The organism is Micromonospora sp. DT227, from assembly GCF_049841835.1.
Classification (GTDB): Bacteria; Actinomycetota; Actinomycetes; order Mycobacteriales; family Micromonosporaceae; genus Micromonospora.
Map to the genome: position 1 here is coordinate 1,234,943 of NZ_JBNCLA010000001.1, position 54,201 is coordinate 1,289,143.

At 73.0% G+C, this 54,201-nt stretch carries 60 protein-coding genes and 1 pseudogene (1 of these 61 running past the window's edge); 31 read left to right on the forward strand and 30 right to left on the reverse strand.

Translation table 11 applies throughout. From position 1 onward, the window contains the following. The 4 genes and pseudogenes from ACLQ2W_RS06445 to ACLQ2W_RS06460 form a co-directional block, all read right to left on the reverse strand. Positions 1–313: pseudogene (locus ACLQ2W_RS06445) on the reverse strand (tetratricopeptide repeat protein); the annotation flags it as partial. A gap of 638 nt (positions 314–951) precedes the next feature. After that, positions 952–1,173 carry a ferredoxin gene (locus ACLQ2W_RS06450; protein ID WP_405092258.1) on the reverse strand — a complete coding sequence of 74 codons (222 nt, stop codon included), beginning with the start codon at positions 1,171–1,173 and terminating at the stop codon, positions 952–954. Further along, a complete protein-coding gene (locus ACLQ2W_RS06455) occupies positions 1,170–2,375 on the reverse strand; it encodes a cytochrome P450 (protein WP_425785626.1) in 1,206 nt (401 codons plus the stop codon). The genes ACLQ2W_RS06450 and ACLQ2W_RS06455 overlap by 4 nt, the downstream gene beginning before the upstream one ends. A gap of 210 nt (positions 2,376–2,585) precedes the next feature. Further along, entirely contained in the window at positions 2,586–3,320 is a 735-nt protein-coding gene (locus ACLQ2W_RS06460; RefSeq protein WP_425785627.1) for a class I SAM-dependent methyltransferase, read from the reverse strand. A gap of 172 nt (positions 3,321–3,492) precedes the next feature. Here ACLQ2W_RS06460 and ACLQ2W_RS06465 point away from each other — a divergent pair, with 172 nt between their 5' ends. Further along, positions 3,493–4,269, forward strand: coding sequence for an HAD-IIB family hydrolase (locus ACLQ2W_RS06465; RefSeq protein ID WP_425785628.1), 777 nt, complete (start codon positions 3,493–3,495; stop codon positions 4,267–4,269). Between the two features lie 52 nt (positions 4,270–4,321). Here the strand turns inward: ACLQ2W_RS06465 and ACLQ2W_RS06470 are convergent, their stop codons facing one another. After that, entirely contained in the window at positions 4,322–5,167 is an 846-nt protein-coding gene (locus ACLQ2W_RS06470; RefSeq protein WP_425785629.1) for an SDR family oxidoreductase, read from the reverse strand. Between the two features lie 167 nt (positions 5,168–5,334). Between ACLQ2W_RS06470 and ACLQ2W_RS06475 the strand changes: the two genes are divergently transcribed. The 4 genes from ACLQ2W_RS06475 (at position 5,335) to ACLQ2W_RS06490 (ending at position 9,702) form a co-directional block, all read left to right on the forward strand. Continuing rightward, positions 5,335–7,122 (forward strand): adenylyl cyclase, encoded by a 1,788-nt coding sequence (locus tag ACLQ2W_RS06475; RefSeq protein ID WP_425785630.1) that lies wholly within the window; start codon positions 5,335–5,337, stop codon positions 7,120–7,122. Between the two features lie 104 nt (positions 7,123–7,226). Then, positions 7,227–7,736, forward strand: a complete 510-nt coding sequence (locus ACLQ2W_RS06480) for a MarR family winged helix-turn-helix transcriptional regulator (RefSeq protein ID WP_405092264.1) — start codon at positions 7,227–7,229, stop codon at positions 7,734–7,736. A 4-nt stretch (positions 7,737–7,740) separates the two neighbouring features. Further along, positions 7,741–8,553, forward strand: a complete 813-nt coding sequence (locus ACLQ2W_RS06485) for a helix-turn-helix domain-containing protein (protein ID WP_425785631.1) — start codon at positions 7,741–7,743, stop codon at positions 8,551–8,553. Positions 8,554–8,757: 204 nt separating this feature from the next. Next, a complete protein-coding gene (locus ACLQ2W_RS06490) occupies positions 8,758–9,702 on the forward strand; it encodes an NADP-dependent oxidoreductase (RefSeq protein ID WP_425785632.1) in 945 nt (314 codons plus the stop codon). Positions 9,703–9,788: 86 nt separating this feature from the next. On the opposite strand, the gene ACLQ2W_RS06495 is transcribed toward ACLQ2W_RS06490, so the two are convergent. From ACLQ2W_RS06495 to ACLQ2W_RS06505, 3 genes are all read right to left on the reverse strand, one after another. Then, positions 9,789–10,379 carry an ATP-dependent Clp protease proteolytic subunit gene (locus ACLQ2W_RS06495; protein WP_405092267.1) on the reverse strand — a complete coding sequence of 197 codons (591 nt, stop codon included), beginning with the start codon at positions 10,377–10,379 and terminating at the stop codon, positions 9,789–9,791. Positions 10,380–10,604: 225 nt separating this feature from the next. Next, complete coding sequence (locus ACLQ2W_RS06500) at positions 10,605–11,228, reverse strand: helix-turn-helix domain-containing protein (protein WP_425785633.1); 624 nt, start codon at positions 11,226–11,228, stop codon at positions 10,605–10,607. 107 nt (positions 11,229–11,335) lie between these two features. Further along, positions 11,336–12,367, reverse strand: coding sequence for a hypothetical protein (locus ACLQ2W_RS06505; RefSeq protein WP_425785634.1), 1,032 nt, complete (start codon positions 12,365–12,367; stop codon positions 11,336–11,338). Positions 12,368–12,543: 176 nt separating this feature from the next. Between ACLQ2W_RS06505 and ACLQ2W_RS06510 the strand changes: the two genes are divergently transcribed. Beyond that, a complete protein-coding gene (locus ACLQ2W_RS06510; RefSeq protein WP_107154879.1) occupies positions 12,544–13,557 on the forward strand; it encodes a potassium channel family protein in 1,014 nt (337 codons plus the stop codon). Between the two features lie 39 nt (positions 13,558–13,596). On the opposite strand, the gene ACLQ2W_RS06515 is transcribed toward ACLQ2W_RS06510, so the two are convergent. Further along, positions 13,597–14,070, reverse strand: a complete 474-nt coding sequence (locus tag ACLQ2W_RS06515) for a MarR family winged helix-turn-helix transcriptional regulator (RefSeq protein ID WP_425785635.1) — start codon at positions 14,068–14,070, stop codon at positions 13,597–13,599. A gap of 83 nt (positions 14,071–14,153) precedes the next feature. On the opposite strand from ACLQ2W_RS06515, the gene ACLQ2W_RS06520 reads away from it, so the two are divergent. Further along, the gene (locus ACLQ2W_RS06520; protein WP_425785636.1) at positions 14,154–14,795 is read left to right on the forward strand and encodes an FMN-dependent NADH-azoreductase; all 642 of its coding nucleotides are present in this window, start codon (positions 14,154–14,156) and stop codon (positions 14,793–14,795) included. 75 nt (positions 14,796–14,870) lie between these two features. Here the strand turns inward: ACLQ2W_RS06520 and ACLQ2W_RS06525 are convergent, their stop codons facing one another. The 3 genes from ACLQ2W_RS06525 to ACLQ2W_RS06535 form a co-directional block, all read right to left on the reverse strand. Then, the gene (locus ACLQ2W_RS06525) at positions 14,871–15,905 is read right to left on the reverse strand and encodes a 2-oxoacid:ferredoxin oxidoreductase subunit beta (RefSeq protein ID WP_281943165.1); all 1,035 of its coding nucleotides are present in this window, start codon (positions 15,903–15,905) and stop codon (positions 14,871–14,873) included. Further along, positions 15,898–17,745: a 2-oxoacid:acceptor oxidoreductase subunit alpha gene (locus ACLQ2W_RS06530; protein WP_425785637.1), complete on the reverse strand. Its 1,848-nt coding sequence runs from the start codon at positions 17,743–17,745 to the stop codon at positions 15,898–15,900. The genes ACLQ2W_RS06525 and ACLQ2W_RS06530 overlap by 8 nt, the downstream gene beginning before the upstream one ends. 197 nt (positions 17,746–17,942) lie before the next feature. Beyond that, positions 17,943–19,376 (reverse strand): hypothetical protein, encoded by a 1,434-nt coding sequence (locus tag ACLQ2W_RS06535; RefSeq protein WP_425785638.1) that lies wholly within the window; start codon positions 19,374–19,376, stop codon positions 17,943–17,945. A gap of 128 nt (positions 19,377–19,504) precedes the next feature. On the opposite strand from ACLQ2W_RS06535, the gene ndhC reads away from it, so the two are divergent. Further along, on the forward strand, positions 19,505–19,882 hold the full coding sequence (gene ndhC / locus ACLQ2W_RS06540; RefSeq protein ID WP_405092275.1) for an NADH-quinone oxidoreductase subunit A: 378 nt from the start codon (positions 19,505–19,507) through the stop codon (positions 19,880–19,882). A 4-nt stretch (positions 19,883–19,886) separates the two neighbouring features. Here the strand turns inward: ndhC and folP are convergent, their stop codons facing one another. After that, positions 19,887–20,756: a dihydropteroate synthase gene (gene folP / locus ACLQ2W_RS06545; protein ID WP_281943157.1), complete on the reverse strand. Its 870-nt coding sequence runs from the start codon at positions 20,754–20,756 to the stop codon at positions 19,887–19,889. A gap of 253 nt (positions 20,757–21,009) precedes the next feature. Here folP and ACLQ2W_RS06550 point away from each other — a divergent pair, with 253 nt between their 5' ends. From ACLQ2W_RS06550 to ACLQ2W_RS06565, 4 genes are read left to right on the forward strand one after another with little or no spacing between them, the layout of a single operon-like run. Beyond that, positions 21,010–21,630: a DivIVA domain-containing protein gene (locus tag ACLQ2W_RS06550; protein ID WP_425785639.1), complete on the forward strand. Its 621-nt coding sequence runs from the start codon at positions 21,010–21,012 to the stop codon at positions 21,628–21,630. Beyond that, complete coding sequence (locus ACLQ2W_RS06555; RefSeq protein ID WP_405092277.1) at positions 21,627–22,124, forward strand: SRPBCC family protein; 498 nt, start codon at positions 21,627–21,629, stop codon at positions 22,122–22,124. The genes ACLQ2W_RS06550 and ACLQ2W_RS06555 overlap by 4 nt, the downstream gene beginning before the upstream one ends. Before the next feature lie 46 nt (positions 22,125–22,170). Then, the gene (locus ACLQ2W_RS06560) at positions 22,171–22,755 is read left to right on the forward strand and encodes a DNA-3-methyladenine glycosylase I (protein WP_425785640.1); all 585 of its coding nucleotides are present in this window, start codon (positions 22,171–22,173) and stop codon (positions 22,753–22,755) included. 25 nt (positions 22,756–22,780) lie between these two features. Next, a complete protein-coding gene (locus ACLQ2W_RS06565) occupies positions 22,781–23,404 on the forward strand; it encodes a hypothetical protein (protein WP_425785641.1) in 624 nt (207 codons plus the stop codon). Positions 23,405–23,407: 3 nt separating this feature from the next. Here the strand turns inward: ACLQ2W_RS06565 and ACLQ2W_RS06570 are convergent, their stop codons facing one another. After that, entirely contained in the window at positions 23,408–24,199 is a 792-nt protein-coding gene (locus ACLQ2W_RS06570; protein WP_107154891.1) for an enoyl-CoA hydratase/isomerase family protein, read from the reverse strand. A gap of 4 nt (positions 24,200–24,203) precedes the next feature. Beyond that, positions 24,204–25,022, reverse strand: a complete 819-nt coding sequence (locus ACLQ2W_RS06575) for a PaaX family transcriptional regulator (RefSeq protein WP_107154892.1) — start codon at positions 25,020–25,022, stop codon at positions 24,204–24,206. 189 nt (positions 25,023–25,211) lie between these two features. Between ACLQ2W_RS06575 and ACLQ2W_RS06580 the strand changes: the two genes are divergently transcribed. Together ACLQ2W_RS06580 and ACLQ2W_RS06585 are read left to right on the forward strand one after the other, a co-directional pair. Beyond that, complete coding sequence (locus ACLQ2W_RS06580; protein ID WP_013283866.1) at positions 25,212–25,379, forward strand: DUF3117 domain-containing protein; 168 nt, start codon at positions 25,212–25,214, stop codon at positions 25,377–25,379. 145 nt (positions 25,380–25,524) lie between these two features. Further along, positions 25,525–26,985 carry a leucyl aminopeptidase family protein gene (locus ACLQ2W_RS06585; RefSeq protein ID WP_425785642.1) on the forward strand — a complete coding sequence of 487 codons (1,461 nt, stop codon included), beginning with the start codon at positions 25,525–25,527 and terminating at the stop codon, positions 26,983–26,985. Positions 26,986–26,995: 10 nt separating this feature from the next. Here the strand turns inward: ACLQ2W_RS06585 and ACLQ2W_RS06590 are convergent, their stop codons facing one another. Continuing rightward, on the reverse strand, positions 26,996–27,604 hold the full coding sequence (locus ACLQ2W_RS06590) for an O-methyltransferase (protein ID WP_281943139.1): 609 nt from the start codon (positions 27,602–27,604) through the stop codon (positions 26,996–26,998). A gap of 256 nt (positions 27,605–27,860) precedes the next feature. Between ACLQ2W_RS06590 and ACLQ2W_RS06595 the strand changes: the two genes are divergently transcribed. After that, on the forward strand, positions 27,861–29,168 hold the full coding sequence (locus ACLQ2W_RS06595; protein WP_425785643.1) for a S1C family serine protease: 1,308 nt from the start codon (positions 27,861–27,863) through the stop codon (positions 29,166–29,168). 72 nt (positions 29,169–29,240) lie between these two features. Further along, a complete protein-coding gene (locus tag ACLQ2W_RS06600; RefSeq protein WP_281943135.1) occupies positions 29,241–29,669 on the forward strand; it encodes a preprotein translocase subunit TatB in 429 nt (142 codons plus the stop codon). A gap of 46 nt (positions 29,670–29,715) precedes the next feature. On the opposite strand, the gene ACLQ2W_RS06605 is transcribed toward ACLQ2W_RS06600, so the two are convergent. From ACLQ2W_RS06605 to ACLQ2W_RS06615, 3 genes are read right to left on the reverse strand one after another with little or no spacing between them, the layout of a single operon-like run. After that, positions 29,716–30,861: a P-loop NTPase gene (locus ACLQ2W_RS06605; RefSeq protein WP_281943133.1), complete on the reverse strand. Its 1,146-nt coding sequence runs from the start codon at positions 30,859–30,861 to the stop codon at positions 29,716–29,718. Positions 30,862–30,871: 10 nt separating this feature from the next. After that, a complete protein-coding gene (locus ACLQ2W_RS06610; RefSeq protein ID WP_425785644.1) occupies positions 30,872–31,516 on the reverse strand; it encodes a DUF1003 domain-containing protein in 645 nt (214 codons plus the stop codon). Further along, positions 31,509–32,789 carry a magnesium transporter MgtE N-terminal domain-containing protein gene (locus ACLQ2W_RS06615; protein ID WP_425785645.1) on the reverse strand — a complete coding sequence of 427 codons (1,281 nt, stop codon included), beginning with the start codon at positions 32,787–32,789 and terminating at the stop codon, positions 31,509–31,511. Before ACLQ2W_RS06615 ends, ACLQ2W_RS06610 begins: the two co-directional genes overlap by 8 nt. Before the next feature lie 33 nt (positions 32,790–32,822). Between ACLQ2W_RS06615 and ACLQ2W_RS06620 the strand changes: the two genes are divergently transcribed. After that, positions 32,823–33,692 (forward strand): PhzF family phenazine biosynthesis protein, encoded by an 870-nt coding sequence (locus tag ACLQ2W_RS06620; protein ID WP_281943127.1) that lies wholly within the window; start codon positions 32,823–32,825, stop codon positions 33,690–33,692. Between the two features lie 267 nt (positions 33,693–33,959). Beyond that, positions 33,960–34,493, forward strand: coding sequence for a hypothetical protein (locus tag ACLQ2W_RS06625; protein WP_425785646.1), 534 nt, complete (start codon positions 33,960–33,962; stop codon positions 34,491–34,493). Positions 34,494–34,562: 69 nt separating this feature from the next. Here ACLQ2W_RS06625 and ACLQ2W_RS06630 read toward each other — a convergent pair whose 3' ends face one another. After that, positions 34,563–35,519: a DMT family transporter gene (locus tag ACLQ2W_RS06630; protein WP_425785647.1), complete on the reverse strand. Its 957-nt coding sequence runs from the start codon at positions 35,517–35,519 to the stop codon at positions 34,563–34,565. Between the two features lie 132 nt (positions 35,520–35,651). Here ACLQ2W_RS06630 and ACLQ2W_RS06635 point away from each other — a divergent pair, with 132 nt between their 5' ends. Then, positions 35,652–37,805 (forward strand): APC family permease, encoded by a 2,154-nt coding sequence (locus ACLQ2W_RS06635; RefSeq protein WP_425785648.1) that lies wholly within the window; start codon positions 35,652–35,654, stop codon positions 37,803–37,805. Positions 37,806–37,809: 4 nt separating this feature from the next. Here ACLQ2W_RS06635 and ACLQ2W_RS06640 read toward each other — a convergent pair whose 3' ends face one another. Both ACLQ2W_RS06640 and ACLQ2W_RS06645 read right to left on the reverse strand, forming a co-directional pair. Next, on the reverse strand, positions 37,810–38,097 hold the full coding sequence (locus ACLQ2W_RS06640; protein WP_281943119.1) for a hypothetical protein: 288 nt from the start codon (positions 38,095–38,097) through the stop codon (positions 37,810–37,812). 75 nt (positions 38,098–38,172) lie between these two features. Beyond that, the gene (locus tag ACLQ2W_RS06645) at positions 38,173–38,997 is read right to left on the reverse strand and encodes an SDR family NAD(P)-dependent oxidoreductase (protein ID WP_425785649.1); all 825 of its coding nucleotides are present in this window, start codon (positions 38,995–38,997) and stop codon (positions 38,173–38,175) included. A 124-nt stretch (positions 38,998–39,121) separates the two neighbouring features. Between ACLQ2W_RS06645 and ACLQ2W_RS06650 the strand changes: the two genes are divergently transcribed. Beyond that, on the forward strand, positions 39,122–40,078 hold the full coding sequence (locus tag ACLQ2W_RS06650) for an HpcH/HpaI aldolase/citrate lyase family protein (RefSeq protein WP_425785650.1): 957 nt from the start codon (positions 39,122–39,124) through the stop codon (positions 40,076–40,078). Between the two features lie 42 nt (positions 40,079–40,120). Here the strand turns inward: ACLQ2W_RS06650 and ACLQ2W_RS06655 are convergent, their stop codons facing one another. After that, the gene (locus ACLQ2W_RS06655; protein ID WP_425785651.1) at positions 40,121–40,606 is read right to left on the reverse strand and encodes a DUF4190 domain-containing protein; all 486 of its coding nucleotides are present in this window, start codon (positions 40,604–40,606) and stop codon (positions 40,121–40,123) included. Between the two features lie 116 nt (positions 40,607–40,722). On the opposite strand from ACLQ2W_RS06655, the gene ACLQ2W_RS06660 reads away from it, so the two are divergent. Continuing rightward, on the forward strand, positions 40,723–41,613 hold the full coding sequence (locus ACLQ2W_RS06660; protein WP_281943110.1) for an SDR family NAD(P)-dependent oxidoreductase: 891 nt from the start codon (positions 40,723–40,725) through the stop codon (positions 41,611–41,613). Between the two features lie 4 nt (positions 41,614–41,617). Here the strand turns inward: ACLQ2W_RS06660 and ACLQ2W_RS06665 are convergent, their stop codons facing one another. Further along, positions 41,618–42,022, reverse strand: coding sequence for a DUF4190 domain-containing protein (locus tag ACLQ2W_RS06665; RefSeq protein WP_405092291.1), 405 nt, complete (start codon positions 42,020–42,022; stop codon positions 41,618–41,620). 176 nt (positions 42,023–42,198) lie between these two features. Here ACLQ2W_RS06665 and ACLQ2W_RS06670 point away from each other — a divergent pair, with 176 nt between their 5' ends. Then, on the forward strand, positions 42,199–43,395 hold the full coding sequence (locus ACLQ2W_RS06670; RefSeq protein WP_425785652.1) for an acyl-CoA dehydrogenase family protein: 1,197 nt from the start codon (positions 42,199–42,201) through the stop codon (positions 43,393–43,395). Between the two features lie 46 nt (positions 43,396–43,441). Here the strand turns inward: ACLQ2W_RS06670 and ACLQ2W_RS06675 are convergent, their stop codons facing one another. Next, on the reverse strand, positions 43,442–44,080 hold the full coding sequence (locus tag ACLQ2W_RS06675) for a PH domain-containing protein (protein ID WP_425785653.1): 639 nt from the start codon (positions 44,078–44,080) through the stop codon (positions 43,442–43,444). 90 nt (positions 44,081–44,170) lie between these two features. Here ACLQ2W_RS06675 and ACLQ2W_RS06680 point away from each other — a divergent pair, with 90 nt between their 5' ends. Continuing rightward, the gene (locus ACLQ2W_RS06680) at positions 44,171–44,824 is read left to right on the forward strand and encodes a TetR/AcrR family transcriptional regulator (protein ID WP_425785654.1); all 654 of its coding nucleotides are present in this window, start codon (positions 44,171–44,173) and stop codon (positions 44,822–44,824) included. Here ACLQ2W_RS06680 and ACLQ2W_RS06685 read toward each other — a convergent pair. Together ACLQ2W_RS06685 and ACLQ2W_RS06690 are read right to left on the reverse strand one after the other, a co-directional pair. Continuing rightward, positions 44,781–45,188 carry a CoA-binding protein gene (locus ACLQ2W_RS06685; RefSeq protein WP_405092295.1) on the reverse strand — a complete coding sequence of 136 codons (408 nt, stop codon included), beginning with the start codon at positions 45,186–45,188 and terminating at the stop codon, positions 44,781–44,783. The two genes, ACLQ2W_RS06680 and ACLQ2W_RS06685, sit on opposite strands and share 44 nt — an antisense overlap. A gap of 26 nt (positions 45,189–45,214) precedes the next feature. Beyond that, on the reverse strand, positions 45,215–47,437 hold the full coding sequence (locus tag ACLQ2W_RS06690) for an intein-containing Rv2578c family radical SAM protein (protein ID WP_425785655.1): 2,223 nt from the start codon (positions 47,435–47,437) through the stop codon (positions 45,215–45,217). On the opposite strand from ACLQ2W_RS06690, the gene ACLQ2W_RS06695 reads away from it, so the two are divergent. Further along, positions 47,373–47,792, forward strand: coding sequence for a thiol-disulfide oxidoreductase DCC family protein (locus ACLQ2W_RS06695; RefSeq protein WP_405092297.1), 420 nt, complete (start codon positions 47,373–47,375; stop codon positions 47,790–47,792). The genes ACLQ2W_RS06690 and ACLQ2W_RS06695 overlap by 65 nt on opposite strands. Positions 47,793–47,829: 37 nt before the next feature. Here the strand turns inward: ACLQ2W_RS06695 and ACLQ2W_RS06700 are convergent, their stop codons facing one another. From ACLQ2W_RS06700 to ACLQ2W_RS06710, 3 genes are all read right to left on the reverse strand, one after another. Continuing rightward, a complete protein-coding gene (locus tag ACLQ2W_RS06700; RefSeq protein ID WP_425785656.1) occupies positions 47,830–48,738 on the reverse strand; it encodes an MFS transporter permease in 909 nt (302 codons plus the stop codon). Next, entirely contained in the window at positions 48,735–49,175 is a 441-nt protein-coding gene (locus tag ACLQ2W_RS06705; protein WP_425785657.1) for a hypothetical protein, read from the reverse strand. The genes ACLQ2W_RS06700 and ACLQ2W_RS06705 overlap by 4 nt, the downstream gene beginning before the upstream one ends. Positions 49,176–49,325: 150 nt before the next feature. After that, the gene (locus ACLQ2W_RS06710; RefSeq protein WP_425785658.1) at positions 49,326–49,688 is read right to left on the reverse strand and encodes a thioredoxin family protein; all 363 of its coding nucleotides are present in this window, start codon (positions 49,686–49,688) and stop codon (positions 49,326–49,328) included. Positions 49,689–50,233: 545 nt separating this feature from the next. On the opposite strand from ACLQ2W_RS06710, the gene ACLQ2W_RS06715 reads away from it, so the two are divergent. The 7 genes from ACLQ2W_RS06715 to ACLQ2W_RS06745 all read left to right on the forward strand — a co-directional run. Continuing rightward, on the forward strand, positions 50,234–50,749 hold the full coding sequence (locus ACLQ2W_RS06715; protein WP_281943094.1) for a MaoC family dehydratase: 516 nt from the start codon (positions 50,234–50,236) through the stop codon (positions 50,747–50,749). A gap of 92 nt (positions 50,750–50,841) precedes the next feature. Continuing rightward, entirely contained in the window at positions 50,842–51,333 is a 492-nt protein-coding gene (locus ACLQ2W_RS06720) for a hypothetical protein (RefSeq protein WP_405092299.1), read from the forward strand. A 35-nt stretch (positions 51,334–51,368) separates the two neighbouring features. Further along, on the forward strand, positions 51,369–51,995 hold the full coding sequence (locus ACLQ2W_RS06725; protein ID WP_425785659.1) for a TrmH family RNA methyltransferase: 627 nt from the start codon (positions 51,369–51,371) through the stop codon (positions 51,993–51,995). Between the two features lie 89 nt (positions 51,996–52,084). Further along, positions 52,085–52,783, forward strand: coding sequence for a DUF6758 family protein (locus ACLQ2W_RS06730; protein WP_425785660.1), 699 nt, complete (start codon positions 52,085–52,087; stop codon positions 52,781–52,783). Positions 52,784–52,901: 118 nt separating this feature from the next. Next, entirely contained in the window at positions 52,902–53,060 is a 159-nt protein-coding gene (locus ACLQ2W_RS06735) for a hypothetical protein (RefSeq protein WP_013283898.1), read from the forward strand. A 6-nt stretch (positions 53,061–53,066) separates the two neighbouring features. Next, a complete protein-coding gene (locus ACLQ2W_RS06740) occupies positions 53,067–53,939 on the forward strand; it encodes a PH domain-containing protein (RefSeq protein ID WP_405092302.1) in 873 nt (290 codons plus the stop codon). A gap of 103 nt (positions 53,940–54,042) precedes the next feature. Beyond that, positions 54,043–54,201, forward strand: partial view of a SigE family RNA polymerase sigma factor gene (locus ACLQ2W_RS06745; protein ID WP_425785661.1) — the 5' portion only. It continues 669 nt past the right edge of the window; the window shows 159 of its 828 coding nt (coding positions 1–159); the start codon lies at positions 54,043–54,045; its stop codon lies off the right edge, out of view.

Here is a 54,201-nt window from a genome sequence, read left to right on the forward strand (position 1 = left end):
CGCCGAGCCCGTCGTACACGGCGCCGATGTTGTTGAGGGTGGCGGCTTCGGTGCCGCGGTTGCCGGCGTCGCGGTACAGGGTCAGGGCCTGGTTGTAGTCGGCCAGCGCTGGCCAGGGCTGGCCGGTGGCTCGTCTGGCCGAGCCGCGGTGGTAGAACGCACCCGCATCCGGGCCCAGGCTCAGGGTGGCGGTTGTCAGTGCCTCGACGTCAGCGAATCGGGACGTCGCCAGCCACTCCCGGGCCACCCTGCCGCTGACCTGCCGGGCGATGGCCGCCTCGCGGCCGGCGACGGCCAGCCGGTGCACCTCCACCGCCTGGACGATCTTAGGCCAGCGGCTAGGAGGCGCTGACCCCGTCGGGCCTGCACTGTCCATCGAGTGGAGCAACCTCCCTGCCTAGAGTGCTGCGCTTCGGCGGACCACTTGCCCCGCTGTCTTCTCCACCCGATGTCGCGACGCCCATGGCGATCCGCGGACGTGACGGCACTACATCAGTTCATGCACGCTGCCACACCCTGTCACTAGCGACAATCGCGAATCGGACACTCGATCCGGCGTCGATGAATGCTTGGTTCATGCCGCCGAAGCGCCCGAACCATGACGATGTCTCAGTTCAGCGGGCTCGATCCTCGGAGGGCTGCATGCTTGACGGCGGTTGCGCGGAAGCCAGCGCTGCCTGGTGTCAACAAGAGTCAAAACATACGCGGAATGAACGGGGCGTTTAGCTGGGGTGCCCGAAGGTGAACGTCCCGTAGGACGCCGGGTCTTCGTGGTAGCGCTATTTCCTTCCTGGACTGTGTGTCGCGAATTCTGCCGGGGGTGCCGACACGAGGCCCTGGCCAGCAAAGAGGTGACCAGGGCCTTGATGAATCCGCATTGCTCCCCGAAACCCCCGGTGACCCACGAACCGCGGAAACGATTCCGGTGCGTCGAGGTCAGGCGTCGTCGCGTCAGGCGGGAGCGACCAGCTCACCGTCGTCGTCGCGTACGGTGATCGCTTCGACCGGGCACGACTCGGCGGCGTCGATCACCGTCTCGTCCGGTTCGACCGTCGCCGCGATCGGCGTGGCCGACCCGGACTCCAGCCGGAAGTGGGCCGGCGCCATGCCGACGCAGCCGCCCGATCCGATGCAGCGCCGTGCGTCGACGGCGATCCGCCAGCCGGCGCTCACCAGGCCACCGGCATCCGGGCCAGACCTCGGACGATCATGCCGCTCTTCCAGCTGAGTTCCGGCTCGGGGACGGCGATCCGCAGCTCGGGCAGCCGGGCGACGAGCGTGCCGATCCCGACCTGTAGCTCCATCCGGGCGAGCTGGGCCCCCAGGCAGTGGTGCACGCCGTGCCCGAAACCGATGTGCGGATTGGTCTCCCGACCGAGATCGAGCCGATCGGGGTCGGCGAAGACGGTCTCGTCGCGGTTCGCCGACGAGATCGAGCCGATCACTGGTTCCCCGGCCCGCACCAGCACTCCACCGACCTCGATGTCCTCGGTGGCGTACCTGGCGAATGAGGAGGCCACCCCGAGCGGGACGTACCGCATCAGCTCCTCGATCGCGGTCGGCACCCGGGCGGGGTCGGCCCGCAGCCAGGCCATCTGCTCCGGGTGGGTGAGCAGGACGTACGCGAAGTTCGGCAGTTGGGTGACGGTGGTCTCGTGGCCGGCGGCGAGCAGCCCGGCGGCGAGCTGCACGATCTCCTGTTCGGTGAACCGGTCCTGGTCCTCGTCGCGCGCCCGCACCATCGCGCAGATCAGGTCGTCGGTGGGCGCCCGGCGTCGCTGCTGGACCAGCTCGCCGATGTACGCGTACAGGTTGTCGAGGTATTCCTGGATCCGCTCGGGCGGCAGCGAGGTGGTCGAGACGATCGCCTCCGACCAGACGTGGAACAGGTGCCGGTCGGCGAAGGGCACCCCGAGCAGCTCACAGATCACCTGGATGGGCAGCGGGGTGGCGAAGTGCTCCACCAGGTCGGCCGGCGGCCCGCCCGTCACCATGGCATCGATGAGTTCGTCGGCGATCTGCCGGGTGCGGGGCCGGAGCTGCTCGACCCGGCGGGCGGTGAACGCCTTGGCGACCAGCCGCCGTAGCCGGGTGTGCTCCGGCGGATCCATCGACAGGATGCCGCCCTCGATCTGCCTCGGCGTGAGCCGCGGCTCGTCCCGGCCGACGCTGGCGGCCCGGCTGAACCTCGCGTCACCGAGGACGGTCCGCACGTCGGTGTGTCGGGTGGCGAGCCACCCCTCCTCGCCGAACGGCAGCCGCACCCGGATGAGCGGCTCGGTGCGCCGCAGCTCGGCGTAGCGCGGGTCGAGGTGGAGCCGGTCGGGTGGGCTGAACGGGTACGGCTGCGCGGTGACCTTGGCGACGTCCGGCATTGGTCGACCCCCGAAGCAGATCGGGTCACCCCCGGAGCAACCGGGGTGATCAGCTCATCGTGACGTGTCGATTGCCGATAGTAGCGGAAGCGCGTGGACCGGTGCCAGTGCGCCCGCGCGGTGCGTCGACTGTCCGACGCCGGGCTGCCAGCGAGGGGCGTGCCGGCACCGGACGTGCCGGCGACGAGCGCCGTCGTCATCGGGGGGCGCTCAGGCCAGTCGGTAGACCGACACGTGGGAGCGGGACTCCTCGGTGAACTCCGCGCCGGCCCAGTCGGCGTGCCGGCTCTCCAGCGTGAAGCCGGCCAACTGGCCCATCAGGTCCAGCTCGGACGGCCAGATGTAGCGGTGCGGGGTGCGGAAGACCCGCGCCTCGCGGCCGTCACCGAAGTGGAAGTGGTGCGACACCACCCGCTGGCGCAGCACGTCGTAGGTGTCCAGGCCGATGTAGCCGGCCTCGGTGTGCCACACGGTCGCCTGCTGACCCGGGGGCAGCTTGCGCAGCTCCGGCACCCACAGCTCGATCACGAACCGGCCGCCCGGCCCGAGGTGCCGCGCCGCGTTGCGGAAGCAGGCCACCTGCTGGTCCTGGTCGAGCAGGTTGGCGATGGTGTTGTAGACCAGGTAGACCAGGCTGAACTCGCCCGGCACGGTCGCGCCGGCCATGTCGCCGACCACCACCGGGACCGTGGCGGCGTCGACCTTCGTCCGCAACTGCTCCACCATGGGTACGGAGAGTTCGATCCCGCTGACCGGCACGCCGCGGGCGGCGAGTGGCACCGCCACCCGGCCGGTGCCGATGGCGAACTCCAGGGCCCGGCCGGTCCCGGCGAGCGCGGCGAGCCGGTCGACGGTGGGGCCGAGCACCTCCGGCGCGAACATCCCGGTGCCCGGCGTGTCGTAGCGTCGGGCGGCCTCGCCGTCCCAGATCTCGTCCTGGCGCATCGGCTCACCATCGACGTCGAGGACGCCGCGTGTCCAGCGCTTTCCGGTCGTCGTACGCGGCCTGCTTGTTACTCTCCGTCAATGGGTGGAGCCCCCGGGCGCTCAGGAACGCGTCAGGCCGCATCGGTACCCTGCTAGTCCCGACCAGCCCGCGACGACACATGAGGTATTCGTGAACGATCTTCGAGTGGTGGCGTTCGACCTCGACGACACCCTGGCGATTTCCAAGTCCCAGATCGATCGTCGGATGGCGGACCTGCTCGGTCACCTGCTCACCGAGGTGGACGTCCTGATCATCTCCGGTGGCCGGTTCGAGCAGTTCCAGTCGCAGGTGCTGGCCCACCTCGATCTCACCGAGGAGCAGCGTGACCGGCTGCACCTGATGCCGACCTGCGGCACCCGCTACTACCGGTGGTCGTCCGGCGACTGGCGGCTGGTCTACGCGGAGGATCTGAGCGAGGCGGACAAGGCCCGGGTGATCGCCGCGCTCACCGAGTCGGCGCAGGCGCTCGGGCTGTGGGAGACGAAGACGTGGGGTGACATCGTCGAGGACCGGGGCAGCCAGATCACGTTCTCCGCGCTCGGGCAGTCCGCTCCGCCGGCGGAGAAGTACGGCTGGGACCCGGACGGCAGCAAGAAGAAGCGGCTGCGCGACGCGGTCGCCGCGAAGCTGCCCGACCTGGAGGTCCGGGGCGGCGGCTCGACCTCGATCGACGTGACGCGCCAGGGCGTGGACAAGGCGTACGGCATGCGGAAGCTGCTGGAGCACCTCGATCTGAAGATCGACAACGTGCTGTTCGTGGGGGACCGGCTCGACGTGGGCGGCAACGACTACCCGGTCAAGGCCATGGGCATCCGCAGTGTCGCGGTGACCCGCTGGGAGGAGACCGCCGACTACGTCGAGACGCTCGTCGACGACCTCGTGAAGCAGCGCGCCGAGCGCGCCTGACGGGAACCGCGCCCGCCGATCCCTGGGGTGGCGACGGGCGCGGTCCGGTCGTTCAGCGGGCGGCGCGGATCGCCTCGGCCAGCGTGGTCGGGGCGTGGCCGAGCAGCTTGGCGAGATCGTCGCCGACCTCCAGTTCGCCCCGGGCGAGACCGAGGTCGCTGTCGGCGAGCACGGCCGCGTACCCCTCGGGCAGGCCGGCGGCGACCAGCACCTCGGTGTAGCGGTCCGCCGGCAGGTCGGTGTAGCCGACCGGCGCGCCGGTCTGCCGGGCCACCTCGGCGGCGAGGTCGGTGAGCGTGAACGGCGCGCCGCCCAGCTCGTACACCTGGTGGTCGTGACCGTCGGAGGTGAGCACCACGGCGGCGGCCTCGGCGTAGTCCGCGCGGGTGGCGGCGCTGACCCGCCCGTCGCCCGCCGCGCCCGCCACCCCGTGCTCCCGGTACGCGTCGAGCTGGTCGGTGTAGTTCTCCAGGTACCAGCTGTTGCGCAGGAAGACGTACGGCAGCCCGGAGTCGCGGATGAGCCGCTCGGTGTCCCGGTGCTCGCCGGCCAGCCGCATCTCGGCGGTGTCGGCGTGGGCGATGCTGGTGTAGACGACCAGCCCGACGCCGGCCTCCCGGGCGGCGGAGACCACGTTGGCGTGCTGGGGTCGACGCCGGCCGACCTCGCTGCCGGAGACGAACATCAGCTTCTCGGTCCCGGCGAGGGCGGCCCGGAGCGAGTCGGGGTCGTCGTAGTCGGCCGGGCGGGTGACGACGCCTTGGCCGGCGAGGTCGGCCAGTCGTTCGCGGTCGCGGCCGATCGCCACGATCTCCCCGGCCGGTACGCCGCGGTCGAGCAGCGCGGTGACGATGAGGCGGCCGAGCTGGCCGGTGGCTCCGGTGACGGCGATGGACATGCGCGCTCCCTTTGGTTGCGAGTTCAACTTCTTTGAGAACAACCACCGCCGCGCCGCGATGCTTCCCGGTTCCGGAACCGGCGGGCTCTGGTGGGATCGACGGGGATGCGGTAGGAACGGCGAGAGAGCGCTCTCCGCTCTCCTTCCACCACCGAACAGGCAGGCAGATGCGATCATCCGACCCCTCCCGCCGCCGCTTCCTCGCGCTCACCGCCTCGGCGGCCTCGCTCACCGCCCTCGGCCTCCCGGCCGGCACCGCCGTCGCGTCCCCGACCGCGCGGCCCGCCCGCGAGCCCGACCTCGGCCCGAACGTCTTCGTCTACGACCCGAGCACCCCGACCGAGGAGATCCAGTCCACCCTGGACCGGATCTTCACCGCCCAGGAGCACAACGAGATGGGCGCCGACCGGTACGCCGTGCTGTTCAAGCCCGGCCGCTACGAGGTGGACGCCCGGCTCGGCTACTACACCACCGTGGCCGGGCTCGGCGCCCACCCCGACGACGTGGAGATCCACGGCGCGGTCCGGGTGGTCGGCCAGCCCGACCCGAACTCACCCGCCGGCATCTCCGCGTTGACCAACTTCTGGCGCTCGGCGGAGAACCTCGCCGTCACCCCGACCGACTGGTCGAACCAGTGGGCCGTCTCCCAGGCGTCGCCGATGCGCCGGGTGCACGTCAAGGGCGTGCTCTGGCTGGAACCCGGCAACGGCGGCTACTCCAGCGGCGGCTTCATCGCCGACTCCAAGGTGGACGGCATCACCATCAACGGCTCCCAGCAGCAGTGGCTCACCCGGGACAGCGAACTCGGTGGCGAGTGGACCAACGGCGTGTGGAACCAGGTCTTCTCCGGCGTGATCGGCGCGCCCGCGCAGGGCTTCCCCGACCCGCCGTACACCACGCTGCCGACCAGCCCGGTGATCCGGGAGAAGCCGTACCTCTTCGTGGACGACGCGGGCCGCTGGCGGGTGGCGGTGCCCCGTCTGCGCCGCGACACCGCGGGCACCACCTGGGCCGCCGGCGGCGCACCGACGCCGTCGCTGCCGCTTACCGACTTCTTCATCGCCCGGCCCACCGACACCGCGACGCGGATCAACGCCGAACTCGCCCGGGGCCGCCACCTGCTGCTCACCCCCGGCGTCTACCGCCTGGACCGGGCGCTGCGGGTGCGCCGGCCGAACACCGTCGTGCTCGGACTCGGCATGCCCAGCCTCGCGCCGGTCACCGGCGACGCGGCGCTGCGGATCGAGGACGTCGACGGGGTACGGATCGCCGGGGTGCTCGTCGACGCCGGGCCGGTCGAGTCGGAGGTGCTTGTCGAGGTCGGTGGGCGGCACAGCCACCGGGCGCACGCCGGCAACCCGATCTCGTTGCAGGACGTCTTCTTCCGCGTCGGCGGCCCGTCCGCCGGCCGGGCGGTGACCAGTCTGGTGGTGCACAGCCGGCACACGCTGATCGACAACATCTGGGCCTGGCGGGGCGACCACGGCCAGCCGGGCACCATCGGCTGGGACGTCAACACGGCCGCCACCGGGGTGGTCGTCAACGGCGACGACGTCACCGCGTACGGGCTCTTCGTCGAGCACTACCAGCGCTGGCAGACCCGCTGGCACGGCGAGCGCGGCCGGACCGTGTTCTACCAGAGCGAGCTGCCCTACGACCCGCCGAGCCAGGCGGCCTGGCGCAGCCCGACCGGCGACGGCTGGGCCTCCTACCGGGTGGCCCCGCACGTCCGCACGCACGAGGCGTGGGGGCTGGGCGTCTACGCGTACTTCAACCAGGGTGTGGACATCCGCTGCGACCGGGCGATCGAGGCGCCGCGGCGGGCCGGCGTACGGTTCCACGACGCGATCACCGTGTTCCTGAACGGCAGCGGCGGGATCGAGCGCACGATCAACGAGGTCGGCACCCCGGTGGTCGGCTCGTACGGCACCAGCCCGGTGGTCAGCTACCCCTGACCGGCGGCGGTGGCCCGGACGGCCCCGGTCCGCGCGGCCGGGGCGGTCCGGGTGGACCGCCGATCGCCGGGAAACTTCGAGTTCAAAGCACGTAGAATCATCGGGTGAGTGAACCGGCGGCCGGCCTGAACGCGGAGCAGCTCGGCGCGTACTTCGCCCTGATGGAGGTCAGCAGCCTCCTGCAGTATGCGGTGGACGAGCACCTGCGCGCCGCCGGCGACCTGAGCTACGTGCAGTTCCAGATCCTGGCCCGGCTGGTGGACGCCCCGGAGGGCCGGCTGCGGATGACCGACCTGGCCGACGGCGTCGTGTACAGCCGCAGCGGGCTCACCTACCAGGCGGGCCTGCTGGAGAAGCGCGGCCTGGTCACCCGGGCGCCCTCGCCGGACGACGAGCGCAGCGTCCGGGTGACCGTCACCGACGCGGGCCGGGACCTGATTGCCCACGTGCTACCCGGGCACGTCGACCGCGTCCGGCAGTTGCTGTTCGAGCCGATGGCCGACCGGGACCTCGCCGCCGTCAGTGCCGTCCTCGGCCGGGTGCGCGACCACATGCGCGCCAACCCGCCGAGGTCGGCCAGGCCCCGGGCCGGCCGCGCCCGCACCGGCTGCTGACGGGATGGACCGTACGCTGCTCGCCGACTTCCTCCGGGCCCGTCGTCAGGCGTTGCAACCGGAGGACGTGGGGCTTCCCCGGGGCCGACGGCGCCGCACCGGCGGACTGCGGCGGGAGGAGGTCGCGGTGCTGGCCGGCATGTCGGCCGACTACTACAGCCGACTGGAGCAGCAGCGCGGCCCGATGGCGTCCGAGCAGATGCTCGCCGCCCTGGCCCGGGCCCTGAAGCTCAGCCCCGGCGAGCGGGACCACCTGTTCGCCCTCGGCGGCCACTCGGCGCCGCGGCGCGTCCTGCGGGACGAGCGGGTCAGCCCCGCCATGCGGCGGATCGTCGAGCGTCTCTCGGACACGCCCGCGCTGGTCTTCTCCCGGTTCGGGGAGGCCCTGCTGCAGACCCCGCCCGCGGTCGCCCTGTTCGGCGACTACACCAGGTTCGAGGGCATGTCCCGCTACCTGGTCTATCGATGGTTCACCGACGCGTCGCAACGGGCCATCTATCCGCCCGAGGACCATGCCATCCGGGGCCGGGTGTTCACCGTCGACCTCCGCGCGGCGTACACGGCGGACCCCACCGGCACGGCCGGCGAGATCGTCGAGGCGCTGCTGTCGGTCAGCCCCGAGTTCGCCGAGGTCTGGCGACGGCACGAGGTGGATGTCACCCACCACCACGACCTCAAGCGCTATCGACACCCCGAGTTGGGCGAGTTGGAGCTGCACTCGCGCCGGCTGGTGGATCCCGACGAGGGTCAGGAGCTGCTGGTCTTCCTGGCGCAGCCCGGCTCGCCGAGCGAGGCGAGACTCCGCCGGCTGACCTGAGCCGGCAGTTGTCCACGGACTGTCGATCCGTGGATGACGACGACATTCCTCCGTTCCCCGAACTCCGCGATGCTCGACTGGCCGGGCCGACGCGGACTGTCGGCCGGCTCACACCCCAGCGCACTTGCTTCGAATTTGAAGTGAGCTATGGTCATGAAGTGCTTCGCATTCGAAGCACTCGTCTCGGGAAGATGAGGGATCACCATGAAGGCAGTGCGTTTCCACGAGTACGGAGACCCGTCCGTCCTGCGTCTGGAGGACGCCGCGCAGCCGGTCCCCGGCGCCGGTCAGGTGCGGATCCGCGTCGCGGCGACCTCGTTCAACCCGGTCGACGGCAACATCCGGGCCGGTTTCATGCAGGGCCCCATCCCGGTGGCGCTGCCGCACACCCCCGGCTTCGACGTCGCCGGCACGGTCGACACGCTCGGCGAGGGCGTCGACGGCTTCCGTCCCGGCGACAACGTCATCGGCTTCCTGCCCATGACGGCGGCCGGCGCATCCGCCGAGTACGTCGTCGCACCGGCGGAGGCCCTGACGTCGGCGCCGGCGAGCATCCCGCTGACCGACGCCGCCGCACTGCCGGCGGTCGGGCTCACCGCCTGGCAGGCGCTCTTCGACCACGCGAAACTGACCACCGGGCAGCGTGTCCTGGTCAACGGCGCGGCCGGTGCGGTCGGCCGGTACGCCGTGCAACTCGCCCACCACGCCGGCGCCCACGTCGTCGCCGTCGCCGGTCCCGGCAGCAGCGCGGCGGTCACCTCGGCGGGCGCGGACGAGGTCGTCGACCACACCACGACCGAGGTGACCACCGCGGTCACCGAGCCGGTCGACGTCGTCCTCAACCTCGCACCCGTCGACCCGGCCCGGCTGGCCGACCTGCTCACGGTGATCCGTCCGGGCGGGGTGCTGGTCAACACCACCGTCTGGATGCCCGCCCCCGCCGACGACGAGCGCGACGTGCGGGGCGTCGACCTCTTCGTCCGCAGCGACGCCGACCAGCTCGCGCACCTGGTGAGCCTCGTCGACCGCGGCGAGTTGCACGTCGACGTGGCCCGGCGGGTGCCGCTGGCCGAGTTGCCGGCCCTGCACGCCGACGCCGCCGCGGGCGCGCTGCCCAGCGGCAAGACCGTCGTCGTCGTCGACGCCTGATCAGCCACCGGATCCCCGCCGAAGGCCGCGCCGTGGAACTCGCCCCGGCCTACCGCAGCGAGTTCCTGTAGCCGGCCGTCCGCGGCTCAGCCGACGAGTTGGTCGACCCGGGAGAGGACCTGGTCGACCAGCCCGTACTCGCGGGCCTCCTCGGCGGTGAACCAGCGGTCCCGGTCCCAGTCGCGCTGGATCTCCTCCAGCGTGTGCCCGCTGTGCCGGGCGATCAGCTCCTGCATGGTGTGCTTCACGTGCAGCATGTTCTCGGCCTGGATGGTGATGTCGGCGACCGTGCCGCCGAACCCGCCGGACGGCTGGTGCATCATGATCCGCGAGTGCGGCAGCGCGAACCGCTTGCCCGCCGTGCCGGCGCAGAGCAGGAACTGCCCCATCGAGCCGGCCATCCCGAGCGCCAGCGTCGCCACGTCGTTCTTCACCCACCGCATGGTGTCGTAGACGGCCATCCCGGCGCTGACCGAGCCGCCCGGCGAGTTGATGTAGAGGTAGATGTCCCGCTCCGCGTCCTCGGCCGCGAGCAGCAGGATCTGCGCGCAGATCTGGTTGGCCGAGTCGTCGGTGACCTCGGTGCCGAGGAAGATGATCCGTTCCTTGAGCAGCCGCTCGAAGACCCGGTCGCCGAAGACCGGCTGCCCCTCGTCCCGCATCCAGATGCCACTCATGACTGCCCACCTCCGTGACGCCGGTGGGCGGGGGACCGCCCGGCGAGCCGGCGGTCTCCAGCGTCCGCCGGGCGCACCCGCGCGGCCCAGGCTTTCTGCCCCGGGCAGACTCGCCCTCGGCAGAACCGGGTGGGCGCCGCCGGTCGGTGCGGGCCGTACCTCGGTCGTCCGTCGCGGTGCCCGGCGCCACGCCCGGTCGGCGTTCGTCCGGCCCGACCGTGGGCGCTACGCCGCGACCGGCCGCCGTCGGGCCGCGCGGGCCCGGCGCCGGGCCAGCGCCGGTGAGGTACGCGGGCGCGGGCGCGCGGTCGGCGTCGGGATCAGCCAGATCCGGGTGCCGGTGCCGAACAGCTCCGGTGCGTGGCCGAGCGGCGGGCCGACCGGCATGGGGGACACGCCCATCGGGCGCAGCCCGCCGCCGAGCAGCGGGGTCGACCGGACCGGGTGCGCGGTGTGCGGCGGCGTGACCGGCCGGGCCGGATGCGGCGCGTTCGGGCCGCCCGGGCGTCGGGTGGCGTGCAGGCGGGGCGGGCCGACCCGGAGCTGTGGGCCGCTGCGGGCCGATGGCACCCGGTCGAGCCGGGCCATTGGCACCCCGGGACCGACCGGCGTGGGCCGCTCCCGGCGCAGCTCGTCGCGTGCCTCCTCCAGCAGGTCGGCGAGGTGGATGCCGAGCGCCCGGCAGATCGCGGCCAGCACCTCCGAGGAGGCCTCCTTGCGCCCGCGCTCGACCTCGGAGAGGTAGGGCAGGGAGACGCCGGCCGCCTGTGCCACCTCGCGCAACGTGCGGCCCTGACGCAGGCGGATCCGACGCAGCACCCCGCCGATCACCCGTCGCAGCAACGACATGCCGGCCTCCTCGCGGTCGCCGTTCGCCGACGCTACCCATCATGCCCCGTCCCGGCGGCGTGGACCGCCCCGGTCGGCCCCCGTGGTACCGACCGGGCCGGGGTCGGTCAACGCCAGACGACCGCCCGGCTGTGGAAGCTCGGCGAGAGGAAGTCCGCCTGACCGACGATCAGACCGGCGTCGTTGACATTGATCGCGACGCTGCCCACCGCCCCGTCCGGCAGCGGCAGCAGTCGGGAGCCCGCCGTCGGTGAGGGCCAGAGCATCGCCCGGCCGGCGGTGCCGTCGGTGCCGACCACCAGACCCGAGTCGTTCACGGCCTGTGCGGTGGGGGACGCCGAACCGGTGGACAGTCGGCGCATCGTCCTACCGTCCCAGAAGAAGGCGGCGAACGCGCCGTCCGCGGTCCGGCTGGTGCCGACCACCTGACCAAGGTCGTTGATGCCGCTCGCGTCGCTGGTGGGACCGCCGAGGGTGCCGAGGGGCCGGACGACCCCGTTGCGCCACACGAAGGCCTGGTTGACGAACGGCGGGTCGGTCCAGTCCCGGTAGCCGTAGGTGCCGGCGACCGTGCCCGCCTCGTTGACCGCGACGGCGCTCGCACCCGGCGGCGCGTCGATGGTGATCTCGGTGTTGCCGGTGCGGACGAACGCCCGCCGCCCGGCGAAGCTGTCGGTGACGTGATACACGCCGACCACCCGGTCCCCGGCGGTGTCGTACGCGATGGAGAAGATGCCACCGGTGAGGCCGAGGTCCTGGATCTTCCCGTCGACCCAGGCCACGGCGTGGCTGCTGCCGTCCGCGGCCTGGGCGGTGCCGACGATGCGGCCCCGCTCGTCGATCGCCTGGGCCTGACTGTTCGGCCCGCCGAGCGTGCCCAGGTCCTCGATCCGCCCGTCCACCCAGCGGACCGCGTGCCAGTAGCCGCTGGCCAGCTCCGCCGACCCGACCACCACCCCGGCCGGGTTGACGTCGTACGCCGTGCTGCCCCGGCCGGTCAGCGACGGCAGCACGACGGCGGTGCGCTTCGCCGTCGGCATCGCGGCGGGCCTCGGCGTGCCCGCCACCGCGGGTGAGGGGCCGGCCAGAGCCACCCCGACGACCACGGCCAGCGTGGTCAGTGCCGCACCTGTACGCATCCGACTCCCCCTCGTCACATTCGTCGGGTCGAGTCTCACCCACCGGGGCGTCGACGGATGTGACGAGATCCTTACCGCTTGCGACGTGGGGGCCGGTCCACGGCCCGCCCGGCCGACTCCCGGCGTACCCGCTATCTTGAGGGCGTGCAGGCGACGGTGGCGGAGCGGGACCGACGGTGATCCATTTTCCCGCGCAACGGCGGGGGCCGCTGAGCGCGCTGAGCCTGCGCCTGCTCGCCGCCCTCGGCCTGGTCTTCGCCACCGTCTTCGTGGTCTGGCTCGACCGCGACGGCTACCGCGACGTCAACGAGGACGGCCTGACGCTGCTCGACTGCTTCTACTACACGGTGGTCTCGCTCTCCACCACCGGGTACGGCGACATCACGCCGGCCAGTCCGTCGGCCCGCCTGATCAACGTCCTGTTCATCACCCCCGCCCGGGTGCTCTTCCTGATCATCCTGGTCGGCACCACCCTGGAAGTCCTGACCGAGCAGTACCGGACCGGCCGTCGCCTGTCGCGGTGGAGGAGATCCGTGAAGGACCACGTCATCATCTGCGGCTACGGCACCAAGGGCCGCAGCGCGGTCTCCGCGCTGCTGGAGAACGGGGCGGACAAGTCCAAGATCGTGGTGGTCGAGCGGAGCGGGCCGGCGCTGCGCCAGGCCACCTCGAACGGACTGGTGACGATCGAGGGCTCGGCGACCCGCTCGTCGGTGCTGGAGGAGGCGCACATCCGCACCGCCAAGGCGGTCATCATCGCGACCGACAGCGACGACGCCTCGGTGCTGGTGGCGCTGACCGTCCGGCAGCTCACCGCCGGTCAGGTCCGGATCATCGCGGCGGTCCGGGAGGCGGAGAACGCGCCGCTGCTCAAGCAGAGCGGCGCGCACCACGTGATCGTCTCGTCGGCCACCGCCGGTCGGCTGCTCGGCCTCTCCACCTCGGCCCCGCCCCTGATCGACGTGGTGGAGGACCTGCTCACCCCCGGTCAGGGGATGGCGTTGGCGATGCGCTCGGCCGAGCGCAGTGAGGTGGGTCGCTCGCCGCGTGAGCTGGAGTCGCTCGTCATCGCACTGGTCCGGCGCGGCAAGGTGGTCGCGTTGAACGACCGGGCCGGCGCGGTGATCGAGACCGGCGACATGCTGGTCCACGTCCGCGACGACCGCCCGCAGGCGACCACCACGGCCTGAGCGCCGTCGACCGTCCCGGCGTGACCGGCGCCGGCCCGGTCAGCAGGCGTCCGGGCTCTCCGTGACCGCTTCGGTGCAGGTCGGGGCGCAGCCCTGGCTGGCCCGCCGGAGCAGGTCGTAGAGCAGTTCCCGCTCGTCGGGCGCCAGCGCGCCGAGCACCTCGTTCTCCGCGTCGGCGAGCGCGCACTCGGCCTCGCGGATCCGGGTGTCGCCCGCCCTGGTGAGGCTGACGACGTGCCGCCGGCGGTCGGTCGGGGAGCGACGGCGCTCGACCAGGCCCGCCGACTCCAGGTCGTTGAGCAGCCCGACCACGTTGGTGCCGTCGATCTGGAGCGTGCCGGCCAGCCCCTGCTGGCTGATGTCGCCCGAGTCACGCAGCACGGTGAGCGCGACCAGGTGCCGGACGCGCAGGCCGAGCGGGGTCAGCACCGATTCCGAGCGCAGCCGCATCCGCCGGGCCAGGTGCTGGAGCAGCGGCCCGGAGCGGCGCTCGTCGGCGGGCTCGGCTGGCATGTGACCCAGTCTACGGCGAACAAGGAACATCGACCTGCTATAAATGGTTCGTGCTACACGAACGATCGATGGAGGAGTAAACGATGGCCCACCTGTTGCACATCGACTCGAGCATCACCGGTGAGCGGTCGGTCAGCCGTCGCCTCACCGCCCGCGCGGCCGACGCCTGGCGTGCCGCCCACCCCGGCGGCACGGTCACCTACCGGGACCTCGGTCAGGACCCGGTGCCGCACCTGGACACCGCCGGCGGTCTCGCCCGGGCGGTGCCGCCCGACCAGCACACGCCCGAGCAGCGCGCGTCCTGGCGGGTGACCGAGGACCTGGTGAGCGAGGTCCTGCGTGCCGACACGATCCTGCTCGGCCTGCCGCTCTACAACTTCGGTCCGCCCAGCAGCGTGAAGGCCTGGGTCGACCACCTGATCGCGCCCGGTCTCGCGCTCGACCCGGCCACCGGCGCCGGGCTGCTGGGCGGTCGCGAGTTCATCGTGTTCGGCACCCGGGGCGGCGGCTACGGCGCGGGCACCCCGCGCGCCGGCTGGGACCACGCCGAGCCCTGGCTGCCGCACGGACTGTCGCGCACCGGCCTGGAGCCGCGGTTCATCTCGGCCGAGCTGACCCTGGCCCCGGTCAACCCGGCGATGGCCGAGCTGGTCCCGCTGCACGAGGCGAGCCTCGCCGCCGCCGAGCGGGCGATCGGCGAGCTGTGGGTGCCGGCGACCGTCTGACCGGTCCGGAAACCGCGAAAGGGCGGGCCGTCCCCCGGGACGGCCCGCCCTTTCGGACGCGCGGATCAGATGGAGCTACATGATCGTCCAGGTGTCACCGCTGCCGAGCAGCGCCGAGAGCTGCTGCTCCGGGGTCTGGTCGACGCTCGCCCGCGCGGACGCGACCTGCTCCTGCACCACGCTGTCGTAGGAGGGCCGGTCCACCGATCGGAACACCCCGAGCGGCGTGTTGCGCAGATCCAGCCCGGGCAGCCGGGACAGCGCGAACGCGTACGCCGGGTCGGCGACCGTGACGTCGTGCACCACGATCTGCTCCGCCGGGGTGGCCGCGGTCTCCCGCACCTCCAGCCCGAAGCCGCCCGGCGGGTGGACGACGCAGAACTGCCCGTCGGTGCCGAACGTGATCGGCTGCCCGTGCTCCAGCCGGATCAGGTAGTCGTCCCGGGTGGTCGGCTCCTTCAACGGCTCGAACGCGCCGTCGTTGAAGATGTTGCAGTTCTGGTAGATCTCCACGAACGCCGAGCCCTTGTGCTCGGCGGCGGCCCGCAGCACCGACTGGAGGTGCTTGCGGTCCGAGTCGAGCGTCCGGGCCACGAACGTGGCCTCGGCGCCGAGCGCCAGCGACAGCGGATTGAACGGGGCGTCCGCGGAACCGACAGGCGTCGACTTGGTGATCTTGCCGACCTCGGAGGTGGGCGAGTACTGGCCCTTGGTCAGCCCGTAGATCCGGTTGTTGAACAGCAGGATCTTCAGGTTGACGTTGCGGCGCAGCGCGTGGATCAGGTGGTTTCCGCCGATGGAGAGCGCGTCGCCGTCACCGGTGACCACCCAGACCGACAGGTCCGGCCGGGACACCGACAGGCCGGTGGCGATCGCCGGGGCGCGACCGTGGATCGAGTGCATGCCGTACGTGTTCATGTAGTACGGGAAGCGGGACGAACAGCCGATGCCCGAGACGAAGACGATGTTCTCCCGGGGGATGTTCAGCTCCGGCATGAAGCCCTGCACCGCGGCCAGGACGGCGTAGTCGCCGCAGCCGGGGCACCAACGCACCTCCTGGTCGGACTTGAAGTCCTTGGCGGTGAGCTTCAGGGCGACGGGCTCAGACATTCTTCAGGACCTCTTCCAGCATCGTCTCCAGCTCCGCGGCGGTGAACGGCAGGCCGCGGACCTGGTTGTAGCCGATCGCGTCGACCAGGTACTTCGCCCGGATCACGTGGGCGAGCTGGCCGAGGTTCATCTCGGGAACGACCACCCGGTCGTAGGAGCGCAGCACCTCGCCGAGGTTGGCCGGCATCGGGGCCAGGTGCCGCAGGTGCGCCTGGGCCACCGGCAGCCCGCGCTGGCGCAGCCCCCGGCATGCCGCGCCGATCGGGCCGTACGTCGAGCCCCAGCCCAGCACCAGCACCCGGGCGTCGCCGTCCGGGTCCTCGACCTCCACGTCCGGCACCGGGATGGTCTCGATCCGGGCCGCCCGGGTCCGCACCATGAAGTCGTGGTTCGACGGGTCGTACGAGATGTCGCCGGTCTTGTCGGCCTTCTCCAGGCCGCCGATCCGGTGCTCCAGCCCCGGCGTGCCGGGCACCGCCCACGGGCGGGCCAGCGTCTGCGGGTCGCGCAGGTAGGGCAGGAACGTGGTGCCGTCCTCGCCGTTGGGCCGGGTGGCGAACTCCACCCGCAGGTCGGGCAGGGAGTCCACGTCCGGCAGCAGCCACGGCTCGGAGCCGTTGGCCACGTAGTTGTCGGAGAGCAGGATCACCGGCGTGCGGTAGGTCAGCGCGATCCGTGCCGCCTCCAGCGCGGCGTGGAAGCAGTCCGACGGCGACTTCGGCGCGATCACCGCGACCGGCGCCTCACCGTGCCGGCCGTACAGCGCCATGTTCAGGTCGGCCTGCTCGGTCTTGGTGGGCATGCCGGTGGACGGCCCGGCCCGCTGCACGTCGACGATGACCAGCGGCAGCTCCAGCGCCACCGCCAGGGAGATCGTCTCGCTCTTCAGCGCCACGCCCGGCCCGCTGGTGGTGGTGATGCCGAGCGAGCCGCCGTACGACGCGCCCAGCGCCGCGCCGACCGCGGCGATCTCGTCCTCGGCCTGCATGGTGACCACGCCGAACTTCTTGTGCTTGCTCAGTTCGTGCAGGATGTCCGAGGCCGGGGTGATCGGGTACGCGCCGAGGAACACCGGCAGCCCGGAGCGCACCCCGGCGGCCACCAGGCCCAGCGACAGCGCCGCGTTGCCGGTGATGTTGCGGTACGTGCCGGGCGGCATCTTCGCCGGCTTGACCTCGTACCGGACGGAGAAGTCCTCGGTGGTCTCGCCGAAGTTCCAGCCGGCCCGGAACGCGGCCACGTTCGCCGCCACCAGCTCCGGCCGGCGGGCGAACTTGCGCTCCAGGAACCGCAGCGTCGACTCGTACGGTCGGGAGTACATCCAGCTCAGCAGCCCGAGCGCGAACATGTTCTTGGCCCGCTCGGCGTCCTTCTTGGACACCGTCAGCTCGGCCAGCGCACCGATCGTCATCGAGGTGAGCGCGACCGGGTGCACCGCGTAGCCGTCGAGCGTGTCGTCGTCCAGCGGGTTGGTCGCGTAGCCCACCTTGGCCAGGTTGCGGCGGGTGAACTCGTCGGTGTTGACGATGATGTCCGCCCCGCGCGGCAGGTCGGCCAGGTTGGCCTTGAGCGCGGCCGGGTTCATCGCCACCAGCACGTTCGGCGCGTCGCCGGGGGTCAGGATGTCGTAGTCGGCGAAGTGCACCTGGAAGCTCGACACGCCCGGCAGCGTGCCGGCGGGCGCGCGGATCTCGGCCGGGAAGTTGGGCAACGTGGAGATGTCGTTGCCCAACTGTGCCGTCTCCGAGGTGAACCGGTCGCCGGTGAGCTGCATGCCGTCGCCGGAGTCGCCGGCGAACCGGATGACCACCCGGTCCAGTTGACGGATCTGCTTGGTCACGCCCGCACCTCGCTTCGCTGAGCGCCGTCGCCCTCGTCGACGCGGCCCGCTCCGTTTCTCACCGTCAGAGCCTACGTCGTACGGTTAGGGCCGCCTTGGTGGTGGTCCGACGGGTGAGACCCGAACGGGCTGCTGTATGCCCTGATTAGGGACGGTTAGTACCGCCGACCGTAATCCAGATCACCGCGCCGCGCGGCTCACCGCTCCGTGGTCGGCTCCGGCACGGTGACGTCGCTGCGGCGTCGCAGCGAGCGCGTGGCCAGCGTCAACGCGAAAACGACGAGCAACGCCGACATGATGATCAAGGCAATGGCGATCCCTCGGGCCGGGCCGTCGCCGGAATCGGACCGCTCCGACGCAGTCAGCACTCCCTGAGAACCCGTGGGCGCGGGCGCCCCCGCCACCGGCGTGGACTGTGCCGCCGCCGCGCTGATCCGGAAGCTCATCTGCACCTGTCGGTCCCGCCCGCTGCGCGGGTCCAACCGGCCGATCACCGCGCCGGCGAGCGGGGCCATGCGCTGGGCCTCCGCCGACGCGGTCACCGGCAGGCGCAGCGTCGCGGTCCGGCCGGCCGGCAGCGTGCCCAGCTCGCACCGGGTCCGGTCCGGGGCCACCGGGGCGCAGGCGTTCCCGGTGTCGCTCACCGTCACCCCGCCCGGGAGGAGCACCTCCACCCGTCCGGCGGCGTCCACCTCGCCGGTGTTGCCCAGCCGTACGGTGAGCGTGCTCGGCGCGCCGCTGATGTCGAAGAGGACCTCGTCGGCGCGGAGCGAGATGCCGGGCACCGGCGGGCCGGGCGGGAACAGCACCGCGAAGCCCTCGTCGTCGTACGCCGCCCCGGCGACGCCGGGCGCGACGGCGGTGACCTGGACCGATCCGCTCAGCGGCATGGTCTGCCAGGCGTCCCCGGCGACCCGGACCCGGATGGTGGCGCTGAACCGGGCGTCGGGCGCGACGGTCCACCCGCCGCAGCGGTGGTTGCCGCCCCCGGCGTCGACGCAACCCGGCGTGCCGCCGTCGACCAGCCCGGCCGGCAACGAGTAGCCGAGGCTGATCTGCTCCTCGCGTCCACCGGTGTTGGTCACCGTCACCCGCAGCGTGGCCACCGTGCTGTCGGCGTTCCAGTAGTCCGGCGTCAGCGCCAGGTCGCCGGTGCTGACCTGCACCCCCAGCGGCCCGCCGGCGGCCTGGGTGGGCGGTGGCGGCGGGGGCTTGACGGGCGGTCCGACCGGCGGCGGGGGCGGTGCGGTGGTGGTGGCCGGCGCGGTGGTGGCGGGCGGGGCCGGCGCCGTGGTGGGCGGCGGGGCCGGCTCGGTGGTGACCGGCGGCGGGGGTGTGGTCGGCGGCGGGGGTGCCTCCGTCGGCGGTGCCGTGGTCGGGGCCGGGGCGGTGGTGGTCGCGTCCCCGGTCGGCGTCGGCTCGGTCGGGTCGCCGGGGTCGCCGCCCGGGTCGCCCGGCGCGCCCGGGTCGGCCACCCGGACCACCCCGGCCGCGGCGGCGGGGGTGACCGCGGCCCATCCCGGCGCCACCACGGCGACCGCCGCGGCCGCGGCGATCAGCGCGGGCGCGAACAGTGCGAGGGTACGGCGAGGCGTGACCCGGTGGGCAGGCCGGACGCGGGGGCGGGTCATCTGTCCTCCGGGGACGTGTCAACGAGGTCTCATTATTCGGGGACGGTTGCCCTCCGGCACTAGTCCCGCCAGGAAACGAATTCGTAACGTGTCCGAGACGTCTCGAGGGGACCGGTACGCTCCGGGTCGTGACCGGATACCTCGGCTCGTACGCCACGCTCGGTCTACTGCTGCTCGCCGCCGTGCTCTTCTTCCTGACGGCGTTCTCGGCGAACCGGATGTTACGTCCGGCCCGACCGGCGGAGCCATGGGGCAAGCGGGCCACGTACGAGTGCGGGCTCGACCCGGTCGGCGGCGACTGGGCCCAGATGCAGATCCGCTACTACGTCTACGCGTACCTCTATGTCCTGTTCGCGGTGGAGGCGGTCTTCCTCTTCCCGTGGGCGCTGGTCTTCGACCGGCCCGGCTTCGGGGCGACCACGGTGGTGGAGATGGGCGTCTTCGTGGCGATCGTGGCGCTCGGCATCCTCTACGCCTGGCGGCGCGGCGTGCTGCGCTGGACCTGACCCCCTAGGCCAGCCCGCGCCGGGTCGCCGCCGGCGGCCGGTCCCCCCGGATCGACGCCACCATGTCCAGCACCCGACGGGTCGGGCGGACCTGGTGGGCGCGGAACACCCGGGCGCCGAGCCAGGCCGAGACCGCGGTGGCGGCGAGCGTCCCCTCCAGCCGTTCCGGCACCGGCAGGTCCAGCGTCTCGCCGATGAAGTCCTTGTTCGACAGCGCCACCAGCAGCGGCCAACCGGTGTCGGTCAACTCGGCCAGCCGCCGGGTGATCTCCAGCGAGTGCCGGGTGTTCTTGCCGAAGTCGTGCGCCGGGTCGATCAGGATGCCGTCCCGGCGTACCCCCAGCCCGACCGCGCGTTCCGCCAGCCCGGTGACGGTGTCGAGCACGTCGGTCACCACGTCGTCGAAGGCCGCCCGGTGCGGCCGGGTACGCGGGGCCAGCCCGCCGGCGTGCGAGCAGACCAGCCCGGCGCCGGTCGCCGCGGCGACCCGGGCCAGTGCCGGGTCCGCCCCCGACCAGGTGTCGTTGAGCAGGTCCGCGCCGGCCGCGACCGCCTCCACCGCCACCTCCGCCCGCCAGGTGTCGATCGAGACGACCACGTCGGGAAAGGCGGCCCGGACCGCGGCGATGGTGTCCACCGTGCGGCGGATCTCCTCGGCCACGTCGACCTCGTCGCCGGGCCCGGCCTTCACCCCGCCGATGTCGATGATCTCCGCGCCCTCGGTCACCGCCCGCTCGACCGCCCGCAGCGCGCTGTCCCGGGCGAAGGTGGCGCCCCGGTCGAAGAACGAGTCCGGGGTGCGGTTCACGATCGCCATCACCACCAGCTCACCCGGGGCGAAGGCCCGTCCACCGAGCCGCAACATCCCGGTCATCCCCGCCTCCTCGTCCCCGCGCCGACCGTCGCACCTTCGCATGTCCCCGCGGTGCCACCCGCCACCGCCCCGAGATCTTGGTACGTAACGGCCCCTTCCGGGGCACTTGCGTACCAAGATCTTCGGGTTTCCTGGAATGTGGAAGGCGGGCGGCGGTCGGGAACGAACCTCCACCACGTCGGGAACGCGGGTTTTGCGGACCGGAGGCCGTGGAGGGCTCGCCCGATCCGGGCCCGCATGCCACGATCTCTCCATGGGTGAGGTTCTGCTCCTCTTGGTCGTCGCGCTGACCGTCGCGGCAGTGGTGTTCGGAGTGACGGTGCTCGTCTCCGGGCGGGATCCGGGGCTGGTGCCGGCCGAGCCGGACGGCCGGGCCGTGCCGCTGCCGGGTGGCCGCCCGCTCGACGAGTCGGACGTGACCGGGGTCCGGTTCGACACCGCGCTGCGCGGTTACCGGATGGCCCAGGTCGACGTGGCGCTCCGGCGGGCCGCCTACGACATCGGCTACAAGTCCGAGCTGATCGGCGTGCTGGAGGCCGAGAACACCGCACTGCGCGAGGGCCGGACCGAAGAGGCCGACGCGTTGCGCCGGGCGCGCGAGGAGGCCGTCGCCGCCGGAGCCGGGACCGGGACCGACGAGTCGGCCCTCGACCCGTCGGGCGCCGGTCCGGTGATAATCGACCTGTCGACACCTGAGCCGCAGACCGCTCCGCCGGCCGAGGCGGGCGTGGCGGAGGCGCCGGCCGCCGCCGCGGTCGAGGACACCACGTCCCCGGCCGGTGGGATCACCGCCGGGCCGGCCGGCGCGAGCGCGGACGACAGCGACGCGGACGACCGGGCACGCGGGCCGGTGGCCCGCTCGGAGCCGGCGTGACCGGCGCGGAGGGTTCCGCAGGCTTCGCCGAGGCGGCCCAGCCGGGTGCCGCCGAGGTCACCGCCACGGTGATCGTCGACGCGCCGGCGGAGCGCGTCTTCGCGGCGCTGACCGCGTGGGAACGGCAGTCGGACTGGATCCCGTTCACCACGGTCCGGGTGGTCGAGGGCGACGGCGGCGAGGGCAGCCTGGTCGAGGCGGTCACCGCGGTCGGCCCGGCCGTGCTCCGCGACGAGATGCGGGTGGTGCGCGTCGACGCGCCGTACGAGGTCGGCGTGGTGCACTGCGGCAAGCTGCTGCGCGGCCCGGGCGTGCTGCGGTGCACCCCGATGGACCGGGAGCGCACCCAGGTGGTCTGGCACGAGTGGTTCCACCTGCCGGGCGGGACGGCGGGCCGGGTGGCCTGGCCGGTGCTCTGGCCCGGCTCGAAGTTCGGCCTGACCCAGGCGCTGAAGAGGTTCGCCCGGCTGGTCGAGCAGGGCCGCCTGCCCTGACCGTGGCGTGCCGGCGGAGTCGGTGGGTCGCACTACCCTGTGCGGCGTGACTGACCTGGTGACCGGCCCGGACGGGCTGCCCCGTTGCGCCTGGGGGGCGAGCACCCCCGACTACGCCGCCTACCACGACGAGGAGTGGGGTCGGCCGCTGCGCGGCGACGACGCGCTCTACGAGCGGCTCACCCTGGAGGCGTTCCAGTCCGGCCTGTCCTGGCTGACCATCCTGCGCAAGCGGCCGGCGTTCCGGCTCGCCTTCGACGGGTTCCGGATCGAGTCGGTCGCCGGCTACGGCGAGGCCGAGACGGCCCGGCTGCTGGCCGACGCCGGGATCGTCCGCAACCGGGCCAAGATCGAGGCGGCGATCGCCAACGCCCGCGCCGCGCTGGAGCTGCCCGAGGGGCTCTCCGCGTTGCTCTGGTCGTTCGCGCCCCCGCCCCGACCGGCGCGCCCCCGCTCGTTCGCCTCCGTGCCGGCGCTCACCCCGGAGTCCACCGCGATGGCCAAGGCGCTCAAGAAGCGCGGCTTCCGCTTCGTCGGGCCGACCACCGCCTACGCGTTGATGCAGGCCACCGGCATGGTGGACGATCACCTCGCCGGATGCCACGCCGGTGGTGACCGGGCCGGGGTGTGACGACGCGGCGTGATGGGATTGGGGCATGACCGACACCGAGCCACGGACGAGCGGGACGACCGACGCCGACACCACGCCGGGCGCCTGGGCGGTGCTGCTGCCCGCCGAGCGCTACCAGGCCGAGCGGTTGGTGCACCACGACGTGCTGGAGCTGACCGGGTTGCCGGGGGCGGCCCGGCCGCGCCCGGGTGACCGGGTGGCGGTGCTGGTCGAGGAGCCGCTGCGGCTGGTGGCGCTCGGCCGGGTGACGCGGGCCGGCGCCGGGGGCCGGGAGGATCCGGACGACCCCCAGTCCGACCCGGCGGCCGGCGCGCTCGTGGTGACGTACACCCGTCGGGCGCTCGACGAGCCGGTGTCGGTCGACGGCCCGGCCCCGGACGGCCCGGTCGCCGCGCTCGACCCGGCGCGCTGGCGGGCGCTGGCCGACCGGCTCGGTCCGCCGCCGGCCCGGCGTACCTGGCTGGTCAGCCTCGACCTGCCGATCGAGGCGGCCACGCGGGCCGAGGCGGTCCGGATCTTCTGGTCCTACGTGCAGGAGCTGGGCCCGCGTGAGTTGCCGGCGTTCGTCTCGCCGGCCGGCGACGAGTTGGCCATGCAGGCGTTCGTGCTCGGCGTCGAGGCCAACCAGGACCCGGAGGAGGACGACTGAGCCTCAGCGCCCCTCGAAGACCGGCTTCTGCTTGTTGACGAACGCCATCGTGGCGGCCCGGTGGTCGGCGGTGCCGCCGCAGATGGCCTGCGCCTGCGCCTCGGCGGCCAGCGCGTCGGCGAGCGTGCCGGCGTCGGCGATGGAGAGCTGACGCTTGATCGCCCCGTACGCGACGGTCGGGCCGGCGGCGAGCCGGACGGCCAGCTCCTGCGCGGCCGGGAGCACCTGCTCGTCGTCGTCCACCAACCGGGTGAGCAGGCCCAGCCGGCAGGCGTCCTCGGCGCCGACCGGCTCGGCGAGCATGAGCAGTTCGACCGCCTTGGCGTGGCCGACCAGCCGGGGCAGCGTCCAGGAGGCCCCGGTGTCGGCGGCGAGCCCGACCCCGGCGAACGCCATCAGGAACCGCGTCTTCGGGCCGCCGATGCGGAAGTCGGCCAGGAACGCCAGCGAGGCGCCGGCCCCGGCGGCCATCCCACGCACCGCGGCGACCACCGGCTTGGGCAGGTTGGCCAGCCGGGCGGCGATCGGGTTGTAGTGCGCCCGCACGGTGGCGAGCGGGTCGGCGTCCGCCGACTCCAGCGTCTGCACGTGCTCCCGCAGGTCCTGCCCGGCGCTGAACGAGCCGCCCGCGCCGGCCAGCACGACCGCCCGGCAGGAGCGGTCGGTCTCCAACTCGGCAAGCGTCTCCCGGAGCGCCTCCTTGAGCGCCACGTCGAGCGAGTTCATCGCCGTCGGGCGGTTCAGCGTCAGGGTGACGACGGCGTCGGTGCGGTCGACGAGCAGCGGCTCGGTCACGTTTCTAACGACCCTTCTGTCGGGCGAGGCGGTGGCTGGCGTCGAGGCACTGCTCGACGTACCGGTCGGCGGCCGGCCGGAGCCGGGCCGCGTGCCGGTCGAAGAACCCGGCCGCGCTGGTGCCCGGCCAGCGCTCGGGGAGCAGCGCCGGGGGCAACTGCGGGTCCCGGAACAGGAAGGTACGCCACGCGTGCACGAGCCGGAACCGGGCCGCGTACGCCTCCTCGTCGCTGCTGCGGACCGTGACGCCGGACAGCAGCGGCTTCTGTTCGGCGACGAAGCGCTCGTACGCCCGGCCGATCTCGACCAGGTCCCAGGCCCGGCGGACCACGCCCATGGCGCCCGGGGTGCCGGCGGCGTGCGCGGCGGTGAACCGTTCGAAGCGCACGCCCGCCTCGGCGAGCAGCAGGTCGACGTCCTCGCCGGGGCGGGTGGCCACCCAGGTGCAGTCGTCGAGTGTGCCGTAGCCGAGGAAGGTGAGGTTGGCGGCGAGCCGCTGCCGGTCCCGGCGGGAGGCGGGCGCCGTGAGGACGAGAAGATCGAACCGTCCGTCCCAACTGTGCCGACCGGTCCGGTAGATCCGGGAGGCCGCCTCGTCGAGTCGACGACCCGCTTTCGGGGTGATCGAATATCCCGGTCCGGAGGCGAGCCGGAGTGGTTCCAGCCAGCCCTGACGGACCATCCGGGAGACCGCGGTGCGTACCGCCGGTGGGGCGATCCCGAGCGGCGCCAGCAGCTTGACCAGGGCGGCGACCGGTGCACGGCCACCCCGGACGCGGAGGTGGTCGCCGTACAGGTCGAAGAGTGCCGACCGTGCCTGCATGACCGCACATTGTGACAGGCCTACCCAAGATAAGCTAGATGCTGTTACATCAATGCTGCTTCGGTTTGGGTCCGGCGGTGTTCATCAGGGAAAATCGTTGGTCGACGCCTCCGCGACTGTTGCGGGTGCGATGGCGAAGTGGCTGTGGGGCAACCCACCGACCCTGGCGTAGGTCTGAGGGGAGACAACATGGCGGCGATGAAGCCGCGGACGGGCGACGGTCCGCTGGAAGTCACCAAGGAGGGCCGGGGCATCGTCATGCGGGTCCCGCTGGAGGGTGGTGGCCGGCTCGTCGTCGAGATGACTCCCGACGAGGCCACCGCGCTGGGTGACGCGCTGAAGGCGGCCGCCGGCTGATTCGAGGAGCAGGCCGCGTGGTGTCCCACCGCGCGGACGGTTCGTCCTACCCTGAGCCACCGGCTTGCCCGGTGGCTCAGGGCCTTCCTCGGCCGGTAAGCGGCAACGCGTCCCGCTTAGAGCGTTTTCGGAGGTACGGTCCAGCGTGCTGGCCATTCGTCTGGTGAGCGGGTCCACGCGACCCGACGCCCTCGTCCTGCCCATCCGTCCCGGTGGGCCGGACGCCCCGCCGACGTTGGTCCCGACCGCCGTCCCGCCCGATGACGACGTCCGGGTCGCCGCGACCGCGCTGCTGCCCGCCGCCCGCCTCACCGGCGCGGCCGGCGAGATCCGCGAACATCTGCGTCCCGGTGAGGCCCCGAGCCGGCTCTGGCTGCTCGGCGTCGGCGACGGCGACGAGGCGGGCTGGCGCTCCGCCGGGGCCGCGCTGGCCCGTGCCGGCAAGGATGAGACGCAGATCACGATTTCGGTTCCGGACGGGTCCGAGTCGGCGCTGCGCGGCCTGGCCGAGGGGCTGCTGCTCGGCTCCTACCGGTTCCGGCTCACCGAGTCCGGCGCGCAACCCGCCCTGGCCCGGGTGGACGTGCTGGTGGCCGACCCGGACGCGCTCGCCGACACGCTGGCCGCGGCCCGGGTCACCGCCGAGATGACCCGGCTGGCCCGCGACCTGACCAACACCCCGTCCTCCACCAAACATCCGGCGTGGTTCGCCGACCAGGTGGCCGCCGCCGCCGCCGACCGCCCCGACCTGCACCTGCGCGTGCGTGGCCCGGAGGAGCTGTCGGCCGAGGGCTTCGGCGGCATCCTGGCCGTCGGCGGCGGCTCCGTCCAGGGGCCGCGCCTGGTCGAACTGGACTGGCGGCCGGCCGGCGCGCGTACCCACGTGGTGCTGGTGGGCAAGGGCATCACGTTCGACACCGGCGGCATCTCGATCAAGCCGGTGCCGGCCATGAAGCTGATGCGCAAGGACATGGCCGGCGCCGCCGCCGTGGTGGCCGCCACGCTGGGCGCCGCCGCGCTGCGCCTGCCGGTCCGGATCACCACACTGGCCCCGCTGGCCGAGAACATGGTCAGCGGCTCCGCGTTCCGCCCCGGCGACGTGATCCGGCACTACGGCGGGCTGACCAGCGAGAGCACCAACTCCGACGCCGAGGGGCGGCTGGTGCTGGCCGACGCGATGGCGTACGCGGTCCGGGAGCTGAAGCCCGACCTACTCGTCGACCTGGCCACCCTGACCGGGGCGAACGCGGTCGCCCTGGGCAAGCGGCACGCCGCGCTCTACGCCGAGAACGACGACCTGGCCACCGACCTGCTGGCCGCGATGACCGCGGCCGGCGAGCGGGCCTGGCGGATGCCGCTCGCCGACGACTACCTGGAATACCTGGCCAGCGACGTCGCCGACCTGCACAGCTCCCCGGCCCGGGGCGCCGGCTCGGTGGTGGCCGCGCTCTTCCTCCGCGAGTTCACCGGCGACCTGCGGGACCGCTGGGCGCACCTGGACATGTCCGCCCCGTCCTGGTCCGACGACGTGCACGGCGAGTTGACCAGGGGCGCCACCGGCTGGGGCGTACGCGGGTTGCTGCGCTGGCTGGCGACGCTGGGCTGAGCGGGCGGCGTCAGCTCTTCACGGCGGCGAGCAGCCCGTGGCCGACCGGCAGCAGCGCGGGCACCCAGTGCTCCGACTCGCGGATCGCCTTGATGGTCTCCCGCACCGTCACCGTCTCCATGTCCCGCGCGGCCGGGTCACCGATCCGGCCGGCGGCCAGCGCGCCGTTGAGCGCGAGCACCCCGCCGGGGCGCAGCAGCCGCAGCGCCGCGTCCACGTACGCCGCGAAGCCGGGCCCCGGCGCGTCCGCGAAGACCAGGTCGTAGACACCGTCCGCGAGACGCGGCAGCACGTCGAGCGCCCGACCGGTGATGATCCGGGTACGCCCCGACGGGAAGCCCGCCTCCTGGAACAGCCGCCGGGCGATGCGCTGGTATTCCACCTCCACGTCGATCGTGGTGAGCACGCCGTCGGGGCGCATACCGCGCAGCAGCCACACGCCGCTGACCCCGGTGCCGGTGCCGATCTCCACCACCGCGCGGGCGTTGCCGGCGGCGGCGAGCAGGCGCAGCGCGGCACCGGCACCGGACGTCACCGCCTCCACACCCACCTCGTGGGCGAGGGCGCGGGCCGTGCGCAGCACGATGTCCTCGGTGACGTACGACTCGGCGAACTGCAACGCCTGGGCCGTCGAACCGCCGGGACCGGCGACCGTGGCGATGGGGCACCTCCTGGGGGCGGGGTTGGTGCGAGGGGTCGGTTGGCACTGTGAGCGTAGAGGCGAGCCGGTACGCGCGCAGCCGCGAGTCGGCCCTCGGGCGATCACGGGCGGCAACCCCTGACTCCACCCGGGGCATCCGTGCAATCCTGGATGGGTCCCGCGCGTCTCGATCGTCCGGCTCCGCCGGCGTCGGCGCGGGACGCGCGGGACGAATGTGGGAGGCACGGACGTGACCGACGGCTGGGACTGGCGCCGGCCCGGCGGCTCGGGCGCACCGGCGGGAGGGCCGGTGCCCGGGCAGCCACCGCCGAGCGCCGGGGGTGGCACGACGTCGCCCTGGTGGTCCGACGCGCTGGCCGACCCGTGGCGGGACCCGTACGCGCCCGCGGCCGTGGTGGTCCCGGCCACCGCGCCCACCGGGGCGGGTGAACCGGAGCCGGTCACCGACCCGGACGCGCCGACCCGGCCGGGGCTGCGTCAGGTGGTGTTGATCTCGCTGATCACCGCGCTGCTGGCCGGCTCACTGGGCAGCGCCCTGACCTACGCCTTCCTGGGCGGCGGCGCCGTGCCGACGCTGGGCGCGCAGGCCGGGCAGGCCCCGGCGCTCGCCCAGCGCAAGCCGGAGTCGCTGGCCGGGGTCGCCGAGCGGGTGCTGCCCAGCGTGGTTACCATCCGGGTGGCCAGTCTCGGCGGCACCAGCGAGGGCTCCGGCTTCGTGGTGAGCACCGACGGGCACATCGTCACCAACGACCACGTGGTCGCGGACGGCCCGGGCAAGGCCACGGTGGTGTTCAACGACGGCAGCACCGCCGCCGCCACCGTGGTCGGGCAGGACCCGGAGTCGGACATCGCGGTCATCAAGGTCACCCGCAGCGGGCTGACGCCGGTGCAGTTCGGCGACTCGGACGCGCTCGCGGTGGGCGACCCGGTGCTCGCCATGGGTTCGCCGCTGTCGCTGGCGAACACCGTCACCGCCGGCATCGTCAGCGCGCTGGACCGCACCATGCAGGCGGGTGAGCCGGGCGGCCCGACCCGCTACTACGCGGCGATCCAGACCGACGCCGCGGTCAACCACGGCAACTCCGGCGGCCCGCTGGTGGACGGGGCGGGCCGGGTGGTCGGCGTGAACTCGACGATCAAGTCGCTGGTGGCCGACGGGCAGGAGGCCGGCAACATCGGGCTCGCCTTCGCCATCCCGATCAACCAGGCCAAGCGCGTCACCGAGGAGATCATCGGCACCGGCAAGGCCCGGCGTACGGTGATCGGCGCCTCGGTGGGCGGCACCGGCGCCACCGGCGGCGGGGTGCGGCTCAACGCCGTCGAGCCGGCCGGTCCGGCGGCGGCGGCCGGGATGCGTACCGGGGACGTGGTGCTCCGGCTGGACAAGCACCCGATGACCGACCCGACCGACCTGGTGGCGCTGGTGCGCAAGTACGCGCCGGGTTCGGTGGTGACGGTGGAGTACCGGCGCGGCTCGGCCCGGCAGAACACCTCGGTGACGCTCGCCGCGGACGCCAAGTGAGGACCGGTGACCCCCTCCCGCCGGGCCGCCTTCCGTGCGTAGTCTTGCCCTGACACGGACGAGGAGGCCGGAGTGTTCGAGAACCTGAACTGGTGGGAGATCGGCGCCCTGCTGCTCCTGGCATTGTTGATCTTCGGGGACCGGCTGCCCAACGTGATCAACGACGGCCTGCGGATGGTGCGCAACCTGCGGAACATGGCGCGGAACGCGACCGGAGACCTGAGCCGCGAGCTGGGGACCGACATCCAACTGGAGGACCTGCACCCGAAGGCGTTCATCCGCAAGCACCTGCTCAGCGAGGACGACGAGCAGGCGATCCGGAAGCCGCTGCAGAGCATGTACGACAACCTGCGCTCGGACGTCACCGGCGTGCACGACGAGCTGAAGGACGTGGCCAAGGCGGCGGACCTGCGCACCCCGACCCCCCGCCCGGCGGTGGCTACCCCCACCGCCACCCCCACCACCCCGACCCCGCGCCCGTCCTACGACGACGCCACCTGACCCCGTCCCCCACGGGATCCGCGGGGGAGGGGTGAGGGGACGTGGGTCAGCGGCCGGCGGGCTTGAGGCCGAGCGGCTTGCCGAGCAGGGACTCGCGGCGGACGGCGAGCCGGTCGGCCACCTCGAACATGGCCTTCGCGGCCGGCGCGTCCGGCTGGGTCAGCACGATCGGCTGGCCGGCGTCGCCGCCCTCGCGGACCCGGGTGTCCATCGGGATCTGCCCCAGCACCGGCACCTGCGCGCCGATGGTCCGGGTCAGCGACTCGGCCACCGCCGCGCCACCGCCGGCGCCGAAGACCTCCATCCGGGAACCGTCCGGCAGCTCGAGCCAGGACATGTTCTCGATCACACCGACCACCCGCTGGTGGGTCTGCAACGCGATGGCGCCGGCCCGCTCCGCCACCTCGGCGGCGGCTGCCTGCGGCGTGGTGACCACCAGGATCTCCGCGTTCGGCAGCAGCTGGGCCACCGAGATCGCGATGTCGCCGGTGCCCGGCGGCAGGTCGAGCAGGAGGACGTCCAGGTCACCCCAGTAGACGTCGGCGAGGAACTGCTGGAGCGCGCGGTGCAGCATCGGACCGCGCCAGACCACCGCCGCGTTGCCGGGGGTGAACATGCCGATCGAGATGACCTTCACGCCGTGCGACTGCGGCGGCATGATCATGTCCTCGACCCGGGTCGGCGCGCCGTCGGCGCCGAGCATGCGGGGCACCGAGTGGCCGTAGATGTCGGCGTCCACCACGCCGACCGACAGGCCGCGGGCGGCCAACGCGGCAGCCAGGTTGACCGTGACGCTGGACTTGCCGACGCCGCCCTTGCCGCTGGCCACCGCGTAGACGCGGGTCCGCGAGCCGGGCTGGGCGAACGGGATCACCGGCTCGGCGGTGCCGCCGCCGCGCAGCTTCGACTGCAACTCCTGGCGCTGCTCCGGGCTCATCACCCCGAAAATGATCTCGACGCGGCTCACCCCGGGCACCGCCCCGACCGCGGCGGTGATGTCGGTACGCAGCTTGTCCTTCAGCGGGCAGCCGGCCACGGTGAGCAGCAGCTCCACCCGCACCACGCCGTCGTCGTCCCGCTCCGCGGAGCGGACCATGCCGAGTTCGGTGATCGGCCGGCGGATCTCCGGGTCGTTGACGGTGGCCAGCGCGGCCTGGATCGCGTCGGAGACGGTGCTGACGGGTGCTGACATGCCGGTAATGCTACGTCGGGCTCTGGTGCCGGACGTCGTGGGCGTGGTCACCGTCGAGCTCGTCGCGGGGCTCGTCGAGCGGGCGCCCACCGGGCGGTCGCCGCGCCCCTCGGTCCTGCTGTCCGCGGTCCTGCTGTCCCCGCTCATGCTGCCGCCGTTCCAGCTTGCGCCGCCGCTCCGCCGCCTCGTCCAGCTCCTCGGCCAGCCGGGTCAGCTCGGAGCGGAGGAAGTCCCGGGTCGCCACGTCCCCCATCGCGATCCGCAGCGCGGCGATCTCCCGGGCCAGGTACTCCGTGTCGGCCTTCTGCATGGTGGCCCGCCGCCGGTCCTCGTCCAGCGAGACCCGGTCCCGGTCCGCCTGCCGGTTCTGCGCGAGCAGGATCAGCGGGGCGGCGTACGAGGCCTGGAGGGAGAGCACCAGCGTCAGGAACGTGAACGTGTACGGGTCGAACCGCAGGTGCGCCGGGGCGAGCGTGTTCCACAGGAACCAGGCGGCCAGGATCAGCGTCATGTAGACCAGGAAGTTGGCCGTGCCCATGCCCCGCGCGATGCCCTCGGCCCAGCGGCCGAACGAATCCGCGTCGATCCGGGGCAGGTGCAGGCCCCGGGGGGCGCGCGGCTGGTCGAGCCGCTCGCCGCGTCGCTGCTCACTCATCGTCCACGGTCCCGTCGTCGGTGGCGGACGGGGTCGGTGCCGCGTCCCGGTCCCGCCAGTCGCGCGGCAGGGAATGGTCCAGCACGTCGTCCACCGTGACGGCGCCGACCAGCCGGTTGCTCCGGTCCACCACCGGCATGCCCACCATGTCGTAGGTGGCCATCCGGCGGGTGATCTCGGTCAGCGGGGTGGACGTCCGGAGCGGGTCGATGTCGTTGACCACGATGCCGCCGAGCAGGTCGGCCGGAGGCTCGCGGAGCAACCGCTGGAAGTGCACCATACCCAGGTAACGCCCGGTCGGCGTGGTCAACGGCGCGCGGGTCACGAAGACCTGCGCGGCCACGGCGGGCGAGAGCTGCACCTCCCGGATCCGGGCCAGGGCCTCGGCGACGGTGGCGTCCGGGGGCAGGATCACCGGCTCGGAGGTCATCACGCTGCCGGCGGTGCCCGAGGCGTAGCGCAGCAGTTGACGCACCGGGTCGGCCTCGTTCGGCTCCATCAGGTCGAGCAGCACGTCCTGCTCCGGCGGGGGCAGCTCGTTGAGCAGGTCGGCGGCGTCGTCCGGGTCCATCTCCTCCAGTACGTCGGCGGCCCGTTCCCGGTCCAGGGCGGCCAGGATCTCCACCTGGTCGCGTTCGGGCAGTTCGCTGAGCACGTCGGCGAGACGCTCGTCGTCGAGCGCGGCGGCCACCTCGTTGCGCCGGGCGTCGGGCAGGTCCTGGAGCGCGTTGGCCAGGTCGGCCGGGCGCATGTCCTCCAGCACGGCGAGCAGGTTGGCCGTACCCCGGTTGTCGCCCACGACGCCGAGGCCGCGGACCCGGTCCCACTCGACCTGGTGCAGGTGGCCGCGGCGGGTGAGCCGGCCGGTCTGCTCGCGGACGGCGACCCGGGTCAGCGCCCACTCGCCGCCCCGGCTGTGCTCCATGGCCACGTCCACGACCGAGCCGGCCGGCCCGCTCTCGAGCTGGACCCGCCGGTCGAGCAGTTCCTGGAGCACCAGCAGCTCGTTCGGTCGTTTCTCGAACCGGCGCAGGTTGAGCGTGCCGCTGCCGAGCACCACGGCGTCCGGGTCGATCGAGGTGATCCGGTTGATGGAGAGGAAGATGCGTCGCCGCATGGGCATCTCGGCGACCAGCCCCACCACCTCCGGCGGTCGTTGGGTCGGACGCATCCGGGCGACCGCGTCGCGGACGCGGCCGACCTGGTCGCCGTTCGGGTCGAAGACGGCGACTCCGGCGAGTCGAGCGATGTAGACCCGGTTCGGCGTGCTCACGGGCACCAGCCTAAGGGCCTACTCTCTAACAGCATGTCGACCTTGGCCTACGAGATCGTGGACGTCTTCACCGACCGCCCGTTCGCCGGCAACCCGCTGGCCGTGGTGTTCGGCGCGGAAGCGCTGGCCACCGAGCAGATGCAGGCGCTCGCGCTGGAGTTCAACCTGTCCGAGACGGTCTTCGTGCTGGCGCCCACCCAGGCCGGCGCCACCTACCGGGCCCGCATCTTCACCCCGACCGACGAGCTGCCGTTCGCCGGGCACCCCAGCGTGGGCGCCGCGGTGACCGCCGGCCGGCGCGGCCTCTTCGAGGTGGGCCGGGTCACCCAGGAATGCGGCGCCGGCGTGCTGCCGGTCGAGGTGACCCCCACCGGCGCGACGCTGACCGGGGGCACCCCGACGCTCGGCCCGGAACTCGACCCGGAGCCGCTGCTGGAGATCGTCGGGCTCACCGCGGCCGACCACGCCGGGCCACCGCCGCGCGTCGCCGGGTGCGGCCTGGAGTTCCCCTACCTGCCGGTACGCCCCGACGCGGTGGCCCGGGCGCGACTGAACACGGCGGCGGCGGAGCGGTACGGCGTCGAGCACGTCAGCCTCTTCTCCTGGGACCCGGAGTCGCAAACCGCGCACGCCCGGGTCTTCGTGCCCGGGATCGGCGTTCCGGAGGACCCGGCCACCGGTTCGGCCGCGCTCGGGCTGGGCGTCTGGCTGGTCGCCAGCGGCCTGCTGCCGGGCGAGGGGCGGACGCCGTACGCGGTGCGCCAGGGCATCGAGATCCACCGCCCCTCGTCGTTGGCCTGCACCGTGACCGCGGCCGGCGGAACGGCGGTCGGCGCGACCGTCTCCGGTCAGGTGGTGCCGGTGGCCCGCGGCGAGATCACCGTCCCGCCCTTCGTCGGCTGAACGGCCCGTTGTCGGTTGAGCCGTCTCCCGGCGGCGGGGCGCCGGCTCTGTCGGCGCGCCGGGAAGAAACAGCCCGCCGCGCCTACGAACTTGATGGCGTGAACGAGTCACCGTTCCCGTTCCCGTTCCCGGGAACCGGCATCGGGAACCGGCATCGGCTCCTGGCGACCGGGTAGCGGTGACTCATCCACGCCATCAAGTTGGTAGCGCCGTAGGTGAAGTCTCCCGCGCGAGCCCGCCCGCTCCGACGGGCCCTCGGGCGGCGGAATGCGGGAGGATGGTGGCGTGAGCGACGAGGTGGACGAACGGGTGACCCCGCCGTTGGTGGACGAGGCGGTGAAGAAGGCCGCCGTCTGTTGGGTCGGCGTCGGCGACGGCCCGGCGTACGCGTTGTGGTGCCTGCCGCTGGACGGCGCGTTGCTGGTGGTGACCGGCCCCGGCGAGCAGGCGGCGCCCGGGCTGGCCGACACCGACGCGGCCGAGGTGACGCTGCGCGGCGACCACGGCGGGCGGATCGTGAGCTGGCCGGCGCGGGTCGGTCGGCTCCGGCCCGGCACCGAGGAGTGGGACACCGTCGCGCCGCTGGTGGCGGCGAAGCGGCTCAACGCGTCCGGCTCGGCCACCGAGCTGGTGGCCCGGTGGGCGGCCGAGGGCTGCGCGCTCAACCGGCTCACGCCGGCCGGCACGGCGGTGAGCGGTGCCGACCTGCCGGACGGCCCGTTGACCGAACAACCGCGCCCGGCGTCCGCGGTCCGGGCCGTCCGCAAGCCGTTCCGCCTGCACCGAGTCCGCCGTCGCTGAAACCGCCGCCGCCGCCCCGCCGCCGGTGCCCCGCCGCCGCCGCCCCGCCACGGACCGTGGGGCCGGCGGTCAGTCCCGCAGCGGCGGCGGGTCGACCGGCACCGGGACCGGCGCGGCGCGCCGACCGGCCCGCGCGCCGCCGAGCACGACCACGGCGACGCCCACCAGCAGCAACGCCAGCCCGGGCAGGGCCAGCGGCCGGGGTAGCTGACCCAGCCAGACCCAGCCGATCAGCGCCGCGCCGGGCGCCTCCAGCAGGATCAGCACGCTGACCGTGGTGGCGGAGACCCGGTGCAGCGCGTAGTTGAACATCGAGTGCCCGAGGAGTTGGGCACCGGCCACCAGGCCGAGGATGGCCAGCCACGTGCCGCCGTCGTAGCCGTGCAGGCGTACGCCGCCGACCAGGCAGACGACCAGCAGGATCAGCGCGCACACGCCGTAGCAGACGGTGGTGTAGCCGGTGGTGCTGACGCTGGCCCGGGCACGCTCGCCGAGGGCGGTGTAGACGGCCGCGAACATGCCGCCGGCCACGGCCAGCAGGTCGCCGGCGAACGCCCGGCCGGAGACGGCGACGTCGGCGCCGGTGGCGAGCGCCGCGCCGAGCACCGCCACCGCGATGCCGGCCCAGACCGCCGCCGGCAGCCGATGCCCCTGCCAGCGGGCGATCAGCCCCTGCCACACCGGCTGCGTCGCGCCCAGCGCGGTCGCCGCCGCGACCGAGGTGAGCTTCGCGCTCGGCATCCAGGTGGCGAAGTGGGCGGCCAGCGCCACCCCGGAGAGTACGCAGTACAGCCCCTCCCGACGGCCCGGCCCGACCAGGAGCGCCCGGAGTTCGGCCCGTCGACGGGTCACCGCGACCGGACCGAGCACCGCCACCGACAACATGTTGCGCCAGAACGCGACGGCCAGGGCCGGCGCGGCGGCGAACGCCACCAGCGGCGCGGACGACGAGACGGCGGCGACGGCCAGTGCGAGCGCGCCGAGGGTCAGCGTGTCGAGCGGCGGGCGGTGTCCAGCGGTGTGCACGGCTCCGATCATGCGCGTTCCGGCGATCCGGGATGCCGGAGACGTCTCCCCGGGCCGATCGGAGGTGTCTCCCCGGGCCGAACTGTGGCCGAACCGGCCACCGGAGCGGCCGCGGTGCACGACAGTGCGGGAGTGGAGGCAGAGCGGGACGACGCGGCGGAGCCGGGCACCGTGGTCACGCCGTCGGCCGAGTTCCCGCCGCTCGGCGCCGAGGAGCGGGCCGCGCTCGGCCGGCTCGGCACGCGTTGGCACGGCCCCCGGAAGGCCGGCGAGCTGCCCGTCGACCCGACGCTCGGCCGGCGCGGGCAGCCGCCCCGACCCACCCGGTTCGGGCGGTTGGCCCCGATCGACCTGTTCACCGTGGCGCAACCGGACGAACTGGTCGCCACCGGGTCGGCGTACCTGCCCGGCAGCCGGGCCGGCCGGGCGGTGGCCCGGGTACGCCGGACCCTGACCGGCCCGCCGCTGGCCAGCAGCTCCGTGCTCTACGAGCGGATGCGCAAGCTGGTCGCGCTGCCGGTGCTCTCCTCGGACCTGCTCAGCTCCGTCGCGTACGGGCCGGAGGCGATGCTCGCCGTGCTGGTGCTGGCCGGTGGTGCCGCGCTCGGGCTGGCGTTGCCGCTGGCCGCGCTGCTGGCGGTGCTGATGGTCGCGGTCGGGCTCTCCTACCGGCAGACCATCCCGGCCTATCCGCACGGCGCCGGGTCGTACCTCGTGGCCGGGGACAACCTGGGGCGTACGGCGGGACTGGCCGCCGCGGCCGGGCTGATGCTCGACTACGTGCTGACCGTGTCGGTGTCGGTGGCCGCCGGCGTGCACGCGGTCACCTCGGCGCTGCCCGGGTTCACCAGGTGGACCGTGCCGCTCGGGGTGCTGGTGATCGCCGTGCTGCTCGCCGGCAACCTGCGCGGCGTACGTACCGCCGGCAACATCTTCGTGCTGCCCACGTACGCGTTCGTGGTGGTGGTCCTCGCGGTGCTGGCGGTCGGCTACGCGAAGGCCGCGGCGCGGGGTTTCGCGCCGGTGCCGCCGCCGGCGGTGCCGGCCGCGGAGGGGCTGGGGCTGCTGCTGGTGCTGCGCGCGTTCTCCTCCGGCGCGGTGTCGATGACCGGCATCGAGGCGGTCTCCAACGCGGTGCCGGCGTTCCGCCCGACCGAGTGGCGCAACGCCCGCACCACGCTGGGCTGGATGGTCGCCATGCTGGTCACGCTCTTCGCCGGGCTGGTCGGGCTGATCCACCTGGACGGCCTGGCGCCCCGGGCGGACGAGACGCTGCTGTCCCAGCTCGGCCGCGTCACGTTCCCCACCGGCCCCGGGTACGCGATCCTCCAGACCACCACCGCGCTGATCCTGCTGCTGGCCGCGAACACCGCGTTCAACGACTTCCCCCGGCTGCTGTTCTTCATGGCCCGGGACGGGCACGCGCCGCGCCGCTTCCTGCACATGGGTGACCGGCTGGCGTTCAGCAACGGGCTGGTCGCGCTCGCGCTCGCCGCGGCGGCCGTCTTCGTCGCCTTCGGTGGGCACACCCAGACGCTGATCCCGCTCTACGCGGTCGGCGTCTTCCTCGCGTTCACGCTGTCGCAGACCGGGATGGTGGTGCACTGGCGACGCCGGCGCGGGCGGGGCTGGCGCCGGCGGCTCGCGGTCAACGCGGTCGGCGCGACGCTCTCCGGGCTGGTGCTGCTGACCGCCGCGGTCGCCAAGTTCACCGAGGGCGCCTGGGTGGTGGTGGTCGCGGTGCCGCTGCTGGTGCTGCTGTTCCGCCGGATCCACCGGCACTACGCCACGCTGCACCGGGCGCTGGCGCTGCACCCGCCGCCGCCCGGGGCGCCGCCCGGCCCGGCCGGCTCCGCCGAGGGCGAGGAGCTGCCCCAGCAGGTACGCCACCTGGTGATCGTGCCGGTGGCCCGACTGAACCGGGCCTCGCTGCGCGCGCTGGCGTACGCGGCCTCGCTGGGCCGGCCGACGCTGGCCGTGCACATCGCGCCGGAGGAGGCCGAGGCGGACCGGTTCCGGGACCAGTGGCGGGCCTGGGGCGACCACCTGCGGCTGGAGACGATCGTGTCGCCGTACCGGTCGGTGATCGGGCCGCTGGCGCACTACCTGGAGGCGCTGCACGCCGCCGGCCCGGAGCTGACGCTCACCGTGATCGTGCCGGAGGTGGTGCTGCGCCGGCGTCGGCACCGGTTGCTGCACAGCCGCGCCGAGCAGCGGCTGCGCGCCGCGCTGCGGGCGCTGCCCGGCGTGGTGGTGACGAGCGTCCCGGTGCACGTGTCGCAGTGACGCCTCAGACGTCGTGGACCTCCAGCACGCGGGTGGTGGGGGCGGCGTCGCCCAGCTCCGCGCGGAGCGCGGCGCGCTCCGGGTCGACCAGGAACGCGTCGAGCCCGTCGCGGGCGGCGAACCGGATCACGTGCACCTCGGTTTCGCCGTCCCCGGTGCGCAACCGCCGCTCCAGCCGCCCGCCGTGCCGGTCGAGCAGCGCCAGCACCGCGTCCTCGTAGCGCCGGCCGGCGTCGGCGTCGGCGCTCAGGTCGACCAACGCGACCAGCAGGACCTCGTTCCCCGTCGTCATGGCGTCGAGTGTCCCAGCCGGTCGACCGGCGCGGTGTCCCGCGGCGGCCCGGCCGGTCGACCGGTGCGGTGTCCCTCAGCCGGCGAGACCGACGGCCTCGGCGCTGGCCGTCCAGAGCCGGGCCGCCAGCGCCGGGTCGGCCGCCCAGGGGCGCGGCCGGTGCGGCCTGCGGTCGGCGTAGTAGCCGCCGTCGATCAGCCGGGACGGGTCCTGGCCGGCGAGCCAGACCAGCGTCTCCGCGCCCTTCTCCGGGGTGCGGAACGGCAGCAGCCGCATGCCGAGCGCCACCACCCGGCTTTCGTTGCCGAACCGGGTGCTCACCACGCCGGGGTGGAACGCGTACGACCGCACCCGTGGCCAGCGCCGCGCCGCCTCGGCGGTGAACAGGATGTTCGCCTGCTTGCTGGTGCCGTACGCCCGGAACGGCCGGTAGTGGCGCAGCGTGGCGTTGAGGTCGTCCGGGTCGAGCACGCCGCTGCGGTGCGCGTTGGAGGCGGTCACCACCATCCGGCGTACCCGGTCGGCCAGCAGGTTGCTGAGCAGGAACGGGGCGAGGTGGTTGGCCTGCATGCTCAGCTCGAAGCCGTCGACCGTGGTGACCGGTTCGAGCGCGATCGCGCCGGCGTTGTTGGCCAGCACGTCGATCCGGTCGTAGTTCGCGCGCAGCCGCTCGGCGAGCCCGCGTACGTCGTCGAGCACGGCGAAGTCGGAGCGGAACAGCTCCGGCTGCTCACCGCTGGACTCGCGCACCCGCTCGCCGGCGGCGCGCAGCCGGGCCGGGTCCCGGCCGACCAGCACCACCTGGTCACCGCGGCGGGCCAGCTCGACGGCGGCGGCCAGCCCGATGCCCGAACTTGCGCCGGTCAGCACCACGATCCGACGCTCAGTGAGATCTTCCACAGGTCCATTCACCCCGGTCACGGCACGAGGTTACCGTGACGTAGCCCCGTCCTTTGGGATCGTTAAGTTCCGACTTCCACCGCCGCGTCGCGTGCTGCCGCCCGACGCTGATAGGAGCGCATCCATGACCGCTGTCGGTCGCCCCCGCCGGTCCTGCCTGGCGGTTCCCGGGTCCAGCGTCAAGATGCTCGGCAAGGCCCAGGGCCTCCCCGCCGACCAGGTCTTCCTGGATCTGGAGGACGCGGTCGCCCCACTGGCCAAGCCGGACGCGCGCAAGAACATCGTGGCCGCGCTGAACGAGGGGGACTGGGCCGGCAAGACCCGCGTGGTCCGGGTGAACGACCTGACCACGCCGTGGACCTACCGGGACGTCATCGAGGTGGTCGAGGGCGCCGGCGCGAACCTGGACTGCATCATGCTGCCGAAGGCGCAGAACGCCGAGCAGGTGCACTGGCTGGACCTGCTGCTCACGCAGATCGAGAAGACGCTCGGCCTGGAGGTCGGCCGGATCGGCATCGAGGCGCAGATCGAGAACGCCGCCGGGCTGGTCAACGTGGACGCCATCGCCGCCGCCTCGCCCCGGGTCGAGACGATCATCTTCGGCCCGGCCGACTTCATGGCCTCGATCAACATGAAGTCGCTGGTGGTCGGCGCGCTGATCCCGGACTACCCGGGCGATCCCTACCACTACATCCTGATGCGCATCCTGATGGCCGCCCGGATGCACGACAAGCAGGCCATCGACGGCCCGTTCCTCCAGATCCGCGACATCGACGCGTTCCGCGAGGTGGCGAAGCGCTCGGCCGCGCTCGGCTTCGACGGCAAGTGGGTGCTGCACCCCGGCCAGATCGACGCCGCGAACGAGGTGTACTCGCCGGCGCAGGCCGACTACGACCACGCCGAGCTGATCCTCGACGCGTACGACTACTACACGTCCGAGGCGGGCGGGAAGCTCGGCGCGGTGATGCTCGGCGACGAGATGATCGACGAGGCGTCCCGCAAGATGGCGTTGGTGATCTCGGCCAAGGGCCGGGCCGCCGGGATGACGCGTACCTCCTCGTTCACCCCGCCCTCGGCGTGACCGCGCGCCGGGCCGCCCCGCGTCGGGGGCGGCCCGGTCGGGTCAGTAGTTGGTGGAGCTGTCCGAGTTGATGGCGATCGCGATCATCACGATGTAGAAGATGATGCCGGCGACCAGCAGGGCGGTGAGGATCCAGCCGACGATGATGGCCGCCTTCGCCATCCCCTCGCCCTGCTCGCCGGTCTCCCGGATCTGCCGCTGGGCCACGTGCCCCATGATCGCGCCGATCGGCGCGGTGATGCAGGACGTGAGGCCGACCAGCGAGAGCACCAGCGCCACGATGGCCAGCGTGTTCGTCCGGCTCGCCGGCGGCGCGTAACCGGGGTGCACGGGCGGCGGGTACGCGCCCGGCGGGGGATAGCCGGCCGGCGGGTAGCCGGCCGCCGCGTACGGGTCGCCGGGCGGGGGCGCGTAGGGCGACTTCCCGACCGCGTACGGGTCCTCGGGCGCGTAGGGGTCGACCGGCGGGCTCGACTGCGGCCCGGCCGAGGGGTCGTGCCAGCCACCGGGCGGCGGGGGATAGCTCATCTGATCATCTCCAGGTACGTGGTCCGGGTCAGGGTAGCCACCACCGGAAAACCCGGAGCACCCCCTTTCCGGGTGCCGCATTGCCCGGAAGGTCCACAGCGGGCAGGATCCTCGACATGGCACTTGACGCGCGTGGGGGTCGGTCGCGACGGGACACGAGCCGGCCGGGGTCGGTGCGCCGCCCGCGCGCCGGCGAGCCGGCGGGCGCCGCCGACCAGGAACGGGCCGCACCGCTCCCGGAACCGGCCACCATGCGGCTGGACGGCCGGGTCGCGCTGGTGACCGGCGCGGGCAGCGCGGACGGCATCGGGTACGCGACCGCGCGCCGGCTGGCCGACCTGGGCGCCCGGGTGGCGATCGTGTCGACCACCCGACGGATCCACGACCGCGCCGAGGAGCTGGGCGTCACCGGTTTCGTCGCCGACCTCACCGACGAGTCGGAGGTGGGCGCGCTCGCCGACGCGGTGGCCGAGCAGCTCGGCGACGTCGAGGTGCTGGTCAACAACGCGGGACTGGCCAGCCGGGCCAGCCCGGAGGTGCTGCGGCCGGTGGCCCAGTTGACCTACGACGAGTGGCGCGGCGAGATCGACCGCAACCTGACCACCGCGTTCCTGTGCAGCCGCGCGTTCATCAACGGGATGTCGGAACGCGGCTGGGGGCGGATCGTCAACCTGGCCGCCACCGCCGGTCCGGTCAACGCGCTGCCCACCGAGGCGGGCTACGCGGCGGCCAAGGCCGGCGTGGTGGGGCTGACCCGGGCGCTGGCGATGGAGATGATCGCCGACGGGGTGACCGTGAACGCGGTGGCACCGGGCATCATCCACACCGCCGCGTCCACCATGGCCGAGATCAAGCAGGGGCTCGGCACGCCGGTGGGCCGACCCGGCCTGCCGGACGAGGTGGCCGCCGCGATCGCGTTCCTCTGCTCGCCGGCCGCGTCGTACATCACCGGGCAGATGCTGGTGGTCGACGGCGGCAACAGCGTCCGGGAGGCGCAGTTCCGCTGACGCGTCAGTAGCCGTTGTTGTCGGCGTTGGCCCAGATCGCCAGCCCGATCCAGCCGCAGCAGACCAGCAGGCCGAGCGCGGTGAAGACGTAGCTGAGGATCAGCCCCCAGGTGGCGAGCTGGTCGCCCTCCTCGCCGGTCTGCCGGATCTGCCGCTTGGCCAGGTGGCCGCAGACGATGCCGGCGGGCGCGAAGACGAACGCGAAGACCAGTGACAGGATGGCGAGCACGTTGGGGCCGCCGCGCGGGCGCGGGCCCTCGCCGGGCGGGCCGTACTGGCCGTAGGGCGGCTGCGGGGCGTACGGCGGCTGCTGTCCCCACTGCGGCTGGTGCCCGTACGACGGTTGCGGCCCGTGCGGCTGGCCGCGGTCCGGTGGCTCGTACGGCGACGGTGGCTGCTCGTCGGTCACGCCGGCCCCCTCGGATCCGCAGGTCAACCGCCCTTTCTCTTGCGGACGCTACCCGCAGCGGTGAACCTTTTCACAGCGGTTGTGTGGACTGGTCACCTTGGCGCGGCCGGTTGCGGGGCCGATACTGACCGAGCGTTCAGTTACCCATGAGTAATGCGCCGACCCCGGAGGCTGAGATGGCCCGACTCGCCCAGACGCCCGGCCTGACCGATGTGCAGCGGTCGATCCTGGAAACGGTCCGGGAGTTCGCCGACAAGGAGATCATTCCGCACGCCCAGCGGCTTGAGCACGCCGACGAGTACCCGACCGACATCCTCGACGGGATGCGCGAGATGGGGCTGTTCGGCCTCACCATCGACGAGGAGTACGGCGGTCTCGGCGAGTCGCTGCTGACCTACGCGCTGGTGGTCGAGGAGCTGTCCCGGGGCTGGATGTCGATCTCCGGCATCGTCAACACGCACTTCATCGTGGCGTACCTGATCTCGCAGCACGGCTCGGCCGACCAGAAGGCCCGCCTGCTGCCGAAGATGGCGACCGGCGAGGTGCGCGGCGCGTTCTCCATGTCGGAGCCGGAGTGCGGCTCGGACGTCTCGGCGATCAAGTCGAAGGCGGTCCGCGACGGCGACACCTTCGTGCTCAACGGCCAGAAGATGTGGCTGACCAACGGCGCGTACTCCTCGGTGGTGGCCACCCTGGTCAAGACCGACACCGGGGCCGACTCGGTCTACGGCAACATGAGCACGTTCCTGCTGGAGAAGGAGCCCGGGTTCGGCGAGACCGCGCCCGGCCTGACCATCCCCGGCAAGATCGACAAGATGGGCTACAAGGGCGTCGAGACCACCGAGATGGTGCTCGACGGCGTCGCCGTCCCCGCCTCCGCCGTGCTCGGCGGCGAGGAGCAGGTCGGCCGTGGCTTCTACCAGATGATGGACGGCATCGAGGTCGGCCGCGTCAACGTGGCGGCCCGCGCCTGCGGCATCTCGATCCGCGCGTTCGAGCTGGCCGTCGCGTACGCCCAGCAGCGCAAGACGTTCGGCCAGCCGCTGGCCCGGCACCAGGCGATCGCGTTCAAGCTCGCCGAGATGGGCACCAAGATCGAGGCCGCGCACGCGCTCATGGTCAACGCGGCCCGGCTCAAGGACGCCGGCCAGCGCAACGACGTCGAGGCCGGCATGGCCAAGCTGCTCGCCTCGGAGTACTGCGCCGAGGTGGTCCAGGAGGCGTTCCGGATCCACGGCGGCTACGGCTACTCCAAGGAGTACGAGATCGAGCGCCTGATGCGGGAGGCCCCGTTCCTGCTGATCGGCGAGGGCACCTCGGAGATCCAGAAGACAATCATCTCCCGCGGCCTGCTCAAGGAGTACAAGCTCTGAAGGACGGGCCCCCTCTTAACGTTTCCGGTAGAGAAGGGGCCCCCTCTCAACGCTTCGGCCGGCGCGCGACGGGGTCGGCGGCAAGGTGTCGGCGGGCGTGCTCGACAAGCGCGGCCGGGTCGTCCGCGTACATCCGGATCTCCCGGACCGGGGTGCTCGGCCCGCTCGGCAGCGGCACCGACAGCGGTTCCCGCAGCACCAGGTCGATCGCCGTCTGGCTGCCGACGCAGAGGTTGAGCACCGTCGGGTCGTCCTCGTCGTACCGGACCGCGCGGCTGGACGGCAGCGACCGGCGGCGGACCGCCACGTCGGCGACGGCGGCCCACGGGATCGTGACGTCGAGCGAGACGCCGTTGCGCACCCGCAGGCCGTCGCCGTCGACCACGTGCGGGTGGATCCGGAGGCTGGCCATCAGCCCGAACATCCACAGCAGACCCCAGACGCCGAGCCCGACGGCGGCGTGCCGGATCGTCGGCGAGTCGACGGTGTGCCGCAGGATCACGTCCAGGATCGGGATCTCGACCGCGGACATGACGATGAAGGCCAGCAGGATCGGCTGTACGCCGCCGACGTACGCGAACGTCGTCGCGCCGGCCGCCACCGGGTAGGGGCGGCGCAGCACCCACCGGGCCAGGCTGCGCCACATGCCCCACTCGTACGCCACGACCCGTCGGATCAGCCTCATCGTCGCCCTCCTCGTTTTTGCAATACAGTTGCAAGGTAAAGGTGTCGCGGCCGACGTGTCAATGCAGTTGTATTGTGAAAACATGGAGGCATGCCGAAACGGGTGGACCACCGGGAGCGCCGAGCGCTGATCGCGGACGCGTTGATGCGGGTCGCGGCCGAGCAGGGGCTGGAGGCGGTCAGCCTGCGCCACGTGGCAGCCGCGGCCCAGGTCAGTGCCGGGATGGTGCAGCACTACTTCCGTACCCGGGACGAGATGATGGTCTTCGCGCTCGCCGTGGTGAGCGAGCGCAACGAGACCCGGATCCGTCGGGCGGTCGAGGCGCTCGGCGCGACGCCGCCACCCCGGGCACTGCTCCGGGCCATGCTGACCGAGCTGCTGCCGCTGGACGAGGAACGACTGGCGGACGGCCGGGTGGCCCTGGCCTTCCTCGCCTACACCGCCGTCCGGCCCGCCGTGGCCGCCGCGCTGCACGACGACACGGCGGCGCTGCGGGCGTTCGTCGCGGACCAGATCGCCAGGTCACCGCTGGCCACGGCCGGCCGGGTGGAGCCGGAGCCGGCCGCCGTCGGCCTGCTCGCCGTGCTGGAAGGGCTCGGCATCCACGTGCTCGGCGGCCACTACTCGCCGGAGACCGCGCTTGTCGCGCTGGACGCCCAGCTCGACCTGATCTTCGGCCGTGAGTCGCCTGTCGAAACGGTCAGCCGTGCCGGGTCAGGCCGGCCGCGGCCCGCTCCACGATGAGGCACCTGTCCTCGACGTAGTCGATGCCGGCCGCCTCGGCGATCCGACGCGCCTCGGCGGAGACGATCCCGAGCTGCAACCAGACCGCCGGCGCGCCGATCGCCACCGCCTGCCGGACCACCTCGACCGCGTCAGGCGCCGGGCGGAACACGTCCACCAGATCGACCGGGTGCGGGATGTCGGCAAGCGTCGGGTACGCCTTCTCGCCGAACAACTCGTCCACGGTCGGGTTCACCGGGATGATCCGCCACCCGTGCCGCTGCATCTCCAACGGCACCCGATGCGCGGCCTTGCCCGGGTCACGGGAGGCCCCGACGACGGCGATCACGGCGGAGTCGGCGAGGAGCTGCTGGGCGGACCGCATCCACCGAGACTAACCCGCCGGCCCGGTCACAGCAGGGCGAGCTGTTCGGCGGCCGGTGCCGGTGGCGCGGTGTCGGGCAGCCGCCGGTTGTCGCCGACCTCACCGCGGTGCAGGCCGTGCCGGCGGGCCGCCATCCGGACCCGCGCGGTCACCTCCCGCTGGTACGCCTGTGGCGCGTACGCCCCGGCCTGGTAGAGCTGGCGGTAGCGGGGCACCAGGTGGGGGAACTCGCGGGCCAGCCAGCGTGCGTACCACTCCCGGGCGCCGGGGCGCAGGTGCAGGGGCAGCGGCGTCACGTCGACGGCCCCGGAGGCGGCGATCGCCGCGACGGTGGCGTCGATCGACTCCTCGTCGTCGCTGAGGCCGGGCAGGACCGGGGCCATCAGCACGCCGACCGGGAAGCCGGCGTCGGTGAGCCGGCGGACCGCGTCCAACCGGCGGCGCGGACTCGGTGTGCCCGGCTCGGCCAGGCGCCAGAGCGTCTCGTCCACGAAACCCACCGAGTAGGACAGCCCGACCCGGGTCACCTCGGCGGCCTGGCGCAACAGGGGCAGGTCGCGCAGTAGCAGGGTGCCCTTGGTCAGGATCGAGAACGGGTTGGCGAAGTCGCGCAGCGCCGCCAGGATCGGCGGCATGAGGTGGTAGCGCCCCTCGGCCCGCTGGTAGCAGTCCACGTTGGTGCCCATGGCGACGTGCGCGCCCCGCCAGCGTGGGGCGGCCAGCTCGCGCCGGACCAGTTCGCCGGCGTTGACCTTGACGATCACCTTGCGGTCGAAGTCGGCCCCGGCGTCCAGGTCGAGGTAGGTGTGGGTGTTGCGGGCGAAGCAGTTGTGGCTGACCACCCCGTTGGCGATGAAGTCGCCGGTGCCGGTGGTGATGTCCCACAGCGGCAGCTCCAGCCCGAGGTCCTCGATGGATGTGATCTGGAGCCGCGCCGCGCACTTGAGCGCCGTGCCCTCGATCGAGCGGCGGTCGGTGACCGCCGGGTCGGTCAGGTGGAAGAAGCGCAGCCGCTCCGGCAGGCCGCCGGTCAGCCGGATCTGGAGCCCCCCGTTGCGGTTGCCGGCATCGTCGAGCGCCCACCGGAAGTCGAGCCGGTTGAGCGCCTCGACCGTGTGGCGTCGGCTCTCGTCGTCGGTGACGCCGATCCGGAACACGCCCCGGCGGCAGCTGCCGGCGGCGTCGAACATGCCGGCCAGGAAGCCGTGCCGCCAGTCGTCGGTCGGCTCGTCGGGTGGCCGCACCAGCGCGGCGACGACCTCGGCCCGGACCGGCCCCACCGTGCGCAGGGTGGTCAACCGCCGCGCCGGTCGCCCGGTCGTCCGCTCGACGTCGACCCCGGCGTCGGCGAGGAACCGCTCGGCCCGCTCCAGCGCCTCCGCCTCGACGGTGCGCAGCCGGAAGCGGAGGCGCGGGCCGTCGGCCTCCGCCTCGTGCCGGGGCAGCCGGCGTCGGTCGGCGTCGCGGACCAGCGCGTGCAGGTAACCCCGGTGGTAGTCGGTGGAACGCTTCGGCGCGACGGCGAACCGGCCGGTGCCGAGCAGGCGGTTGCGGGTGGTCAGGTGCGGGCGCCGCGCGCCGCCGCGCATGCCGCCGGTGACGTGCTTCCAGCCGCGTTCGGTGAGGAAGCGGTGGTCGCCGCTGGCCACCAGCGTGGTGCCGTCGGCCAGGGTGACCCGGTAGGCCCGCTTCACCGTCGACCAGGCGTCGAGCACGGTGGTGACGACGTAGTGCCGGTAGGCGCCGCGCCGTTGAGTGCCGTAGATCCGGTCGCCGGGCGTCAGCTCGCTGATCGGCCGGGTGCGCCCGTCGGCCATCAGGATCGGCGTGTCGCCGGCCAGGCAGTAGGTGCAGGCGTGGGAACAGCCACGGTAGGGGTTGACCGTCCACTCGAACGGCACGCGCGACTGACCGGGCACCCGGTTGATGATCGACTTGGCCTGCACCTCGTAGAACGTCATGCCGGCGAAGTCGGGGGTGTCGAACGTGCGGACGACCGCGTGGGGCAGCGCCAGCGGCAGGGGTGGAGCCGCCGGCGCTGCCCGGTCAGGAGTCCCCTCGTCCGGGGGAGCGGAGAGGTTGTCCCAGCGCATGGCGTTCATTCGAACACGTGTACGAACGAAGCGCAAGTGACGCGCCGGACACCGCGTGCCGTCGCGACCGACGCGGGTGCAGGATGGACGCATGGAGACGTCGACCTTCGTGTACGACGGCGACTGCGCCTTCTGCACCCGGTGCGCGCAGTTCATCGAACGTCGTATCCCCACCGGGGCCCGGGTGGTCCCGTGGCAGTTCGCCGACCTGGCGGCGCTGGGCCTGACGGAGGCCGAGTGCGAGGAGGCGGTGCAGTGGGTGGGCGCCGACGGCTCCCGGGCCGCCGGGCCGGACGCCATCGCGCGGCTGCTCGGCGACAGCGGGCCGCTCTGGCGCGTCGCCGGGGGTGGGCTGCGGCTGCCGCCGGTACGCGCCGCGGCCTGGCCCGCGTACCGCTGGGTGGCCCGCAACCGGCACCGGCTGCCCGGCGGCACCGCCGCGTGCGCGCTGCCCCAGGAGGCCCGCGAACGCCTCTACGGCCCCACCGGCCGCCCCGACCCCACCCCCTGACCCTCCCACTCCCACCCCCAACCCCAGCGTGGGGTGATCAAGGAGTTTGTATCGGCGTCGATCTCTGCGGAGACGCGAACTCCTTGATCACCGTGGCGGGTGGGGAGGACGGTGGTGGGGTGGGGTGGCGGCGCAGGCGGCGGGCGAACACCACCGGGCGGACCTTCTCCAGCGGCAGGAACGCGGTCATCGCCACCAGGTGCGGCGCGAACGAGATGGTGATGGTCGCGACGGTCACCAGGTGGAACGAGTAGAAGAAGCCCACCATGGCCGTCCGCCACCGTGCGGGGAGCACGAACACCAGCGGGCTGAGCAGCTCGAACGCCAGGATGCCGAACTGGGCCACGATCAGCAGGTGCGGCACCTGCGCGATCAGGTCGGCGAGGTCGGTGCCGCGGCGGATGATCGCCCGGGCCAGCACCGAGCCGGTGGCCCAGTCGAGACCGCCGAAGCGGAACTTCGCCCAGGCGGCCAGGAAGTAGGTGCAGATGACCGCGATCTGGGTGACCCGCAGCGCCCAGCCGCCCGCCTCGGTGCGGGTCGGGTCGCCGTGCCGGGCCCGGCCGGCGGTGGGCAGCGCGGCCAGCGCCACCAGGAGCCCGAACCGGTCGTGGTCGACCTTGCCGTAGCTCATCGCCACGATCATCCACTCGAAGTAGAGCGCGAAGACCGTCCAGCCGAGCAGCCGCGGCGCGCGGCCGGTCGCGGCCAGCAGCGCGGCCACCAGCAGCACCCAGAAGACCACGCCGACCAGGGCGGGGGTGGGCGTGGGCAGCGGCAGCAGCCGGCCGACGAGCAGCGGCTGGTAGAGGTCGCCGGGCACGTCGACGCGGGTGCGGACCCAGGGGGTGAAGACGACCAGGTCGGCGGCGACGAACAGGTAGACGAGCGTGCGGAACGCGGCGACCCGGCCGCGCGGCACCGCCTCGGTGAGCCAGCCGGTCATCCGGCGGTGTCCCAGCGTACGGCCGTGCGGTCGGTCCACCCGCCGGTCGGGCGTCCGCCCCGGATGTCGTGCAGGCGGACCACGATGCGCACCTCCACCAGCGCCGGCGCGCCGGGATGGCGTTCCGCGTACGCCTCGGCGACGGTGCGCAGCAGGCTGGGATCGGCGGCGTACCGGTCCTGCTGGCCCTCGATCTCGGCGCGGCGGATGCCGGTGGCGTCCTGGCCGAGCGGGACCACGGCGCCGCTCTCGTCGACGCCCTCGACCCGGGTGTCGGGGGCCGGCGCGTCCGGCGGGTCGGAGGTGGAATACATCCGGAACGGCCCGAACGGGAAATCGTCGTCCGTGCCGTGCACGGTGCCGAGCAGGAGCAGCGCCATCCCGAGCAGGGTGGCGCCGAGCCGGACGGCGCGCCCGCGTGCGGTCAAGGTCTCCATCAGGTCGTGACGATACGGGAGTGAACCGTCCGGAACTGTCCCTCAGTTGGCCATTTCCCACTGCCCGTCCCGCCGGTCACCCCGGTACGCGAAACGCCGCCGGCCGGTCCCGCGAACGGGGCCCGGCCGGCGGCGGAAGACGCGCCGTGCTCAGTGCTTGTGCTCGGCCAGCTTCTTGCGGACGTCGTCCATGTCCAGCTGCTCGACCTGCTCGATGAGGTTCTCCAGCGCCGACTCGGGCAGCGCGCCCGGCTGGGCGAACACGATGACGCCGTCGCGGATCGCCATCACGGTCGGGATGGAGCTGATGTTGAACTTGGCCCCCAGCTCCTGCTGCGCCTCGGTGTCGACCTTGCCGAAGACGATCTCCGGGTGCTTCTCCGAGGAGCGCTCGTAGACAGGGGCGAAGCGCTTGCACGGAACGCACCAGTCCGCCCAGAAGTCGAGCAGGACGATGCCGTCCCGGCTGGTCACCTCGTCGAAGTTGGCCGTGGTCAGCTCAACCGTTGCCATGTGCTCTCTCCGATCACCGCGGATTGCCGTACGTCCGGTGGAACCAGGGTCGGTCCGTGAGAATTCCCGTGACCTGCGCGACGAAACGCTGACCGCTCCGGACGTGTCCTCCAGCACATCGAACCTTATCTGTTCGCAAGATCGTGCGGCTTGCAAGTGCAGGACGCATTTGCGTGACGGGACGTGATGGGAGCGTTTCCAAGGAGATCACGCTGTGTTGCCGCTACGAATCGGTAATTTGCGTGCTGACAAGCGGTGATCCGGCCTGCGGAGATCGCTTGGGGGGAGGCGAGCGGTAACTCTGAGTATTGTTACGAAAAGATAAATGTGACGCCGGTCTCTGTCGAACCCTGGCCCCGTACGGCAGAATCTTTCACATCAGAGCGTGGGCGGCGGGTGCCGGGGAGGGCCCCGCCGCTCATTGCGTCTCCCCCCGGGTGGCGCCCGGTGTGACATTTCCACCGCGCGAGCGCCCCGCCCCTTGCCTTAACCAGCGGTAAGGCATGCTGTGCCGAACTCCATCGCCGCCCGTCGAAGGGACCAGGATGCAGTTCGGCCGCTACTACGAGGAGTTCGAGGTCGGCGCGGTCTACCGGCACTGGCCGGGCAAGACCGTCACCGAGTACGACGACCACCTCTTCTGCCTGCTCACCATGAACCACCACCCGCTCCACCTGGACGCGCACTACGCCGGGTCCGCCTCCCAGTTCAAGCGCAACGTGGTGGTCGGCAACTACATCTACTCGCTGCTGCTGGGCATGTCCGTGCCCGACGTGAGCGGCAAGGCGATCGCCAACCTGGAGATCGAGTCCCTGCGACACGTCGCCCCGACGTTCCACGGCGACACCATCTACGGCGAGACCACCGTGCTGGACAAGCGCGAGTCGGCCTCGAAGCCCGACCGCGGCGTGGTCGCGGTCGAGACCCGCGGCTACAACCAGGACGGCACGCTGGTCTGCGTCTTCCGCCGCAAGGTCATGGTCCCGAAGCAGGAGTACGCGGCCGCCGCCGTGCCGGAGGGCGTCGACCCGGAGCGCCCGAGCTTCCCCGAGCCGCGCTGAGTCGGGCACCCCGCCGACCGGGTCCCGGTCCCGTTCCCCGGGGACGGGACCCGGACCGGCCTCCGGGGCATATGCTCTGGCTGGAGGTCCCCATGAGCCACTCCGTCGCCGGAGAGCCGCCCTCTGCCGGTCGCCGCGCCGCACCGCTCACCACCGCCGCCTACTCCGCGGCGGAGTGGGACCTGCTGACCGACCTGCCCGGCCGGGTCCTCGTCGCCGCCGCGTCGCCCGGCCCGGGCCGCCCGCCACGGGGAATCGCCGCCGGGCTGGCCGGTCTGGACGCGGTGGCCGCCGGCCGCGCCTTCGACAGTGATCTGATCCGCGCGGTGGTCACCGCCATCTACGCGCGCCACGACGGGGCCGCCGTCCGGGCCGAGCGCCTCACCGACCTGGTCGACCTGCTCGCCGCCGCCCGGGCCGCGGTGCGCGTGCTGCGCCGCCGGGCCGACCCGGCCGACTCCGCCGCGTACCGGCAGTGGGTGGAGTCGGTGGCCGCCCGGGTGTGCCGGGCCGGCGGGACGTCGCCCAGCCCCGCCGACCGGCGGTTCCTGGACCGGTTGGCCGGCGCGCTCGACCTGCGCTGACGGCGCGCGCCGCCGGGTGCGTACCCTCGGCAACCGTGACCGACGACCAGCTCGACGTGGGGGTGGGGCCGTGGACCGGTGACCCGCCGGACGACCCGCGACTCGACCCGGAGCTGCTCGCCGCCGGCGACCGGCGCAACGTGGTGGACCGCTACCGCTACTGGCGGCGCGAGGCCGTGGTGGCCGACCTGGACCGGCGGCGGCACGACTTCCACGTGGCGATCGAGAACTGGCAGCACGACTTCAACATCGGCACCGTGGTCCGCAACGCCAACGCGTTCCTCGCCGCCGAGGTGCACATCGTCGGGCACCGGCGGTGGAACCGTCGGGGCGCCATGGTGACCGATCGCTACCAGCACGTCCGGCACCACCCGACGATCGAGGGGTTCGTCGCGTGGGCGGCCGGGGAGCGGCTGCCGGTGGTCGGCATCGACAACCTGCCCGGCTCCCGGCCGCTGGAGACCGCCGTCCTGCCCCGCCGCTGCGTGCTGCTCTTCGGTCAGGAGGGACCGGGGCTGTCGCCGGTGGCCCGGACGGCCTGCGACGCGCTGTTCTCGATCGCCCAGTACGGCTCCACCCGCTCGATCAACGCGGGGGTGGCCAGCGGCATCGCCATGCACGCCTGGGTCCGGTCGTACGCCGGCCCGCCGCCGCCCGGCTGACGGATCGCGGGTGTGTCGCCGGGCGAAAATCCCACGTTCGTCGGCCCGCCCCGCTTGACGGCCCGCCGCCCCGGCGGGACGGTGAAGGCGTGACTGTCGCGGTGAGTTGTCCGAGATGTGCGGGCCCGGTACGCGAGCCGGACCTGATGCACGGCGAGTACCGGTGCCTGCGCTGCGGCCCGGTCCCGCCCCTGCACGTGCCGGAGCATATCGGCGCCGAGATCATGGCGAGCGTGGTCGAGCGGGTGGCCGCCGACGGCGACACGCCCGACCGGCCCGGCGTGCCGCTCTGGTGCCCGTGGCCGCTCCCACCGGGTTGGACGCTGACCGGCGTGGCCTGGGTGGGCGACGACCGGGCCGGCATCCGGGCCACGGTGGTCGCCTGCGCCGGCCCGGCGCCGCTCGACGGTGGACCGGCCGACCTCATCTTCGTCGCCGAGGAGCCCGGTGTGGGCCTGGGATCCCGCTTCGCGGGACTGCCCGGCCCCGATCCCGGCCCCCAGGTCGAGGAGGCGCTGACCGATCCCGGCCCTGGTCACCCGGAGCGTGTGCCGCACGCGAAGATCCGGGTGGCCGGCCATCCGACTCCACTGTGGCTCGTCCGGTCCGAAACGGATCGAAGCGCGTACGCCGGAGAGGCTCGGGGAATGTGGCTCCATGCGATAGCCTGGCCGGCGAGCGCGGGTCACCTCCTCGCGGAAGAAGTCGTCCTGTGCGACCTCACCGAGTGGACACCGCCCGAGCTCGTGTACGGCGCACCGTCCCCGTACCTGCACGGGCAGGCCTGACCGGCCGGCACCGGCGAGTCGGGGAACGGACGCAGATATTCACGGTAAGACACCATGCTGATACTCTGGGTGCCGCTGCGGTACTTGGACCCGGCTCCGCGCGAGAGGATGGCCCGCTATGGTCAAGAAGGTCCTCACCTGGGCCGGCATCGCATTCTTGATCTTCTTCGTCGCCTACCGACCCAACTCGGCGGCCGACGTGTTCAAGTCTCTCGGTGGCGGCATCATGGACATCGCGCAGGGCTTCGGTGATTTCTTCACCAACCTGGTCGCCTAGCCGGCCATGGGAAGCCCTTCCGGTCCCCCCTTCGACCCGGACGATCCCGACCGGGCACGCCGGGAGCGCGACACCGAGCCGATCCCCCGGATCGACCCGGACGACGGTCCCGGCTACGGCGCCGGTCCCGGCTACGGGGCCGGCCCCTCCCTCTCGGACGGCGCCGCGTTCGGCGACGGACCGGGTTTCGCCGGTGAGGGTCGCTCCGGTCGCGCCTGGGCGCGTGACCCGGAGGGCTATCCGGAGCAGCCGATCTCCGAGGAGGAGCTGGCCGGTCTCCGGGTCGACGCCTCCGGCATGGCCCCGCGCCGGGTGCTGCCCCTGGAGGACGAGCCCAGCTCGCTGGTCGCGCGCTACCTCTTCCCCACCGAGCGCTACCGGGGCGAGTGGAAGCGGCACTGGATCCACCTCAGCACACCGATCATCGTCGGCATCGCGGCCACGTTCGTGCTCGGCTACCTCTCCGGCTTCCTCGCCGGGCGGGACGTCGGCGCGCTGACCACCATCGCGGTGCTGCTCTGGTTCGCGGTGATGGGCTGGGTCGCCTGGCGGGTCGCCGACTGGTGGTACGACCGCTTCATCCTGACCAACAAGCGGGTGATGGTGGTCAACGGCATCATCACCCGCCGGGTCGCGATGATGCCGCTGGTCCGGGTCACCGACATGAAGTACGAACAGACCCCGACCGGCCGGGCCCTCAACTACGGCACGTTCGTGCTGGAGTCGGCGGGTCAGGAGCAGGCGCTCCGCGAGGTCAAGAACCTGCCCAACCCGAACGAGCTCTACCTGCGCGTGGTGGAGGAGATGTACGAGCCGCAGGCCGTCGAGGCGCGGTTGGGCAAGGAGGCCGACGAGGCCAAGGCCGACGACGGCGCCTGAAACTTTTCGTCCGAACATCTCAAGGACTGCGCACCTTTCGCCGTCGACCCGACCTGCTCGGTCGTGGGAGCCTGCCAGGCAGGACGGGGGCGCGGAGGTGGGCGTGGCGAGCAGGGATCCGCTGGAGGAGGAGTTCCGCGAGTTCGTCGCGGCCCGGTCCGGCGCCCTGCTGCGTACCGCCTATCTGCTGGCCGGTGACTGGGCGACCGCCGAGGACCTGCTCCAGACCGCGCTGACCAAGACCTACCTGGCCTGGAAGCGG

Coding starts and splice junctions, on each gene's coding strand:
- ACLQ2W_RS06455 (WP_425785626.1), bottom strand. CDS start 2,375: ATGCCGGACGTCGCCAAGGTCACCGCGCAGCCGTACCCGTTCAGCCCA.
- ACLQ2W_RS06460 (WP_425785627.1), bottom strand. CDS start 3,320: ATGCGCCAGGACGAGATCTGGGACGGCGAGGCCGCCCGACGCTACGAC.
- ACLQ2W_RS06470 (WP_425785629.1), bottom strand. CDS start 5,167: ATGTCCATCGCCGTCACCGGAGCCACCGGCCAGCTCGGCCGCCTCATC.
- ACLQ2W_RS06475 (WP_425785630.1), top strand. CDS start 5,335: ATGCGATCATCCGACCCCTCCCGCCGCCGCTTCCTCGCGCTCACCGCC.
- ACLQ2W_RS06485 (WP_425785631.1), top strand. CDS start 7,741: ATGGACCGTACGCTGCTCGCCGACTTCCTCCGGGCCCGTCGTCAGGCG.
- ACLQ2W_RS06490 (WP_425785632.1), top strand. CDS start 8,758: ATGAAGGCAGTGCGTTTCCACGAGTACGGAGACCCGTCCGTCCTGCGT.
- ACLQ2W_RS06495 (WP_405092267.1), bottom strand. CDS start 10,379: ATGAGTGGCATCTGGATGCGGGACGAGGGGCAGCCGGTCTTCGGCGAC.
- ACLQ2W_RS06500 (WP_425785633.1), bottom strand. CDS start 11,228: ATGTCGTTGCTGCGACGGGTGATCGGCGGGGTGCTGCGTCGGATCCGC.
- ACLQ2W_RS06505 (WP_425785634.1), bottom strand. CDS start 12,367: ATGCGTACAGGTGCGGCACTGACCACGCTGGCCGTGGTCGTCGGGGTG.
- ACLQ2W_RS06515 (WP_425785635.1), bottom strand. CDS start 14,070: ATGCCAGCCGAGCCCGCCGACGAGCGCCGCTCCGGGCCGCTGCTCCAG.
- ACLQ2W_RS06520 (WP_425785636.1), top strand. CDS start 14,154: ATGGCCCACCTGTTGCACATCGACTCGAGCATCACCGGTGAGCGGTCG.
- ACLQ2W_RS06525 (WP_281943165.1), bottom strand. CDS start 15,905: ATGTCTGAGCCCGTCGCCCTGAAGCTCACCGCCAAGGACTTCAAGTCC.
- ACLQ2W_RS06535 (WP_425785638.1), bottom strand. CDS start 19,376: ATGACCCGCCCCCGCGTCCGGCCTGCCCACCGGGTCACGCCTCGCCGT.
- folP (WP_281943157.1), bottom strand. CDS start 20,756: ATGACCGGGATGTTGCGGCTCGGTGGACGGGCCTTCGCCCCGGGTGAG.
- ACLQ2W_RS06550 (WP_425785639.1), top strand. CDS start 21,010: ATGGGTGAGGTTCTGCTCCTCTTGGTCGTCGCGCTGACCGTCGCGGCA.
- ACLQ2W_RS06565 (WP_425785641.1), top strand. CDS start 22,781: ATGACCGACACCGAGCCACGGACGAGCGGGACGACCGACGCCGACACC.
- ACLQ2W_RS06575 (WP_107154892.1), bottom strand. CDS start 25,022: ATGCAGGCACGGTCGGCACTCTTCGACCTGTACGGCGACCACCTCCGC.
- ACLQ2W_RS06580 (WP_013283866.1), top strand. CDS start 25,212: ATGGCGGCGATGAAGCCGCGGACGGGCGACGGTCCGCTGGAAGTCACC.
- ACLQ2W_RS06605 (WP_281943133.1), bottom strand. CDS start 30,861: ATGTCAGCACCCGTCAGCACCGTCTCCGACGCGATCCAGGCCGCGCTG.
- ACLQ2W_RS06610 (WP_425785644.1), bottom strand. CDS start 31,516: ATGAGTGAGCAGCGACGCGGCGAGCGGCTCGACCAGCCGCGCGCCCCC.
- ACLQ2W_RS06620 (WP_281943127.1), top strand. CDS start 32,823: ATGTCGACCTTGGCCTACGAGATCGTGGACGTCTTCACCGACCGCCCG.
- ACLQ2W_RS06625 (WP_425785646.1), top strand. CDS start 33,960: ATGCGGGAGGATGGTGGCGTGAGCGACGAGGTGGACGAACGGGTGACC.
- ACLQ2W_RS06640 (WP_281943119.1), bottom strand. CDS start 38,097: ATGACGACGGGGAACGAGGTCCTGCTGGTCGCGTTGGTCGACCTGAGC.
- ACLQ2W_RS06650 (WP_425785650.1), top strand. CDS start 39,122: ATGACCGCTGTCGGTCGCCCCCGCCGGTCCTGCCTGGCGGTTCCCGGG.
- ACLQ2W_RS06655 (WP_425785651.1), bottom strand. CDS start 40,606: ATGAGCTATCCCCCGCCGCCCGGTGGCTGGCACGACCCCTCGGCCGGG.
- ACLQ2W_RS06660 (WP_281943110.1), top strand. CDS start 40,723: ATGGCACTTGACGCGCGTGGGGGTCGGTCGCGACGGGACACGAGCCGG.
- ACLQ2W_RS06670 (WP_425785652.1), top strand. CDS start 42,199: ATGGCCCGACTCGCCCAGACGCCCGGCCTGACCGATGTGCAGCGGTCG.
- ACLQ2W_RS06675 (WP_425785653.1), bottom strand. CDS start 44,080: ATGAGGCTGATCCGACGGGTCGTGGCGTACGAGTGGGGCATGTGGCGC.
- ACLQ2W_RS06680 (WP_425785654.1), top strand. CDS start 44,171: ATGCCGAAACGGGTGGACCACCGGGAGCGCCGAGCGCTGATCGCGGAC.
- ACLQ2W_RS06685 (WP_405092295.1), bottom strand. CDS start 45,188: ATGCGGTCCGCCCAGCAGCTCCTCGCCGACTCCGCCGTGATCGCCGTC.
- ACLQ2W_RS06695 (WP_405092297.1), top strand. CDS start 47,373: ATGGAGACGTCGACCTTCGTGTACGACGGCGACTGCGCCTTCTGCACC.
- ACLQ2W_RS06690 (WP_425785655.1), bottom strand. CDS start 47,437: ATGAACTGCGCGCACCGGGTGCAGAAGGCGCAGTCGCCGTCGTACACG.
- ACLQ2W_RS06700 (WP_425785656.1), bottom strand. CDS start 48,738: ATGACCGGCTGGCTCACCGAGGCGGTGCCGCGCGGCCGGGTCGCCGCG.
- ACLQ2W_RS06705 (WP_425785657.1), bottom strand. CDS start 49,175: ATGGAGACCTTGACCGCACGCGGGCGCGCCGTCCGGCTCGGCGCCACC.
- ACLQ2W_RS06710 (WP_425785658.1), bottom strand. CDS start 49,688: ATGGCAACGGTTGAGCTGACCACGGCCAACTTCGACGAGGTGACCAGC.
- ACLQ2W_RS06715 (WP_281943094.1), top strand. CDS start 50,234: ATGCAGTTCGGCCGCTACTACGAGGAGTTCGAGGTCGGCGCGGTCTAC.
- ACLQ2W_RS06720 (WP_405092299.1), top strand. CDS start 50,842: ATGAGCCACTCCGTCGCCGGAGAGCCGCCCTCTGCCGGTCGCCGCGCC.
- ACLQ2W_RS06735 (WP_013283898.1), top strand. CDS start 52,902: ATGGTCAAGAAGGTCCTCACCTGGGCCGGCATCGCATTCTTGATCTTC.
- ACLQ2W_RS06740 (WP_405092302.1), top strand. CDS start 53,067: ATGGGAAGCCCTTCCGGTCCCCCCTTCGACCCGGACGATCCCGACCGG.